The following is a 41,776-nucleotide window of genomic DNA, read 5'->3' as shown; positions in this document are numbered from 1 at the left end:
CGAAACCCTTGGAGGGTTTGATCTTTAATTATGATTCAATTCGTTCTATCACCTGTCCGCAACCCGGCATGGTTTCGGGGGTGTATGGGTTTTGAATTTGTTCGTTTTGGCTCAGCCAGTTTGCCCCGTCACTGTCCAGTGCCATTGGGCAATACTGATGATAGACAACACCTTCCACTCCAAATTTTTTAACAGCCTCTGCCAATTCATCTGAGAGCGATCGAAATGCAACGCGTGAGCTTTCAATATCCTCACTGTTCAGCAATACACTGACCTGTTCAGTGAGCTGATTGTAACTTTCCATCCAGGCAATATGTCCATCACCTGACAGTCCGTGCTGTCCAATGTCTTCCAGCGTGTTTTTAAAGTTTTTAAACTCTGAACGTGAAGCATCCAGATCGGATTTCAGGAAAGCATCTTTTCCATTTAAATAGGTTTCTACAACCTGAGTCAGGTGTGCACGAAACTCTTCAGGCACGTCCTCAAAACGTTCAGGATTTTCTGATTCGTGATTATGTTCTGAATGATCTTGAGCAACAGCAGGCTGCACAAGTAAGAGTATAAATAACAATGATATTGTATATGCTAAGATTGATTTTTCCATTGAATGTTGGGTTTGTTTGTGTTGTTCTTTAAATAATTTTCAGGTAATCCTTATCCCATTGTTTTCATGCTTGCCAATTTTGGAAACGCTTTACGCCTTACAGTAGTCCGCCGGAATCGATGAATCCTTGTTTAGGTCTGGAACACTTAATTCAGTAAATCCTTCTTCCGTTTTTCAAACTCCTCTTTGTCGATTTCCCCACTGGCATATCTGCGCTTCAGAATTTCGAGTGGAGTTTCGTTACCGGATGTTTTTTGATTTGTATGACGTAATGCTCTGACAACTACAACTACGAGTGCGATTATGAGAAACCACCAGAAAAACATCATCCAGCCGCCTCCAAAAAATTGAAAATCATGCATAATACTTGGATTAGCAGGTTTACTGTTTAGACCAAAGAAGGACGATCCTTCTTCATTTCATTACTGATTCTATTTGTCAATTCTGCGGTCTTAAGATTATTTCTCAATCCTCTCAATCACCTCACCACAACCCGGCATGGTGTCGGGCAGGTAGGGATTTTGAATCTGTTCGTCCGTGCTGAGCCAGTTGGCACCCTCGTTATCAAAAGCCATCGGGCAGTATTGGTGATAGACAACACCCTCAATTCCAAAAGTTTGAACAGCATCGATCAGCTCATCAGACAGGTTGCGGAATGATGCCCGTGCCTGTTCGATATTACCGGCACTGACGATGTCGGACGCGTGACCGGTAAGTGCTTCAAAACTCTCCATCCATGCAGTATGGCCGCTGCCTGACAGTCCGTGGATCCCGATCTCCTCCAGCTTGGAGTTGAAATCGGAATACGCATTTTGCGCGGCACTCAAATCTGAATTGATCAGCGCATCTTTTCCGCTAATGTATTGCTCAATGGCTTCGGAAAACGTCTGGCGAAAATCGTCAGGTACATCATCAAACTGCTGGGAGGATGCAGCATCTGTGTGTTCGCTATGATCTTCCTCTTCGTCCATATCCTCCATATCCATATCTTCACTTCCGTGATCGTGGCCGCGTGGAACCGCGCCAGATCCGGGTTCCCGGTTCATCATGCTGAAGCGATCGGCCAGCTGCATTTCGCTATCGATCCGGAAGGCTCCGTGGAATACTACCTCTTCGCCCTCTTCAACCCCTTCCTCGATAATATAGTGGCCACCGGTTTTTGGACCCAGCTCAACCTCACGAACTTCAAAACGGGGCAAATCGGCTGAGTTGTCCTGAACATAAACAAGAGATCTCGGGCCTGTCCAAAGCACCGAGGAGACAGGGACCAATAGTTTTTCTCCCTGAACACTTCCCTGCAGCACGCCGCTGACCAGCATGTCCGGTTTGAGTCTGCCATCAGGATTGGCTACATCGGCGCGAACACCCACGGTGCGTTTCTGGGAATTCATCACTGGATCAATCCAATTGACGGCGGCTTTGTGCTCTTCGGAGGGATTGCCACGGGTGCGGAATGTGATAGGATCTCCCTGCCGGATCCATTGGATATCCTCTTCGTACGCCTCCAGGACTACCCAAACCTGTTCCAGGTTGGCCACTTCATAGATGACGGTTCCCTCGGTAACATGTTGCTCTTCTGCAATATTTCGCCGGATGACGTACCCGTTTGCCGGAGAGAGAATCTCCAGTTCGTTCTGTACGGTTCCGCGCTCTTCAATGGCATCGATCTGCTGTTCGGAAAACTCCCACAGCCGGAATTTTTGACGAGTGGCTTCATAAAGCCGCGGATTTCTTTCTTTTTGCCTCGCTGCTTCCAGAAGCTCGCGCTGTGCGGCAATCAATTCCGGAGAGTAGATGGTTGCCATCGGCTCATTTTTTTGAATCCGGGCACCGGTAAAATCGATCTTCAAATCACGAATTCGCCCCGGGAAGTGAGTGGTTACCCGCGTAATTCGGCGTTCATCCACCTGAACTCTTCCGGGAAGTGTCATTATTTTTTGAGGAACTTCACGAACCACGGGCGTGGTCTGAATATCGGCGAGTCGTGCCGCGGAGGCTGTCATTACCATCGAAAAGTCGCCCTCCTCTGCTTCTCCGCCCTGCGAGCCTGCCGGGATCAGCTCCATTCCGCAAATAGGGCAGTTACCCGGCTCCTCTTCCCGAACTTGGGGGTGCATGCTGCAGGTCCAGACGATATTGCCCTCATCATTGGTGTGTTGCTCATCAACATGCTGTTCCATCTCGGCTTCAGTTAACGTGTCGTGGTCGGTATGCCCGCCGTTTCCGGATGAGCCCGAAAAGAGCAGCCAGCCGATCAGCAGTCCGGCCAGTAAAAGCCCTGCACTGTAAAGGAGTTGTTTTTTTGAAATTTCCATTGTTTTACGGTTTTATGATGCGTTTAAAGCGTTTCGATTCAATTCGGTTTTGTTCTGTTATTTGCCATCTCTTTGATAGCCGGGAGCTTGTCCAACAAGCGTTTCAATATTGATGAGGGCTTTATGCTGGCGGACCCACACTTCTATCTGCTCCATTTCCAGGTCCAGAAGCTGCTCCTGCATGCGCAGTACCTCATCAAACCGGACATTCCCGGAGGCGTACTCTTCACTTAAAATTTCAAGGGCTTGCTCGGTTCTCGGAATCAGCTCTTCCGTGAGGAGAGTGCCCGATCGCACACTGTTACGATATTGCTCCAATGCACTGTCTAACTGAGCTGTAAGCTGATTTTCTGTTTCGGTTCGGCTAAAATCTACCGAGCGAAGTTGCTGCACGGCCTGCCGGTGTTGGGCTGAGTATCTTGATCTCCAAAGCGGAATCCGGATCGTGGCCATAGCGGCATACATCTCTCCGGAATCGGGAAACATGGCCATGGCGGCAGAATTACGGCCCATCACTTCAACACCGAGTCCGAAGGAGGGCATACCGTTCAGTCGTGCCAGGTTTTTCTGTTCATTCAGCGCCAGCTCTCTTGCGTCAAGCTGATTGAAAGCCGGGTTCAACTCGTGGATTTTCTCTCGAAGTGATTCCCTGTCCAGATGAACCTCTCGCCCTGTGATCTCTTCCGGGGTGATCACTTCAGCATTTGCCGGCCGGTTTAAGTAGGCGTTAAATTTCGATTGGATCGGATTGATGCGATCTTCAAGATTGGCAATAACTGTTTTCAACCGCTCTTCCTCCATCTGAATGCGAAGCAGGTCCGCTTGACCGGCGCGTGCAGTTTCGTACCGAACCGTTACCAACGATTCCAGATCACGGATCAGCTGCAGGTTTTCACGGGTAATTTCAATCTGGCGGTTCAGCTCTGCCAGATCAAACCAAGTGTTCTGAATGTCTCTGAACAACTCTAGCTGCCGGCTGTTCAGCTTCTGATATCCAGCTTCGGCCGAAGCTCGCTGCATATCCCGCCGGGTTTGCAAGGTTCCAAACCAGGGAAACATCTGCATGGCCGATGCGGTGAAACGCCCCAAAACCGGATCCGAATTCATTGGGTTGAGGGTGAATCCGATATTCACCTCGGGATCGGGCAATGAACCCACCTGTGGAATCTGTTCTAATTCCGATTGATACTGATACCAAAGCGATTGCAGCTCCGGATTTTGTTCAACGGCAATTTGGAGATACTCCTCGAGTTGGGGGTAGAAAGTCTCCCCTAACAAGGGGCTCGGAGCCGTAGGCGATTCCCGCGAAGTGAGATTTAAAGGGGTGTTTTCCTGTTTTAAGGTTGAACCTGAACCCTGCGCATGCAGTAATGTTGTGAAACTTCCTACGAAGATGACAAACAACAGGGCAGTGACTAAGGTAAATCCCCTCCCCGAATTACTCGTGACAGGCAATAGCGGAATTTTACACCCCCCTCTGTCCCCCCTTATTAGGGGGGAATTCTCACGACTCACGACTAACTTCTCACGACTATTCATCTCACTTCCTCCAGTTTGTTTTCAATTTTCATGCTGCTCTCTTTCCAGATGGCGTAGAGCAGTGGCACCAGCAGCAGGGTTAGGATCTGGACAAACATCCCGCCGAAGATTGGGATCGCCATTGGAATCATAATTTCAGAGCCCTTGCCGGGTGATGTCAGGATCGGCAGCAGGGCCAGGATTGTGGTTCCGGTTGTCATCAGGCACGGGCGTACTCTTCGCATGCCCGCCTCGATGGCTGTGGCGTAGATCGCTTCGCGGCCTTCCGGTTTTTTTCGGGCAAACAGTTGCTCCAGGTAGGTAGCCATCACCACGCCGTTATCCACAGCTATGCCAAAGAGCGCCAAAAATCCAACCCAGACGGCAACACTCAGGTTGATGGTACCCATCTGGAAGAAATCGCGTATTTCCACTCCGAGGAGCGAGAAGTTCAAGAACCAGTTCTCACCGTAGAGCCAGAGCAGGATAAATCCGCCAGACCAGACCAGGGCAATTCCGGAGAAGACGATCAGGGAAACCTGTGCAGACCGGAACTGAAAGTAGATAATCAGGAAGATGATGAGCAGCGTGATGGGCAGTACTACCGCTAATCGTTCGGCAGCCCGCTGCTGATTCCTGAAATCTCCTTCAAACGTATAGCTGATGCCGGCGGGAACCTGCAGGGATCCGTCGCTGATCGATTCATCAAGACGGTCGCGGACACGGTTGATGACATCAATCGGGGCTTCATCGGGCAGTCGGTCAAAAATCACATAGGCACTCAGAAACGTATTTTCGCTTTTGATGTTCATCGGGCCGGCCTCGAACTTGATGTCGGCAAGCTGCCCGAGCGGAATCTGGCTGCCGTCGGGTGATGGTACCAGAATTCTGCGAATTTCATCCGGGTTGTTTCGGTACTCACGCGCATATCGAACGCGGATTGGATAACGCTCGCGACCTTCCACGGTCATACCCAGCATCTGCCCGCCTATGGCTGTACTGATCACCTGCTGTACATCCTGAATGGTGAGCCCATGCCGGGCAATTTCACGTCGGTCGATGTCGATCTCCAGGTAGGGTTTCCCCACCACGCGATCGGCAAAAACGGCAGAGGGACGAACGCCCTCAACCTGCCTCACCAGCGGTTCGAGGCTAGTGGCAAAATCATCCAGGGATTCCAGATCCGGCCCGCTGATTCGAATTCCCATATTCCCACGCATGCCGGTTTGGAGCATTACCAGCCTCGTTTCAATCGGCTGAAGTTTGGGGGCAGAGGTGATACCCGGAATATCGGCCGCCTGCAGTATTTCGTTCCAGATATCGTCTTCACTATTGATGTGATCGCGCCACTGACGGTAGTATCTGCCGCGGCTGTCGGGGATCAACTCTCCGTTATCATCCCGCACAAATTCACCGTTCTCAACCTGGTAACGCACCCTTCGTCCCCGGTCATCGGTTTTGAACTCGCTTTTGTACATGATTGTGTTTTCAAACATCGATACAGGAGCGGGATCAAGTGCAGATTCCGCCCGGCCGATCTTACCCACAACCGTTTCCACTTCCGGAATGGATGCGATGCGCATGTCCATTTGCCGGGTCATCTCCAGCGCTTCTTCCACGCCGGCGTGCGGCATGGCGGTCGGCATCAGGAGAAAAGAGCCCTCATCCAGGGTGGGCATGAACTCCTGCCCAAGTCCGGGAAAGTGATCATCCATCACTTGCCACGCTGCGGTTTGATCAATTTCGACACCGATCGCATTGAATCCGGTTGAAACGTAACTGAACGTGGTATCGAATCCGCGCCAGCTCATCAAGCCGAAAAGCAGGATTAAAAGCGGAATGGAGAGCGAGGAGATCTTGTGGCGAAGCGCCCAGTCCAGAACTTGCTCGTAATATTTCATAAAGAGCCAGAAGAGCCCGAAAATAACGCCGATGGTGAGAATGATGAAGATCAGGCTGAATGAAACCGGATTTTGCGGTCCCAGGGGAAGCCAGTTGCCGGCCAGCAGCCAGGAGACACCCAGCAGAATTACGGCATTGTTTACCCACGGCGCCCACGTTTGATACTCCTCACGGTAGATGGCCACAAGATTGTTGATACCGAGCGCCATCAGGATGAAGCCTCCCCATCCGTAAAGGGTAATGGCGATGATCAGTCCGGCAGCGATCATCACGCCGTTCCAGATGACCTTCCATTTTCTCGTTTTGATATTCTGAGAGAACAGCCAGTGTGCAAATGCCGGGATCAACGTAATGACGATGATCAGGGTGGCAATAAGAATAAAGGTTTTGGTCCACGCCAGCGGCCCGAACAGCCGGCCCTCCTGCGCTTCGAGCATAAAGACGGGAAGGAAGCTGACAATGGTGGTCATCAGAGCGGTAATCACGGCCGGACTCACCTCTGCCGTGGCACGATAAATTGTCTCAAGTAAATTTTCTTCGGGATCTTTCTCCTCCATGTGCTTGAGCATGTTCTCCGTGAGGATAATCCCCATATCCACCACTACACCAATTGAGATGGCAATCCCCGCCAGGGCCACCACATTGGCATCCACTCCAACATATTTCATCATGATGAAGCTCATGAGTACTGCCAGCGGCAGCAGTGCTGAAATGACAAGTGAGGTCCGCAGATGCATCACCATAATGATGATCACAATGATGGTGATCAGGAGCTGTAGTGAGAGAGCTTCTTCAAGCGTGCCCAGGGTTTCGTAGATTAGTCCGGTTCGGTCGTAAAACGGGACTATTTTTACCTGTGAAACGGTGCCGTCGGAGAGCTCTTTTGTCGGCAGGCCGGGTGAAATTCGTTCAATCTCCTCTTTTACATTGTTAATCACCTGCAGCGGATTTTCTCCGTAACGGGCCACAATGACTCCCCCCACAGCTTCCGCACCGGCTTTGTCGAGCGCACCCCGGCGCTGTGCCGGCCCAAGTTCCACGCGGGCAACGTCTTTAATCCGGATTGGTGTATTGTTGCGGGCTGTAATAACACTCTCTTCCAGGTCTTCAATCGACTCGATATATCCCAGGCCTCTGACCAGATATTCAACCCGGTTCATCTCGATGGTTCGGGCACCTACATCGAGGTTGCTTTTGCGAACGGCATTGGCAATATCGGTGACGGTAACGTTCGCTTCTCGCATAGCCACCGGGTCGATGTCCACCTGGTACTCCTTCACAAATCCGCCGATACTGGCTACTTCTGACACACCATCCACGGCATTCAGCGCGTAACGAACCTGGAAATCCTGGATGGAGCGCAGTTCATGCGGATCCCACCCACCTGTCGGATTTCCTTCAGAATCGTAACCTTCAAGAGTGTACCAGAAAATTTGTCCGAGCGCGGTAGCATCAGGGCCCAGCGCAGGCTGAACTCCTTCCGGCAGCGTTCCGCCCGAGAGTGAGTTCAGTTTCTCCAATATCCGAGACCGGCTCCAGTAAAACTCGATGTCATCCTCAAAAATGATGTTGATGGACGAAAAGCCGAATACGGAGTTACTTCGAATGGTTTTCACACCGGGAATTCCGAGAAGCTGCGTGGTTAGCGGATAAGTAATCTGATCCTCAATATCCTGCGGCGAACGGCCAGGCCACTCGGTAAAGACGATCTGCTGGTTGTCTCCGATATCGGGGATGGCGTCCACAGGAACCGGGTCGCGCGGAATGAAATCGATATCCCAGTCGAACGGTGCCGTGGAGATCCCCCAGCCTGCCAGAGCCAGAAACAGCAGCAGCGCAATCAGTTTGTTTTCGAGAAAAAAGCGTATGAGTTTGTTTGTCATATGTTGACCCACCCCTTGTTCCCCTCCCTATTCCGCAAGAGAACGGCATAGGGGAAGGGAGACTATGTTAAAGGGTTTTGAATTGATGTTTGGGTTTGGCGGTGTTGGAGTTGGGAGGAATCTCCCCTTGAGGGAGTGGGCACGCGTACTTTGTGCGTGGACGAAGGGGGTAAAGAGCGTTGAGTTAGCTTTTAGATAATTTATTACCTATCGCCTTTACACTAAAACACCCCTGATAAAACCGCTGATCGCGTTTTCATCTTTCCCCTCTCAAGGGGGGACTTTCAATTTCTTCCCAACAAAAAGGATGTGTTTATAGCAACAGGGTATCGTACATAAGCCAGAGTGGCGGGCTGTGTACGTTTAGAAATGTATCAGGTTTGTCGGACTGATATTTATCAATCCGGTTGAATATTTTTTGATTATCCGATTCAGACAGGTAAGCGCTATAATCGTTGGAAACCCGGGTCCACTCCTTAGTTTTGTGGAGTGTAGGGTTCAGATCGCAGGCGCAAAACTGCATCTCATCGCAGTTGTGATCGTGTGAATCTGAATGATTGTGATGCTGAGGTGCATCTTCCATACAGCAACCATGGTTGTCAGACATCTCCATAGTATCGTGATGACTCATCTCCATCATACAGAAATCTGCAAGCTGTTTAGCCTGAAGACCTGCAGGAATGAGAAATGCCAGCAACGTTACAAGAGCTGTGAGTCTGGAAAAGCGCTGATATGGTTGACCGGATAATTTCACAACGTAAGAATAGGCAATATCAGTTAAAAATCCACATGATCCAAAAATATTACACAATTGGTTTTTCTAAAAGAACATGTGCGCACAACTATTCAGGCTTGAGTGTAAGCTCGGTTACATAGATCCAGTCACCAAATGAGGAGTCATCATAATTTCCGGAGTTTGCCGCAATGTTGATCACAACCGGTTTTCCGGATGAAGGAGCCGTCCATGAAAATACCCAATGGATCTCACGGTTGCCGGTTGGTGAGGTTCCTTCTGCTGAATGCTGTAGATATTTTACTCCATCAGATATTGAAGGTGTGAACATCAGACGATCACTATTCCAGTTAATTTCTCCCGCTTGTGAACCGTTTTCAAACCGGGTTGTGAGTTGGAATCCCCCTACTTCCAGCTGTTCGGCCTGAAGAGAGACTGTCACCTCATATGATTTGCCTGCTTGATAGGTGTCGTCTAATCCTTCTATTTTCAAACTGCCGCCATCCATATTCAGATCGTAATCAAAATGGCACGAACGGCAGGTTTCTTCTCCGAATCCTCCTGTAAATCTACCGTCCAGATGTTCCGGGTTTGGAGTGAAGTGAGATAGATCATTAAATGAGGGCTCTTTTTCCGATATAGATAAACCGATGATGAAAGGCGCAGTAATAATTGTGAGGAGTTTAAGGATTTTTTGCATGGAATTACGGGTTTATCAGCCGGAAATAGAAAGAGCACATTCAATTTTTTGAATGTGCTCTGAATATACTGAATGAAGATTAGTTGACGACAATTCGCCCAATGTGTCCGGTATCGGTTCCAAACCACATAGAGTTGGTTCGTTCATCAAAGTCCATATGCCGGATCGAGCCCTCACCGGATTCAATTACCTGGGATGCAACAAACTCTTCGGTTGCGGGGTCAAATGCGACCAGTTTATTTGGGCTGAGGCCGCTGGCAGAGAACCAAATTCGGTCTCTGTGATCTTTCAGGACAGCATAGGGCCGCGACTCTTCGCCGTCGGGCATCTCCCACTCCTCAACAGAACCGTCTTCTGGGTTGTATCGGCCAATGTACCCTGAAGCGTAATCGCCATACCACACATTTCCGTCAGAAGTAACATCCAGCCGGCGGGGTCTGATCTCTTCCCGCGGAAGTTCTATTTCTGTAAGCTCCATCGTTTCAGGGTTTACGGTAGCGAGTTTATTCGTGCCAAAAAGTGCAATCCATGGTGTTTCACGATCGGGTGCCATACGAATTCCATATGGACGAGCTCGTTCTGTCGGGACCGGAATTACCTTCGCCTCTCCGGTTTCTACGTTGAAATGTCCAACACCGTTCCCACCTTGAGCCGTGAACCAGATATTTCCATCCTTGTCGAAAGCAAAGGTGTGTGGATCACGGGCGTAATCATCATCCATCATATATTTGGTAATTTCTCCGGTTTCCGGATCCATTTTACCGATGTGGCGTGCCCGGTTTCCGGCGTACCAAACAGTACCGTCATCGGCTACAACAACCGTATGTGGACCTGCTCCATCTTCAAGCGGAAGCTCGCGAAACTCCTCGGTTTCCGGCTTGAAGTGGCCAACATAGTGAGCCCGCTGCCCGGCAAAGAATACGGTTCCATCAGGGGCAACATAGGGATCGCGGGACCGGGTGTCATCAAACGGCACATCCCACTCTTCAACAGAGGCAATGACTTCAACAGGTGCTGTTGATTCAGCCTGTTCAGTTTCTTGATTTGCACATCCTGAAAACAAAAAGATAAATAGCAGAGATAGTGTCGATTTCATAGGTTTGATTGTTTAATTAACTGAAGTGAAAATCAGAATTATATTTAAATTTTTAGCGTATGATTGTCAATTCCAATCATTGTGGAAGTTGTAAAAAGTTATTGTGATGTGAAAACGGGATACGATTCTTTGTCATTTATATAAATCTCAAGAATCAATCATATTTATTCCCGTTTTATCTCTCTCCAAAAATCTTGAGGATGAAATCATCTTTTTTGTCGGCACTCTCCATTATGGTTTGAAAGTCGATTTTTTATTGTAATCGATAATCTCTTCCGGCAGGCTGCTTTTTAATGAGCTGATAAAATAGAGTTCGCGCATTCCCACACCGTCTAACATCTCCTCTCGTTTTTCAAAGCTATCAACATAGCTCTGAATCATATCAAACACATCCTCGGTTACGCAGAGTTGCCCGGGTGAAGGTGTGTTGACGATCCTGCTTGTTAAATTGACGGCCTCTCCCCAAATATCGAAAGCAATTTTTTGATATCCGATCACACCTGAAATTACTGCCCCTTTATGAGCACCCGCTTTTAAATTCCAAATTTCGGCACCGATCATCTGATTATAGAAAGAGAGAAACTCATTCAATTTGAACACGGCTGCAGCCACCCTCAGGCAAGAGAGCTCTTTGGGGCTGTGAATACCGGCAATCGCCAGGTATCCGTCTCCTATGGTTTTAATGCGCTCCAGCCGGTAGGACGCAAAAATCTCATCAAACGCATAAAACAAAACTTTTAGATGATGTAGCATTTCAGAAGCACCGAGTTTTCGGGTCAGGGTTGAGAAGTTCTCAAAATCTGTAAAAAGTACGGTGACATCCTCATGAAATTTAGGCTCAGGCAGCACACCATTTTTAATCTGCCCCAAAAGATTCGCGGGCAGCGTATTTTCAGCAATTGCATTGGTTTTCTGCTGTTCGTTGATCAGCTTTTGCTGCAGATTTTGAATGTCTAAATGGGTCTCAATTCAAGCCAGAAGCTCATACTTGCGAACAGGCTTGGATACGTAGTCTACGCCACCGCTCGTAAAACATCTTACAATATCGTCCTCTTCGGTTGATCCTGAAAGAAAGAGCACGGGCGTGGATTCGTGACCCGGAATATCATGGATGGCAAGAGTGGTGTGGTAACCGTCCATGCCATCCATGTTGATATCCATAAGAATGAGATCCGGATGATGTTTTTTTACTTTGGCGATGGCCTCCTCGCCTGAAGAGGCTTCAAGGAATCCATATCCTGCATTTGTTAAGATTCCCTTTAGCGCCAGCAGGTTCATACGGTGATCATCTACGGCAAGAATTAAACCGGAGTCATCATCCTTTCTCATGAAATCATACCTGTTTGTGAATGATGCCTGTTATTTCAAGTAGTGATTGAACCAGCTTAAAACCCGATCCATAAAATCGAGCTGATGGGCTCGTTCGGTCAGTCCGTGGGGTTCTCGCGGATAGAGCACCAAACCGGTTGGAATCTCCTTCATCTCCAGAAACTGGTGAAGTTGTATGGATTGCTCGGGATGAACGCGGTCATCGGCCAGGCCGTGTGCTACAAGCATCGGTGTATCGGCATGGTTGAGCCAGGCTACCGGCGATCGCTCCCAGTTTTGGCCGGGATTGTCGAACCAGTAGAGATCCCAATGAACCACACTCATCTCATGCGGGATATCAGTGGTACCCATGAAGGAGATCCAGTTGGAGAGGCCGGCAAACGTGATGGTTGCCGCAAACCGGTCACTAAACCGGGTGGCAGCCCAGGCTGAGAAGTACCCTCCATAGGAAGTCCCCGACATTCCAACACGTTCGGGATCGATTAATCCCATTTCATCCAAATGATCAATCCCGAGAAGTACATCCTCAAACTCTTTTCCGCCAAGATCACGATGGTTAGCTGAGGCAAACGCTGTTCCACGTCCACCACTTCCTCTGTAGTTCGGTTCAAATACAACATAACCTTCATTGGCCAGAACCTGTGCGGGATAGAGAGCTCTGGTAATCCATCCATTAAGGCTGACTCCCTCAGGGCCGCCGTGTGGCAGAATAACCATCGGGTATCGGGTTCCTTCCCGGTAATTAACCGGTTTCACCAAAACTCCTTCAATTTCGAGATCATCGGCTCCAGGCCATGTGATGGACGTTTGCTCGCCAAAAACCTTATCGGCTAACCAATCGTTATGATGTGTAATCCTTTCAAAATTGGGCCGCCGCAGGTTGTTTACGACAAAAACTTCATTCGGGTGAAATTTCGTGTTAACAGATGCTGCAAATGCGTTTTTGCGCTCATTTAAACTAATACCTCTGAATATTTCATCGCCACCTCCGAGAATTCGGGTGATACCTTCCCGGTCAATACGCAACGAGTTCAGTGTGGTGACAGATCGTTCAACTGCGGTAAAGAAAAGGGTTCGATTGTCCTGCCAGCCGGCCCACTCAATAGTTCCTTCCCAGTTGTCTGGTGTCAGGTCGCGGTTGCCGCTGCCATCTGCATTGAGAACCCAAAGTCGCTGCGGAAGTGGATCGCTGTACACTTTACCGGCAATCACAGCCAGCTTTGTTCCGTCGGGCGACCAGCTTATGGATGTTTTCTTCATGGGCTGATCCATCAGATCTCTCATTCCTGATCCATCGCGATTGATCACCGAATAGCGGGTATACATCTGCTCGGCGTCTGCTCCGGTTTTTTCGCTCACTCTAACCGCAAGCTGTTCACCACTGGGTGCCCAAGAGAAATCGTAAACGTAGAGTCCGTCAGGCGTAATTCGGGTGGCATTGCCGTTTCGGGTCTGTACATAAAGTCCCATATAACGGATATTTTCTCCGGCCACAATCATGTCAAAGCCTCTCTCTTCCATCTCCTTTCGTTCATCAGAAACGGGATCTAAAGATGTATAGGCAATTGTAGACCCGTCCTCTGTCCATTGGTATGATGAGATTCCGTTAATGGCATCGGTATGTTTTTGAAGATCATCTCCGGATCGATTCACAGAGTAAACCTGTGTCTGGCTGTGATGATCAGAAATTCTGGAAGTGAAATAGAGCCGACCATCAGGTCCCCATTGGGGTGAGCCGGCTCCGTTTGGTTTTTCAATGACATTGATGGCGTTGCCTCCGTCAGCCGGAATGATGTAGAGTTCGGAAAAATTTCGGCCTACATCGTCATCTTCAGTACGCGGAACGCTGAGCGTGTAAGCCACATGATTCCCATCCGGACTCATGGCTACAGAGCCGACGGATTCCAGTTTAACAACATCTTCTGCGGTAAGTCCCTGTGCGTTGGTCTGCACGGGTGAAAGAGCAGCTGCAAACACAGCAAGAAGCAGTAGAATGGAGATTTTTTTCAGTTTCATAGACTTGATGATTTAGTTATCAGATTCACTCAATATAAATGAAATTGCGAATTATTTAGCTAATTTCACGCCTATTACGAGGGCAAGGATCCCCATAAAGAGCTGGCTAAAGATGTAGGCCGAAAAAATAAGCGGAGACTGACCGAAAAGCGCCATCGCTTCAAGTCCAAATCCCGAGTAGGTCGTAAAACTTCCGAGCAGGCCGGTCAATAAAAACAGCCTTTTTTCTTTGGATTGATTTTTAGAAGCTATCCGGGTGATGAAATAGCCCATTAAAAAACTTCCCAGAATATTCACAAATGAAGTGACTGTGAAGAGCTCGGCGTTGGGAAGTAGAGCGTCAAATCCGAGATTTGCGGCATGACGGAACACTGCACCGATGGCTCCTCCAAGAGCTACCCACCCAAAAGATTTTAATTCCGGGCGAATCAAGCTGCGCCTCCTATCCAATGAAGAGTAAAAGAATAACCGGCAAACACAAGGCTTATGGCGACAACCAACTGCATAAACAGATAGAAAGCCAATTCTCGCGTTGACCCGTCGAGACGCTGAAAAACCTCAAGAGAAAATGTTGAGAAGGTGGTATAGGAACCAAGAACACCTATTGAGAGCATCATTGCGACCTCATTACTGAACGGGCTGGATACCGATATTACTGCTGCGAATGCGCCCGAAAAAAGACACCCAAACGAGTTGGCGAAAACGGTTCCGGTAATGAATGAGGTGTGCTTGTTGATGGGTATTGAGGCGATTGATGTCAGGTATCGAAGGCAAGCACCTACGGCTCCACCCACTGCGATAAAGAAAAAGTCTAACAATGTGCTGATGATTCTATTTGTACGTTTGGGATCAAACTACCGTTTTCTATTTTAAGATTGAATTTAAACCCTGTTACATCCAGAGATGATATTGTATAGAGTACTTGCAGTAATTTTTTTATTTCTGTTCATTGTGCCATTCGAGACTGATGCTCGACAGGCTGAAGACGCTTTTAAAGTTGCCCGTGTTCAATATCAGGGGGGTGGCGACTGGTACAGCTCTCCAACCGCGCTGACCAACCTGATTGATTTTGCAAATCAGAACCTTCCGATTCGACTATCCGGGAGGTATGATGATGTGCAGATCGGCAGCCGCGATATTTTCAATTATCCGCTTTTGTTTGCTACCGGACATGGAAATATTTCACTGAACAACTCCGAGATGGAAAACCTCCGGAACTACCTGGAGAATGGAGGTTTTTTGATGGTGGATGACGACTATGGCATGGATCAGTATGTGCGTCCGCTGCTGAACCGAATCTTTCCCGATGACGAGTTGATCGAACTCCCTGCCAATCACCCGATTTACAGCATTGTCTATCCTTTTCCCGACGGGCGTCCCCCCAAAGTTCACGAGCACGACGGCAAACCGGCCCAGGCTTTTGCACTGTTTCGAAACGGTCGAATGGTTGTGCTCTACACCTATGAATCCAATCCAAGTGATGGCTGGGCGTATGATGAACACGATAATCCGGAAGAGATAAACCAAGCAGCACTGCAGTTTGGTGCGAACGTGCTGACGTATGTGTTTACAAATCCTTGATTTTTAGATATGAGATATTAGTATTGAGTCGTGATGTTGAGTAATAAATATCCGTCTGACCGCGGGTAGCGGTCTGACGGGGAATCTGTTTAAACCTTCGAAAAATAGGCCGGAACGGGAACGTCCAGCATGGTTTTGAGACCGGGTGTAGATCCGGTAACGGATCGAACCGCATTAACCGTAATGGCACAGGTGGCCACATCACCGTTCAGACCGCCATCAATTTCGGTTGTGATGTTTGGCAATCCTTTAATCGTAATACGGTCGTAGGATTTCTCCTCACCCACAGCCGCACGGAAAACCAGTTTGATCTTCTCATCACCGTTTACAAAACCGGAACCAACCTGTTCAACACCGGCGGGATTTCCTTTTTCAATCGGCTTGTATCCATTGGTGATTTTCTCTTTAGCTATTACCGGCTCAAGAGTTTCCCGGTTTTCGTCTAAATTCCAGCCCATGGCATGTGCAATCAAATCAACGGATTCCGGTAGTCCTACATGACGCAGGCTCCCGTCCTCTTTTTTAGCCTGAAATTCATCGTGAGTCAGAGCAGCTCCAATCTTCTGTTGAAAAGGAATCCGGCGAACCGAAGCATCCTGAACGCGCTCTACGGTAACGGAATCCACACGCTGGCAAACGGAGGTGAAAGCTGAGGGCAGGTAGTCCATCAAGAAGCCGGGATTTACACCGGTTCCCAGGCAGGTAACACTGTTCATCTTGCAAATATCGTCAATTTTTTGAGCTGCTTCCGGGTGCTGTTCCCATGGGAATGTGAGTTCTTCACATGTAGAAACAACATGAAGACCTGCTTTGGCAACGCCCTCAACCTGGCCGACAAGCTTTTCAATAGAAGAGACCGTAGTTAAAACGGCAACTTCAGGTTTTTCGGGTGCATTGTTGATCGCATCAGCCAGCGATTTTTGAACGGTTACTCCGGAGTTTTTTGTGTCGGCAATATCTCCAATACTCTTTCCAACCATTTCCGGGTTCAGGTCAACCAGGCCAACAACGTTTATTCCTTCTCTGTCAGCAAGATACTGCAGAACCTGTTTTCCGAGAGCCCCGATTCCTATTTGAATTACATTAATCATCTGTTATGGTAGTTTTGTTTTGTCAATTCGTTGAACTGTAAAAGATAGAAAAGAAAAAAAATGAAAGGCACCCTTAACGCGCCGATTGTAAATGATTTTGAATAAAAAGTTTAGTCGGTTAATTAGTAAATCTCAGAGCTCACTTCGATTTATTTATTAATGATTTTAATTAAATAGGGTAATGCTATTTACTTGAAAGGTTGGACACTAACATTAAAAAAACAGCTGTCACACCCAAGTCGGGGTATTTTCAAAATATTTAAGGTCGGTTGGCACAACGGACACATCATGATGTGTAGGGCATAATATTTAATCGGCCGAATGGTATATCATCCCCACATTTGAGACACTTGCCCAGTTTTCCATCCTGATGGCGCTCAACGGCACGTTCGAGCTTTTGAAGGGTTCTTTTTTTGTCGCGCAGTGCTTTTTCGTTGATCGTTTTATTATTGATGGCATCCATTCGGGATAACCGCCCGATGGAGTTGTCGAGCGAGATGGGCTTGGTTAGTTCAGTCAGCTCTTTAATCTCCTTCCGGGTTGATTTTATTTGTTCATGAATGATCGTTAAAAGTTCTTTCTTATCTGATTCCGTCATAATGGTTTGTATTCAAACGCTTCCCGGATAACATTTATCTAAATTCTTCGTACTTTTCTATTATGTGCAAGATATTTAAAATATCTCTACTCATTTCTCTTTTTGGGATCAGTGCCGGGTTATCGCCACATGGACAGGCTATTTTCGGTCAATCCACGGAATGGGTTCAATCCGGGTTTGATGTTGCTCAACAACATGAGTCCACGCTTTACGGAAAGCCGGTTTTACCGATATTTTTTGCTGAATTTCATTCAGATTCAAATTCCGAGTCAGATCCGGATCAGCATTCTTTTTTACGCCCGGATTGGATCACCGTCCCAAAAGATGAAAATGGACACTATTTACAGCTTCAGAAGCTGATTGATCACAGTCAGTCGGTTCGGCAGCTGCTCTTTCCCTACCACACCCACCTTTAGTTTTCTGATTTGATTGCCGGAGGTTTTGGCACTACTTCAAAAAATCAGGATCACCCAAACGTTAATTACTGCTCTGTTCAATATGCTCTGCTATTTGAGCAGGAGTTTTTGATGGGTGATATTCATCAAAAAAATTAATACTAAAGGATTTTATTATGGAAACAGATATCGCATCTATTGTGATTGGATTGGCTTCAATTGCCACTTTTTTGATACCCATCGGATACTATCAAATGAAAGAGAAAAACGGCGTTAAAAAAGCAAAGAATCGCTTTTTAACAATTGCTGAAGATGTTGGATTTCAAACCGGCGAGGTTGACGTGTTGAGAAATCGTGCTGCGATTGGAATCGACCGGAACAGTGAAGAGCTGCTCTATGTAAATCATGGCAGCCATGAGCTAATTGAACTTGGCAATATTGATCAGGCACTATTTTATAAATCAAATATGCAGGTGCCCGGTGAAAGTGGCGATCAACAAAATATTCAGGAACTGGGAATTCGCTTCAAAATGAGAACCGGAAATGATGTTAAACTTCCTGTGTTTGAGGGGAGGGACGGAACTCAGATTGGCGATGAGCGAATCATCGTTCAGGGCTGGATTCATAAAATTGAATCAGCCAAACGAGAGCTGAATAAGGAAGTTGCATGATCAATTAAACAGGCTCAGGGTGTTCACTCTGGGCCTTTATTTTTATTCAAACTTCATCTGCTGAATCCGAATGGCGTTCAGGATGGCCAGCAAGGCCACACCTACATCGGCAAACACCGCCTCCCACAACGAGGCCATCCCCAGTGCCCCAAGGCCAAGTACGGCGATTTTTACTCCCATTGCTAAACCAATATTTTGCCATACGATATTTCGGGTAGCGCGACTAATACGGATGGCTGTGGCTATTCTGCCGGGCTGATCGGTTTGAATCACTACATCGGCTGTTTCAACGGCTACATCGCTGCCCATTGCGCCCATGGCAATTCCCACATCACTCAATGCCAGTACCGGCGCGTCGTTAATGCCATCACCGGCGTAGGCCGTTACCCCACCATATTTCTGCTTGATCTCTTCCAGTTTTGCAGCTTTTTCATCGGGTAAAAGTTCGCCATACACAGCATCCAGCCCCAGTGAATTCCCAACGTTTTCAGCAATCTCTTTCTTGTCTCCGCTTAGCATCACAGTTTGCTTCACGCCCAGTTTCCTTAGCTGTTGAATGGCCTCCGCGGCGTCTTCCTTTATTTGATCGCTGAATGTAACCGTTGCCGCCGCCTTTCCGTCTATTGCAAAGTAGATAACAGAGCCATTCACTTCGATTTGATGACCATTCATCAACACCTGATGTTTTTCCATGAAAGTTCGATTGCCGGCCAGGAGCAGCTTTCCATCAGCCTTTGCGGAAACCCCCATCCCGGAATGCTCTTGCTGATGCGATATCTCCGGTGATGCGAGTACATCCTCCGAAATGTGATCAGTCAGCGCCTTGGCAAGCGGATGATTGGATCCCATTTCAAGCGCATACAGTGTATCAAGTACGGTTTGCCGATCAGGCAGGTGAACATCCACAGATTCCACAGAGAATCGGCCTTTAGTAAGTGTACCGGTTTTATCAAAAACAACGGTTTCTACATTTCGAAGGGCATCCAGGTAGTTTGCACCTTTAACAAGTATCCCATTTCGCGATGCTGCCCCGATACCGCCAAAGTATCCGAGCGGAATGGAAATTACCAATGCACACGGGCAGGAGATGACCAGAAAAACAAGCCCGCGGTAGAGCCACTCATCGAACACGTATGGGGAAACAAAGAGTGCGGGAAGTGCCACCAGAAGGGATGCAAGTAGAACAACAATCGGCGTGTAGACTTTCGCAAACTTTCGGATAAACAATTCGGTTTTTGCCTTGCGCCCGGCTGCATCCTGTACCATGTTTAAAATCCGCGCGATGGAGCTGTTTTCATAGCTGCTGGTTACGCGAAGCTGAATCACCCGGTTCAGGTTTACCATGCCCGCAAGCGCCTTTTCTCCCTGTTGATAGGTTCTCGGCAGGCTCTCCCCGGTAAGCGCAGATGTATCGAATGTGCTGTGGCCTTCGACAATTTCACCATCCAACGGAATGCGTTCTCCCGGCAGAATTTGAATGATCTCTCCCGAAATTACCGTTTCGGGATGAACCTCTGTAAATTCACCGTTTCGGTACACACGAGCGGTTTCGGATCGCACATCCAGCAGGGCTTTGATATTTGATTTTGCGCGATTGACAGCGCCATCCTGAAAAGCCTCACCGACAGAATAGAAGAGCATGACGGCTACCCCCTCAGGGTATTCACCGATATAAAATGCCCCAAATGTAGCGATGCTCATCAGGAAAAACTCGGAGAAAAGATCTCCTTTCTTTAATACTCTCCATGCTTGAAGAATGACCGGCAGGCCAACAGGCAGATAAGCCGCCGTGTACCAGATGAACCGGATCGGGCTACTGAACCATGAGGGTTGAACCAGGTAGTCCAAGCCAAGGCCCGTCATCAGCAGAAGAAAGCTGAGAATCGGCTTCAGATGTGTTTTTATCTCAATGATCGGGCCGTCAGAATTTGTCGGTTGTTCAAAGTTAATTTCTGAATCGCAACTGCAGGCCGCTTCGTGCTGGTGTGACATATTTCCAATTTCAAAGGTTGAATCATTTTTCTGATTGAAAGATAGAACTCAACCCGGTGCAACACTATTGCAAAGGTCAGGCAGCGCAATTTGCACAACGTCCGGTAATGACGAAGTTTCCGTGATCGGGCTGAAATTTTGGAGGGAGGTTGAAGGATGGGATTTGCAGCTCGGTAAAGCAGAAGGTATTCTGGCAACTTGAACAGTAGAAATGGACATGGAGGTCGTCGGGGTAGGAACAAGTGCAATTTTCAGCGCACAGAGCATATTTGGCACTTCCGCTCTCGTCGTGAATCTGATGAGCAAGCCCGTGTTCGAGGAATGTTTTTAGCGTGCGGTAAAGTGTGGTGCGGTCCGACCGGGAGAAGTGATCTTCAAGGTCGGCCAGGCTGACCGCCGCTTTTTGCTCAATCATATAATCGAGTACCATGGTACGGACGGCCGTAGGCTGTATGCTCCGACTCTGAAGTCGTTGTTCTGAATCTGATTTTTCCATCACGAAAGATGCCGGTTAAAAAGGTTCCTGAAAATTAAACGAACATCACTACCAGAATTGCATAGGAGATAACCGCCAAACCGCCGGCAAGCAGGGCAAGCGGCAGCTGCGTCGTAACGTGATCCATCAGATCACACCCGGTTGAGAGTGAACTCAAAATGGTGGTATCCGAAATGGGTGAACATTGATCCCCCATTACGCTGCCACCAATTACAGCTGCAAAACAGAGCTGCAGGAAGAAGATGTCTTCGGGTACAACGGCCCAGGCTAGTGGTACGGCAATCGGGAAAACCACTGCATATGTACCCCACGAGGTGCCTGTGGAGAAGGCAATAAGCATGCAGAGCACCATCAATACGCCGGGTAGAAATGCGGGCCAGACTAAATCTCCGATCATCATCACAACATAGTCGGCGGTACCTACGGCATCGGCCACCTCCTTGAGCGTTACAGCCAGGGCTAATATGATCGCCCCGATGGTGACACCTTTACAGCCGTCAATAAATCCATTAATGGCAACCTGAAGGCTCATCCCTTTTGCGATGGCAATTCCGATTCCTGCAAGAACCGCCAGTACAAATGCCTCGGCAATTAACAGGGTGGGGTCATCAGATCCGAGGATAAAAAAGGTATAGAGGTAAGGAATAATTGCAACTCCAAGAAGAGCTCCGATCGGGCCAAAAAAATCGATCAGGCCCGGTTTGTACCCTTTTGGAATTTTGCTTTGAGTCAGTTCATCGGCTGCCATTGGGGTAGCTCCTTTGCGGTCGAGCGTGCCTTTGGTTCGGGAGCGTTCTATCGCTTTTCTCATCTTCTTTCCGGGTACCCAGGGCAGTTTTTCCCAGGCAAAAAGCAGTGTGATTAGGATGGCGAAGATGGCGTAGAAGTTATACGGTAAGGAGGCGAAGAAAAATTGAATCCCATCGTTTGTTGTTTCAAAAAGGGATATAGTGCCAATAACCAGCCCGGCTACATAAATGGGCCAGACGTTAAACGGGATCAACGTGGCTGCAGGTGATGCCGTACTATCCACCATGTAAGAGAGCTCCTCGTGCGAGACTTTGTGCTTATCGGCTACCGGCCGAACGGTTGCACCGGTCAAAACCGTACTGATGGTTCCTCCCTGATGGAAAACCAATCCCATCAACCAGGTGAAAAACTTTGCAGATCGGGGACCGACTACCATTTTTTCTGATGCCCATTTGGCAAAAACCTCGGCGCCTCCGGTGCGGGTCCAGATCCCAATCAAACCGCCAAGAGCCCAAAGATAGACCAGCAAAATCAGGGCAAAACTCTCCGTTCCAATAGACGGAATCAGAAAATCCTGAACAATATTGAGTTGTCCGGCAATTACACCGCCAAGAAAGATCCCTATAAAAAGAGCGCTCACTACTTCGCGCGTCCAGAATGCAAGGACAATGGCCACCAACGGGGGCATAATCGACCAAAAACCGAAATGTCCGCCCTGTTCGGGGAAACTGCCCCAATTTAATGTGTGATACACACCCGCAATCACGAGTGCTAAAAATGCCCCAAAATAGATTTTTCGACGGGTTTCAGGGGTTTTCCACTTATGTATTGTATCCTCTAAAAAGTTGCTCATAGTCATGGTAGTTATTTGTGCGGCTATAAAATAAGATATCACAGCACAAATGCTCGACTCATTTTGATAAGAGATGTTAATAAAATGGGAGCGGCTGCAGAGGTTGTTATCACCTCAATTATCAGGTGCGGCTTGTAAAAAATTACACTCTATTCTATCCCGTGTTGATATTCTGCCAAAGATCTCACTTATTCACTATGTTCTTTAGCTCAAAAACCAATCCTACCATTTATGAAATCGACCGTAACAGTTTTTCTCTTTTTAACCATGTTTGTTGTTGCTTGGCCGGCAAATGCCCAAACCAATGCCAATGCGGGATTTACTTCTCCACCTCAGTATCAGCCATTTTTGAAACAACTCGCCGAAGACGTATCTGCGGATCATGTTGAGGAGTATACACGTATTCTGGCGGGCTTCGAAAATCGCCACACCTTGTCCGATACAACATCCGACACCAAAGGAATAGGCGCTGCCCGCCGCTGGATTAAAGCAGAATTTGACAAAATTTCTGAGGAGTGCGGAGGTTGTCTTGAGGTGTTTTACGTAAACGGCACCGTTGGCGGCCAAAATCGAATTCCGGAACCTGTGGAGATTGTGAATGTAATTGCAGTTCAGCGCGGCACGGCCGACCCAAACCGAGTGGTGATGATGACCGGTGATATCGATTCCCGTGCATCAAACGTAATGGATGCCGAAACCGACTCACCCGGCGCGAATGACAATGCATCCGGAATGGCCGGCACAATTGAAGCCGCAAGGGTTCTCTCCCAACATCAGTTTCCCGGCACGATTATTTATGCGGGGCTGTCAGGTGAGGAACAGGGGCTCTTTGGCGGTCAGATTGTGGCTGACTACGCCATCGAGAATGGCTGGAAGATTCATGCCGTTTTAAATAACGATATGATCGGAAATATTCGAGGTATCAACGGTATCATCAACAATACAACGGCTCGTGTATTTTCGGAAGGTACCCGCGCTGTAGAGACGGAACGAGAAGCGAGAGTACGGCGCTTTACCGGTGGTGAGGTAGATTCGCCATCCAGAAATCTTGCCCGCTACATTTATGTGATGGGCGAGCAGTACATCGATAATCTGGATGTGATGATGATCTACAGACTCGATCGGTTTGGCCGAGGCGGACACCACCGCCCATTTAATGATGTCGGTTTTCCGGCGGTTCGTGTGATGGAAACCAATGAAAATTATAATTGGCAGCATCAGGATATACGATCGGAAGGCGGGATTGAATATGGTGATGTGATTGAACATGTCGATTTTGACTACGCAGCCAAACTGACGGCTTTGAATGTGGTTTCACTTGCCGGAATGGCGAAAGCTCCGGCTCCTCCATCGAATGTGGACATCAGCGGGGCGGTTCGTCCAAGTACAACACTTAGCTGGGATGCACTTAATATGGATGAAAATCCTCATCTCGAGGGTTATAAAGTGTACTGGAGGTTAACAACATCCCCGGTATGGACACACGGCCGTCCCACCGGTGATGTGACCGAATACACGCTCGAAAATATTGTGATCGACAACTACTACTTTGGCGTGGCGAGTGTTTCAGAAGATGGCTATGAAAGCCCGGTCGTATTTCCGGGTCCGGCCGGCTCATTCGACCGCGAATAATCGGGATTATTTTTACACAGACTTAGATATCATAACTTTAAAATCCTATTTCCCCTCCTTCGCAAGGAGGGGGTAGGGGTGGTTGAGCTTCTGCTTTTACTTTTTTTTCTGAAATAATTCTGTGCTCTGCGAAAACTTAGTGCAACTCTGCGAGAAACGTTTCGACTCCATTTTGAGAAAAATCTCGAAACTGCGCTCAATGTGACGTATTTAATTAACAATACAGGCTTTTCATGAATTTAGACTTCACTCCCGAAGAACTTACCTCACACATCCAAAAAGCAGGAGAGATCGTCCGCGAACTTTATGAAGAGAAGCTGGACAGACACGTATTTCCCGGGAAAACTCCGGAAGAGGTTCAATCGGTGTTTAATGACAACCTGCCTGAGAGCGGGATGGATGTGGAAGATCTTTTAAAGAAGGTCCGGGAAGATGTGATCGGTTCAGCCACGATGAATGTGGGGCCTCACTACTACGGATATATTACCGGCGGCGGTAACCAGGTGGCTATTCTGGCAGAAATGATCAGCTCGGCACTAAATCAGAATAATTTGAAATGGCATTCGTCCCCGGTCAGTACTGAGCTTGAAAAGCTTGTGGTTAAATGGGTGTCGCAATTTATAGGGTATTCTGACCAAGCTGCCGGCGCTATACTGGATGGAGGATCCACGGCCAATTTTAATTGCATGGCGGTTGCAAGAAAAAATATGGCGCCCGAATCACTAAGCAGTGAAGGGTTGTACGGGATGAAACCGATGACGGTTTATGTTTCGGAAGAGGGGCACTCCAGCTTCGATAAAGCCGTGGATGCTCTCGGGATTGGATTAAACAACCTGCGAAAAATTCCGGTGGACGATCAGTATCATATTCGCACAGATCTGCTTTTGGATCAGATTCAAAAAGATCGAAAGGCCGGGCTCAACCCAATTTGTGTGATTGGAATTGCCGGAACAACCAATTCGGGTGCAGTTGATAATTTGCGGGAACTTGCTGATATCGCCAAGGAAGAGAAATTGTGGTATCACGTGGATGCTGCATACGGCGGACCTGCAGCAAAACTGGAATCGGTGAGTCACCTTTTTGCGGGTCTTGAAGAGGCGGACTCGGTTGTGGTTAATCCTCATAAATGGCTCTATGTTCCGTTTGAGGCTGCCTGCATTCTGGTGAAAGAGCCGGAAACGCTTCGGCGGACGTTCAGCCTGATTCCCGATTACCTTCAGTCCAATGAAGATGAAGGCGGGCGGACAGACATGATGGAGTACCAGTTGCCGCTCACAAAAAGTTTTAAATCGCTCAAGGTCTGGATGACGCTGAAAGCATTCGGAGCAAAACGGCTGAGAGAAACGATCCAGGGAGATATTGACAATGCGCAGCATCTGCAGTCTTTGATCGAAAAATCGGATGATTTTGAAATGCTTGCACCGGTACCGCTTTCAATCGCCTGTTTTCGGTATACTCCCGCCGGGATGAGTGAAGAAGATATGGATGAGTTAAACAGAAAATTGGCTCATGCCATTGAACAGGACGGCCGGATTTTTCTCACAACCACAAAAATCAAAGGTAAAACGGCGCTGCGCACCTGCTTCATCAACCCAAGAACGACAAAAAAGGATGTGGAGTGGATTCTGGAAGTGATACGGGATGTGGCCAAGCCATTTATGTAAAGGGATGCGTTTTCAATCCGATTTAGTCGATTCGCGAACGTCTCAAATATCGGGCATTCGGGAAATAATCTATATATTCGGGCCGGGATTACTTTAAATCAAATTCATTTTCATGAAAATACTTACTCTGTCATTGATATGTTTTTCATTGCTTGCCGCCTGCAGTCAATCCGAATCCGAACCTGAGGAAACTGCATATGATTCTAAACCGTTTGAGGAGTTTTATGACGCCCTCGCAGAACAGTGCGGAAATGCATATCCGGGTAGTTTAACCCTGGAACCGGAAGGTGATGAGATGCTGACCGGTACGGAACTGCTGATCGTCCATTTTCGAGAGTGTGATGACGAGCAGCTCAAAGTGCCGTTTCATATTGAGCTGGAAGCGGATGAGGATTGGGATCGCTCCCGGACCTGGATTTTCACCAAACATGATGAAGGTCTTGAGCTTCGTCACGATCACAGAAAACGTGACGGAAGTGAAGATGAAGTGACAATGTATGGCGGTTTCACTGTTGGAGAGGGAACGGCTGTTCGGCAGGAGTTTCAGTCTGTGGAAAGAACAGAAGAGACCGGGATTTTTCGGGGATGGAGGATAGAGATTGTGCCCGGAGAGCGATATACCTACGGAACCATTCGCGGCGAGGAGTGGTCGTGGCGGGTAGATTTTGATTTGAGTCAACCTCTTGAGACGTTGCCGCCGGCTCCATGGGGACATAATTAATATGCTTACTATTTTTTATCTTTGATAAACTCAATGGGGTTGAGTTCGTAGTGGTTTTCAAAGTGATCGGGTATTAGCAGATTCAATGTCTACTTCTTGTAAGGTTTAAGGATGAAATACAGAGTTTTAGTTATTGACGACGATAAAATGACTCATCTGGTAGTAAAAAACCTGCTGGGTGATGATTATCAAATTCTCCAGGCATTTGACACTCAGGAGGCGGTAAATATACTTGCCGAAGAGAAAGTGAATCTTATACTCTCTGATATTCACATGCCGGGAGTAGACGGACTGGAGTTTCTGGAGTCGATGATGGCAGATTCTGAGAAAAGAAACATTCCCGTTTTGATAATGACCGGGCAGCCAACGGTCGAAAAAGAGAAAGCAGCACTGAATCTTGGAGCGGCCGATTTTATCAGGAAAGAGCAGTTTAAAACGGAAAGGGATCAGATTCTGGAGCTGGTTCAGGCCAAACTGGTTACAACCATAGAGATGGAGCTGCCGGCTCACCTTCAGTTCAACAAAAAAGAGTTTGTAAAGCGGCTGATGGACGAGGTGCACATGGGAGACTTCTTCCAGGTAGCGAGAAGGTTAAGTGAGATGTCTCTGAATATTTTTGATATCGATCATATCTATTTCTGGACAATTCATCAGGGCGACCCGAGGATGGTTCACGCCATGGGAGTAAAGGAGTTACACCAGTATGGACCAGATGATCTGCTTCCTGAACCGACTTATAAAACGTTTTTGAAAGAGAAGAAACCCTATGTGTGCAATCACGCATTTGGTGATGACGACAAGGGAATTTTCAAAGAGGATTCTAAAAAGCTGAATCTGCCTGCCGAAATTGGAATTCCGCTCTACAAGTTAACCGACAAGCAGTTTTTGAAAGCCGGCCGAAAAATTCCACCGGGCACAGATCTATTTGCATACATTGTGCTTAAACGAAATAAACTCTTTTCAACCAAAGAGTTTAAACTGATAACAAGTCTCTATGTTCAAGCCGGTACAATTTTGTGGAGAATGTACCAGAAAATTTGAACCTTTCCGTTACTGGCTTTTCTCTTCTTCGGATTGATTCTCTTGTGATGGCTCCATTTTTTGCTGACGGACTGGCAAATCAACAGAAGAGCGCATATGAAGATCGCGCTGAGGAAATGGAATTTCGATATCGTGTTCCCGAAATTTCTTCACAATCGCCTGATTGATCTCATTTCTTACAATTGGATAGCGTTTTACATCAGGTATCCATACCCGCAGCTGCATCTCCCATGCAGAGTCGCCAAATGAGACGAGATGAACTTGAGGCTCAGGGTTTTTAAGCACGTTTTTATTTTCATCAGCCACTTCTCTCAATGCCTTCAGAACAGCATCCAAGTCGGACCCGTAACCCACACCCACATCTACATCAAGCCGGTACTCAGGGTCACCGTGCGAATAGTTGATCACATTACTGGATACAAACTCTGAATTAGGTACGATAATTGACACTTTGTTGAGCGTGCGGATTTTTGTAGCCCGGATGTTGATCTCCAGCACATCGCCTTCAATACCTGCAACAACGACCCGGTCTCCAACACTGATAGGCCGTTCAAAAAGAACGATCAATCCCGAAATGAAATTTGAGGTGATATTCTGCAGGCCAAAACCGATACCGACTGAGAGAAAACCGAAAATTACGGCCAGGCTGCTCAGGTCAATTCCAATGAACTGAAAAGAAACCAGCACCCCAATGGTAACAATGATGTATTGAGACACCCTGGCAAGTGTATAGCGTAAGCCGGACTCAATCTCAAATCGTGTTAGAACCCGATTGAGCAGCATCTTTTTGATCACTTTACTGGCAAACCCAAATGCGATCAGAAAGAGGAGAAAAATGATTAATGTCAGAAGACTTACCTGAGTCTCCTGAAGCTGAAAAAGGGTGGTGGTAAGAAGGTCGTGAGCAGAGCTGATGATCTCTGAATAGGATTGCTCAAAAAAATTGCCGTCTTCCATAGTCGCGGACTTATCTGTATAAAGTTAAATTTTAAGTTCTTAAAATATGAAAATAGCCATCGAATAGAGAAGCAATCTTTGTTGATGGTATGGACTAACCGGTATAAGATTCATTTGATTTCTTTATATTGAAAATATTCATCAGAGTACGAATAGACGCAACGGTTACGGGATAAAAGATTAAGCATAAATATCATTCCATTGCACTCCTTTTTAGATCGTGAAAAAACAGTCGCAAAGCCCGGTTTTAGCCGCTGATTGATCCCCCCGGCAGCACTGGCTATCCATTTATCTATCGGGCAGGTTTATGCGTTTAGTGTATTTAACCTGCCGTTATCACAAATTATCGGGGTAACGGTATCTGCTCCAGCCGATTGGAAACTCACAACCATCGGCTGGATCTTTTCTATTGCGATCGTTTTTCTGGGGCTCTCGGCTGCCGTGTTTGGGAAGTGGCTCGAGCGTGTTGGCCCTCGAAAAGCGATGTTTGTTGCAGCCCTCTGCTTCAGCGGTGGGTTTTTTGTTTCAGCGTTGGGTGTGCATCTGCATCAAATCTGGATTGTCTACCTCGGGTATGGAGTACTGGGTGGAATCGGTCTTGGGATCGGATACATATCTCCGGTTTCAACTTTGATTAAGTGGTTTCCCGATCGTCCGGGAATGGCCACGGGCATGGCAATTATGGGATTTGGAGGCGGTGCTATGATTGGGTCACCTCTTGCTGTAGCCTTGCTCGACTATTTCTCGTCGCCGATTTCTGTTGGCGTTTCGGAGACATTTTTGGTGATGGGTGCGATTTACTTTTCACTTTTGATGTTTGGAGTCGTAACGGTTCGTATCCCTCCGGAAGGATGGAAACCTGAAAATTTTGTTCCGTCTTCAAAGCCGGGAAAACTGATAACCAGCAACCATGTAGATGCAGATACAGCGCTTAAAACGCCACAATTTTGGTTGCTGTGGGTCATACTCTGTGTAAATGTAACAGCCGGAATCGGGGTTTTAGGGCAGGCTTCCCCGATGATTCAGGAGATGTTTGAGGGGGTGATTACCGCAGAGGCTGCAGCCGGATTTGTAGGATTATTGAGCCTGTTTAACTTGATCGGGCGCTTCTTTTGGTCTTCACTATCTGATAAAATCGGACGTAAAACAGTTTATGCTATCTATTTTGGGTTGGGACTACTGATGTACGCACTTATCCCGTCACTTGGCCGGCTGGATACGGCTATCCTATTTGTGATCGGATTCGGAATTATCATGAGCATGTACGGCGGCGGATTTGCCACGATACCGGCTTACCTAAGAGATCTGTTTGGAACATATCAAGTTGGTGCCATTCATGGAAGGCTGCTTACAGCTTGGTCTACGGCAGGAATTCTGGGGCCGGTACTGGTTAACTATATCCGTGAAATTCAAATCAATGCCGGTGTGGATAAAGCCGAGGCTTATACAGTAACGATGTATATCATGGCAGGACTACTTCTCATCGGTTTAGTTTGCAACTATCTTGTGAAAGAGGTAGATGCCAAACATCAACTTTTTAAAGAGAAAAAGAGAGAAGGGTTATGACAAAATGAAAGAAAGTGAGGTCGAAAAATCACCGGTGATCTACATTGTGCTGGCCTGGCTGTTTGTGAGTATACCGCTGATGTGGGGAATTTATCAGGTGGTACTGCGCTCCTTGCCACTCTTTGCCGGATCGTAGATTATTAACTTGGCCAATTTTTTATTGAATTCCTTCGGGGGCTTTGACATCCAACATCTTCGTGAAACTTAGGATCATTGGCCCTCTTGGCCGGAAGGGTACTTAATTCCCTCTGCGAAACTCAGCGCTTTAATCTGCGAACCTCTGCGAGAAAAGAGGTTAAATTTACTGAGTGAGAGAACATCTTACTGTCCCAAACAAAAAGCCCTTCTGAAATCAGAAGGGCTTTGATGTATTTCGAATTGAGGGGGAAGATTAATTATCTCTTCACTTCCACATCCCAGATCTCGTCTGCATAATCCTTGATCGTTCGATCTGAAGAGAACTTTCCAACCCGTGCCGTATTTAGCAGAGCCTTCCGGTTCCATTCATTCTGATTTTTATAGAGCTCATCCACCTCTGCCTGCTTGTTGATGTAAGCTTCATAATCGGCCAGAACCAGGAAGTAATCTCCTTTATGCAGCAGGGAGTCGATGATTGGCTGGTACAGCTCTGAATCTTCATTAAAGAAGCCATCTTTAATCTGATCCAGCGCTTTCTTCAGCTCCTCGTTGCTGTTGTAGTAATCCCACGGGTTGTATCCTTCATGGCGCAGACGCTCCACGTCATCCACAGTATTTCCAAAAATGAATATATTTTCATCTCCTACCTCCTCTTTAATCTCCACATTGGCACCATCAAGGGTACCGATAGTAAGCGCTCCGTTCAGGGCAAACTTCATGTTCCCGGTACCGGATGCTTCAAAACCTGCAGTTGAAATCTGTTCTGAAAGGTTTGCGGATGGAATCATCTTCTCGGCCAGTGTTACACTGTAGTTTTCAAGGAAAATGAATTTCAGCTTGTCACCAACATCGGGATCGTTGTTAATTTTCTCACCAATGTCGTTCATCAGCTTGATGAACAGCTTCGCCATCGTGTAACCCGGTGCGGCTTTCCCGGCAACTAAAATTGTACGGGGTACAAAGTCTCCGTCGGGATTCGCTTTGATGCGATTGTACTGCGTAATGGCATAGAGTGCAAGCATAAACTGGCGTTTGTACTCATGAATTCGTTTAATCTGAATATCGAACATCGATTGAGTATTTACCTTAATACCGCGCTTCTCTTCGATGTAGTCTGCCATTCGCTGCTTATTGTTCTGCTTTACTTCGGCAAACTTCTTCATGAACTTTTTGTCGTCCACAAATTTTTCCAGTTTCTTCAGCTGACTCAAATCGGTAACCCAATCTTCTCCAATTTCGCCAGTGATCAGGTCAGACAGCTCACGGTTCGACTGTCGCAGCCATCGCCGGGGAGTAATTCCGTTCGTTTTGTTAGTAAACTTCTCCGGATAGATCTCATAAAAATCTTTGAAGAGGGTCTTCTTAATCAGGTTACTGTGCAGTTGTGCTACACCGTTCACTTTGTGGGACCCAACAATACCGAGAGAGGCCATGTGTACAACCGGATCTTCCCCTTCACCTACAATAGAGAGCCGACTGACTTTCCCCCTGTCGTCACCGATCTTCTCACTTACATCATTCAGAAATCGTCGATTTATTTCGTAAATAATCTGCAGGTGTCGAGGCAATAGGTTCCTCAACAGAGATACAGGCCATTTTTCCAGTGCTTCGGGAAGAAGCGTATGGTTGGTATAGGCCATTGTTTTCACCGTTATATCCCAGGCGAGCTCCCACGAGAGCCCCTCTTCATCCACAAGAATTCTCATCAGTTCGGGAATGGCAAGGTTTGGATGCGTATCGTTGCACTGAATGGCCACCTTTTCCGGTAGTTTTCTCCAGTCGTCATGTACTTTCTTGAACCTTCGCAGAATATCACGAACGGACGCTGCAACCAGGAAGAACTCCTGCTTCAGTCTCAACTCCTGACCCACAAATACTTTATCGTTTGGGTAGAGGACACGTGAGATATTTTCATTAAGCTGCGTATCACGTACCGCATCGATATACTGCCCCTGGTTAAAGCTCTTCAGGTCGATGGAGGATGAGGAAGATGCTTTCCATAACCTGAGGTTGTTTACCACATCATTCTTGTAGCCGGGGATTGGTGTGTCGTATGCCACCGCCAGCACGTCGTGTGTGTTATCCCATCGGAACCGTAAATTGCCTTTGTCATCATGGTAAGCGTGGGAGTTTCCGTAGAACGGTACGTTGTACTGAATTTTTGGACGGACAATATCCCAGGGATTTCCATATCTGAGCCAGAGGTCGGGCTTCTCAATCTGGTATCCGTTCTCTATTTGCTGATAAAATATTCCGTAGTCGTACCGGATACCGTAACCGATTGCAGGAATTCCCAATGTTGCCATCGAATCCAGGAAACAAGCTGCAAGCCGTCCAAGACCACCGTTTCCAAGACCCGCATCCCATTCGGCATTTCGCACTTTATCATAATCCAGCCCAACCTCTTTCATTGCATCTGCAGCTACATCCTGCATCCCCAGGTTTACAAGCATATTGTCCAGAAGGCGCCCGATCAGGTACTCCATAGAAATGTAATAGACGCGCTTTTCGTCATTGGAGTAGTAACGCTGCTGCGTGTTGAGCCAACGGTCGTGCAGGCGGTCCATCACCGCGAGAACCACGCTTCGGTAATTATCCCATTCTGTTGAGCTATACTTGTCTTTGGCTAATGTATAACGAAGGTGCTGTTTAATATCTTCCTTGAAGGAATCCACATCCATTCCGGCGCGCGGATCTGTTTTTTTTGATTTACCCATAATGTCAAAAATTAATTGTCAGTCGTTAACAGGAGTGCTGAAGCAGTCAGCAGGTCTCTCCAAATAGTTTAGTCTTTTCTGTAAATACCGTTATCCGGCTCAAAGTTTGGCCTGGTTAGATTTGCGGGAAATCCAAGCTTATAAAACGATTCATAGGCATTAATTGCAACAAAATCTTGCTCAAAAACACCGTAAACCGTGGAACCGCTTCCGCTCATCATGGCGAACGACGCCCCGAATTCGAGCATTTGATCTTTGATATTACCGACCAGTTCATGTTTTGTAAACACCGGAGCTTCCAGGTCGTTTTCCAGTAAAAACTGCCACTGATCGATCTCCTCTTCAAGTAAAACCCCCTTTATGGAGAAGTCATGGTCCGGATTTGGCACACAGTTTTGGTACACCTCTGCTGTTGAGCTCTCAAAGTTGGGGTAAGCAGTTACAATCCATGCATCGGGTTGAATATCGGCCGGTTCGATATCGTGGCCCAATCCGGTAGCAATGCCCGGTTTCCCTTTAATGAAAAACGGAACGTCTGAACCGAGGGTTCTGCCCAGGTCTATCAGCTCATCTTTTGAAAGCCCGGCTTCTTCCAGCTTATTCAGGATTCTAAGTGTAAGCGCCGCATTACTACTGCCTCCGCCGAGTCCGGCACCGGCAGGAATATTTTTTATAACGTTGAAGCTGTAGTGTCGGTTTAGCCCAATGTAGCGATCAAACAGCTTGTAGGCTTTTGTAATCAGGTTGGAATCGTCCGTTGGGATCGATTTCTCGGACAGATTTAGGGTGTACGCCTCAGAGGGTTGTACTTCGAACCGATCGCTCCATTCAATGAAACAGAGCCCTGTTTCAATCCGATGGAATCCGGTAGGCAGCTTTTCGAGAACGTGAAGTCCAAGATTTATTTTTCCGTACGAATTGGCAATCCACATAGGTACAATCCTTGGTTAGTCTTTAAAAATCAGTTTAAACATCAGAATACTCAGTGCAAGCAGAAGTGTAATGGCGTTGGCCAGAATAATCGGCAAATCGGAGATGAGGATTCCGTAAATAAGCCAGAGGAGTACGCCTGTGCAGAAAATAGAGTACATACCAAGGGATAAATCCTTGGCAGATTTAGATTTCCATGTTTTTATGACCTGCGGCAGAAAGGCCACGGTTGTACAGAAACCGGCTGCAAGCCCAATGATTGTGAGAAATTCCATGCTTAATGTAAATGGGTTATCTGTTCTCGGAGTTTAAATACTCTTCTTTTATATCCTGTAGGTATTGGTAGGCGGCATCATACTCGTTGGGAATCTCCCCATCCAGAATGGCCTCTTTGATCCGGTCTTTTACTTTTCCAACAACCGGCCCGGGAGAAACCTCCAGCTCTCGCATAATTTCATCGCCGCTGATCGGGTTTTTCCAGTTGCGCATCCGGTCTTTCTCTTCAACTTCAACAATTTTCTTTTCAACCTTGTCGAAGTTGTTACGATATTTTTTCCGGCGCCATTCATTTTTACTGGTGATATCTGCCCGGCAAAGTGTCATCAGGTCGTCGATGTCGTCCCCGGCTTCAAAGATCAGGCGGCGGACCGCACTGTCGCTCACCTCATCCGAGACGAGCGCGATGGGCCTGAGGTGGAGGCGGACCAGCTTCTGAACATATTTCATCCGGTCATCAAGCGGCAGCCCGAGCCGTTTAAAAATTCTTGGCACCCACTTGGCCCCGAGCGCGTCGTGGCCGTGGAATGTCCACCCAATGCCGCGCACAAATTTTTTGGTCGGTGGTTTGGCAATATCGTGAAGAATGGCTGCCCAGCGAAGCCAAAGGTCATCACTTACTTTAGCTGTGTTGTCGAGAACCTCCAGAGTGTGCCAAAAATTATCTTTGTGGCGCATTCCGTTCTTCTCGTCCACGCCAATCAAATTCACCATTTCGGGAAAAAACTGTTTTAGCAGCCCGGTTTTTAGCAGAATGGCAAAGCCAATGGAAGGCTTTGGGCTCAGGACAATTTTATTAAGCTCATCCAGAATTCGCTCTTTCGAAATAATGGAGAGGCGGTGGGCCATTTTTTTAATAGCATTGAACGTTTTTGGTTCAATCTTAAAATTGAGCTGTGTGGCAAAGCGTACAGCCCGCATCATTCTCAAAGGATCGTCATCAAAGGTCTTTTCCGGGTCGATGGGAGTGCGAATCAGGTTGCCCTTTAAATCCTGAATTCCATTAAATGGGTCGTGCAGAACACCAAACTGATCAGGGTTCAGCGACCATGAAAGTGCATTAATGGTTAGATCGCGCCTCAACTGATCGTCTTCCAGAGTTCCATCTTCTACAATCGGTTTTCTGGAATCCCGCCGGTAACTTTCTTTCCGTGCACCCACAAACTCCAGGTCCAGGTTTTTGTACTTCACCTGTGCAGTTCCAAATTTTTTAAAAACCGTCAGTTTGGAGGTATTTAATTTTTTTGAAATTTTCTGAGCGAGTTCAATCCCGGAACCGACGGTCACAAAATCGATGTCAGTGATCTCATCCGGATTCAGCCTGTTTAAATAGTAATCGCGCACATATCCGCCAACTACATAAACATTTTGGTTGATGGATTCGGCAATCTCGCCAATGGTTTTAAAAAGCTCTTGGTGTTGTTTGGGTATTTCCAGCAAAATGAATCGTGATTTTTTGTTAGCTTTGTAAAATAACAACATTCTAAGTGGCAATCAGCTAAAGTCCGGATTTCTTTTAGGTGGAGTTTTAAGTGCTGCTGATTTGCCGAAATTCAATCGCTAAACAAACGTTATGACAGCATCAGCCAGAGTAAAAAATGCGCTGCGAATCAGCCTTGCTGTTTCTGTTTTGTCGCTGATTGTAAAAATGGGTGCATTTGTTATAACCGACTCAACAACGGCGATGTCGGATGCGGCTGAATCGGTGGTGCACGTTCTTGCAGTTGCGTTTGTACTTTACGGCTACCACCTGAGCTTGAAACCGGCAGATGATACACACTTATATGGACACGAACGGGTGGAGTTTCTTTCGGTAGGCGTGGAAGGGGTTGTGATTATTTTGGCAGGTATCTCCATCCTGTTTTTGGCTATTCAGAATCTGATCACCGGGTTCGAGCTGCAGAACTTAAGCACCGGAATCTATCTGGTTGGGTTTGCAGCCGTTGTAAATCTGATTCTTGGACTATACGTTCAAAAGGTGGGACGGGAAGAGAATAGCATGATCGCCATCAGTAACGGAAAACACATTTTAACGGATGTTTGGACCAGCGGCGGTGTAATTGTCACTCTACTGCTGATTAATATCACAGGGTGGGTTTACCTCGATACGATTGTCAGTATATCCATTGCGGTTTACATCTCGTATGAGGGATTCAAATTGATTCGTTATTCCGTGGATGGAATTATGGATGCCCGCAACCCCGAAGTGCATAACGCCCTGGAAACCGTTTTGGAGAATGAGCTGCCTGCAACTGCTACGGGATGGCACCATCTGCGCCACCGAACATCCGGCTACACCACGTGGGTTGAACTGCATGTAACATTCAAAAAGGACATAAGCCTCAAAAAAGCCCATGACGATGCCACGGTGCTGGAGCGAAAACTGATTGATGCGCTGAAAAGCGATGCAATTGTTACGATACACTTAGAGCCGGAAGCACCGCATGACGAACTTCATGAGATTCTCAAAGACGCCAATAAAAATCAACGGTTTGATGATTTTGTTTGATGGTGAACAGGCCTGGGTATCGGTGTGCAGGTGTTCAATTCGATATGTCCTGATGAACAGTTGGTGTAAACGGACATAAATTTTCGTCAAATAAAAAAGGCGACACCTTTCGGTATCGCCTTTTAAAACGGGTTATTTTTATTACAAGTTACTGCTGCGCTCTTTCCAGTCGGGCGATATATTCGTCACTGGCAAAAATCGCCACTTCAACCCGTCGGTTTTCCTGGCGGCCGGCTTCGGTTTCGTTATCGGCAATCGGTTCGGTTTCGCCACGGCCTTCAATTTGAACGCGAGATGAGGCAATACCCTGTTCAATCAAATAGCTGGCAGCAGATTGTGCGCGTCGTTCACTCAGGCGTTGGTTGTAATTTTCATCTCCTGTAGAATCGGTGTGCCCTACAATCATCAGGTTAGTGTCGTCATCCTCTCCCATTATTCGAGCCAGTTTCCTTAGGTTTTCCCTGGAAGCCTGCCGCAGTTCGGAGGAGTCAAAACCAAACAGCAGTCCGCTGTCAAAACTGAGTGCAATACCCTCTTCAACACGCTGTACGGTTACACCATCCAGTTCGCGCTCCAGTTCTTCTGCTTTTCGGTCCATATTTCGCCCGATAATAGCCCCCACAGTGCCGCCAACGGCTGCTCCTGCAATGGCACCGGCTGCTGTATTGCCCAATGTTTTCCCTACTACAGCGCCGACTGCGGCGCCACCGCCGGTTCCAATAACCGCACCACGGGCTGTGTTACTCCAGTTTGAACAACCGGAAATAATGAGTGTACTTGCCAAAATTACCAGAATAACCGCAGAATGTTTTGTTATACGTATCATAATGTTTTGAATTTTGTTGATGAGTAATCTCTTGCTAAAACTGTCGTTGCATCAAAATGTTTCAGTTCCGGAGTGCAGCCTGTAACATTCCATGCTCTATTTCGCATAATGTAATTAAATATTTCTCCGTACGCTACCGTCTTGGCTCACATTAATATGCGGTACAAGAATCTCTTCAATGTTTGTAACTTCACATAAATCAATGAATAAAAAACTACGGCCATGAAGTATTATTCTGTTGCTTTACTGTTTGTATTGTTTTTATCCGGCTGCATGCCTGAACCGGTTTTCAGGCTCGAATCTCAGCACGATAATGTACTGAACTATCGGGGTATGGAGTATCTCTACAGCGAAGGTGAAAACTCTTCCGTCACTATGGCTTACTATCGTCATGTTGATGATTATATAGTTATGGATGTTGAGATTGTTAATTACTCTGACTCCATTATTCAGGTAGATACACCCGGCTTTAAATATAGTGCCCGATATGATTATGGTGATGGAAGTTATAATCCGCTGAAAGGTGGTACTGCGTACAACCCCGAACAAATTCTGCTGAATCTGGACCTTGCCTCTTCTCGGGCCAATGCTCAAGAGAAAACAAACTTGGTGTTGGACGGCATTACGGTTGCAGCAAATATAGCTTCAGACGTAGCCGGTGCAGATTCACAGACAGTCCAGGAAAGAAATAGAAGAGAAAATCAAAGAACACGTGAGGCGATTGAACGAGCAGAACGCAGGGATCAGTTTTATGCACGGGTCTCCAGCCTGAATGAGCAGCGCACGTACTGGGAAACGGAAGTGATCCGTAAAACAGATCTATACCCGGATGAGTCCATTGCCGGTGAGGTGCTTTATCCCGTTGCCGAAAAAGCGAATGTAGTGGAATTTTCAGTAATTGTAGGAGAAGAGGAGCATCATTTTGTATATCGGCAAAAGAAGTATAAGCCATAAAAAAAGCGTGATCTGAAGTGTAAATCACGCTTTGTCAAGTTTATTGAAGGTGGTTAGAGCCGGCTTACTGTTTCAGAATGGAGTGGTCACCAATGTGAATTTCACCCGTGGCATTATCTGCTTCAGCAAAGTTTCCAATCGTTGAACCTTTCAGGTTGCATCCGGAAAGTTTAACACTTTTCTGAATGATTGAGTTTTCAACTTTTGAGTTGGTAACAGTAGTTCTGGCTTCGATGCTTACATTGGGGCCAATTTCACTGTCGGAAATCTCAACTCCATCGCCAATGAACACCGGCGGGTGGATGGTTGTATTTTCATACGCATCAAAAGAGTGATTCTCCTTTTTTAGGATTTCACCGGTTGTTTCCAGCCATGCCGGCAGGGTTCCACAGTCGAGCCACTCATCTACCGTGGCTTTTTTAAAAGTTTTTCCATCTTTCAGCAGTCGGTCGAGGGCATCGGTAAGCTGGTACTCATCACCGTGGCCGGTTACATTATTGTCGAGCAGGTACTGAATCTCCTTCATCAGATGTTCACCCTGTTTAAAGTAATAAACACCAATAATGGCCAGTTTTGAGATTGGTTCGCTCGGCTTTTCAACAAAATCGGTAATGGTGTCTCCATCGTGAACGGCAACACCAAAACGGGATGGATCTTCCACTTCTTTCAGCCAGATAACGCTGTCTGCATCATCCAGGGTTACTTTTTCGTAGGAGTCAAAAATGGTGTCGGCAAACACGATGATAACTTCACCTTCCAGATCTTCTCCGGCACAGGAAACCGCGTGTGCCGTCCCGAGCGCTACATCCTGCACTCTGAAAGTGGCTTTGGCATTGTGGCGCTCACTCATATCGGTTAGAGTCTCTTTAATTTCGCGCCCAAAATCAGGTCCCAAAATGTAGACAATTTCATCTATGGTTCGGTCGAGGGTGCGGGCAAATGTTTCAACAATTCTCTCGACGATCATGGTGCCGGCCACCGGCAGAAGCGGTTTTGGGGTCGTGTGTGAATGAGGACGGACGCGTGTTCCCCGGCCGGCCATTGGGATAATCAGTTTCATAAATTCAGAATATTCATTTTTTAATTTTCAGAAACATCCGGTTTCTTTATCATTCTATGATTGTGAACTCTTTATTTTCGGATGTTTACTATCTTGTTTTCTTTATTGGGTAGAAATAAGTGAATCAAATATAACAGTTCACGGTTTGATTATCGAACGTTGATTCCTCCGGCCGACTGAAGAAAATCATTTTTGAAACGAGTTAAATAACGACCAAAAGTTTGGATATCTATACATTGTTTATGAATGCGATCATTACATTGTTTATGAATGCGATCATTATACTCCTGATCGCAATTTTTATCAGACATTCACTTCACAGGCTGCGCTACTTTCTGCACATGTTTCAGCAGCTCGGCTATAAAACCCATGAGTTTCGCCACTGGCTGATGGATCACTTCTTCAGCCGTTTTTTCACGCCGGAGCATATCTTTTTCAATTTGATCATTCTGATTGTGATCAACTTTCTGGTTGACCGGATAACACTCACGGCCGGTGCTATTACAATGTTTGTATTTGCGCTGTTTTGGTTTGTGGATACATCCAGGTACAAGCAGGAGAAAGAGAAAAAACCGCTTGTATACACCGCACGGGTAAAGCGTCTGTTGGTTACAGCACTGATAATTATTGGGGTGCTCTGGTTCTACATGATTGATATTGCATACAGAGGGGTTCAGCTTCGCGATTTTGTTGCGCCATTCATTAATGTTGATCCATATTTTCTCAGTTTTGGCCTGGTTGTACTCGATATCTTCATTCCGTTTTTTCTCTATCTCGCAGCTTTTGTCATGAAACCGGTTGAAAAGAAGATTCAAAACGGATTTAAAAAACAGGCGCGAAATAAACTGCAATCCTTGCCACACCTGAAGGTCATTGCCATTACAGGAAGTTACGGCAAGACGAGCACCAAATTTTTGATGGACGCATTTCTGAAAGAGCGGGTTCGGGTATGCGTTACTCCCGGTAGTTTCAATACCCCGATGGGAATCTGTAAAGTGATTAACAACGATCTGGAAGCTCACCACCAGGTGTTGATTCTGGAGATGGGCGCCCGCTATCAAGGGAACATTAAAGAGCTTTGTGATATCGCACAGCCGGATATTTCGGTAATTACAAACGTGGGGATTTCTCATCTGGAGACATTCGGTTCTCGCGAAGCGGTAGCTCAGGAGAAGTCAACCCTGGCGAGAGAGTTGAAGCCGGGCGGCACGTTAATCCTGAACGGTGATGACCCTCTGGTTCGAAATATGGCAGAACTGCGTGATGATGTTAAGATCGTATTTGCGGGAAGTGAGGGAGCCGTTCGAGTCTCAGAAAGTGAAACCGGTGCGAACGGAACCCGTTTTGAGATGAGCGTTTTTGATAAAGAGGGCAACCGTACAGATAAAGAAGAATTTAAAACGAAATTGCTGGGTAAGCATAACATTCAAAATATGTGTATCGCTGCCGCAGTTGCCCTTCAGTTTGATATTCGCTTGAAAACGATGGCCGTGGCCGCCTCCAAAATGGAGCCGGTTGAGCACCGTTTAGAGTTGAAGAGCCGCAATGGATTGACGGTTATTGATGATGCATTTAATTCTAACCCTGTGGGCGCTAAGAATGCGGTGGATATACTGGCTTCATTCAATACGGGTAAGAAAATTATCATCACCCCGGGTATGATTGAACTTGGTGAACTGGAAGAGAAAGAGAATCAAAAATTTGGAGAGCATATCGCCAAATCCGGCCTCGATTTGGTAATTTTGGTGGGAGATGAACAGACGAAGCCAATCCAGAAAGGGATTGCATCAGTTCAGAGCGGATCTAAAACTGATGTGAAAATTGTGAATTCACTTTTCGAAGCGAATGATTATCTGGAGACGTATGCCTCACCGGGTGATGTGGTTCTCTACGAAAATGATCTCCCCGATACATATAACTCGTAGTGTCGGTATGCATCGCATTTTGATGTGATTTTATCCAAAAGGAGAAACAACCGCCCCACGATGCTGTTTAGGTGAATAGAACAGTTCACTTAATTGAAGCATTATGAATAAATGGATACTGAAGGCCGGATTAATTTTAACAGTTGGTTTGTTTAGCAGCGGCTGTATGGTTTCGGGCGGTCTGATTATCGAGCCTGAACCTGTAATTATCGGAGATCCGCCACGAAAAGTTTTGCACCGTGCTAAACAAAGCAGAAACTATAAAAAAGCCAATTTTCGGGTTCCGCCGGGACACATGCCCCCGAGGGGTAAATGCAGGGTTTGGTATTACGACCGT

Annotated in this window: 36 protein-coding genes and 2 pseudogenes; 13 read left to right on the top strand and 25 right to left on the bottom strand. The window is 46.9% G+C overall.

The window, feature by feature from the left end; all coding sequences use genetic code 11:
* Window positions 1–28: 28 nt before the first annotated feature.
* From BG260_RS06735 to BG260_RS06715, 5 genes are all read right to left on the bottom strand, one after another.
* The gene (locus BG260_RS06735; protein ID WP_069131198.1) at window positions 29–604 is read right to left on the bottom strand and encodes a DUF3347 domain-containing protein; all 576 of its coding nucleotides are present in this window, start codon (window positions 602–604) and stop codon (window positions 29–31) included.
* A 146-nt stretch (window positions 605–750) separates the two neighbouring features.
* Window positions 751–966, bottom strand: coding sequence for an SHOCT domain-containing protein (locus BG260_RS06730; RefSeq protein WP_069131197.1), 216 nt, complete (start codon window positions 964–966; stop codon window positions 751–753).
* 96 nt (window positions 967–1,062) lie between these two features.
* Window positions 1,063–2,919, bottom strand: coding sequence for an efflux RND transporter periplasmic adaptor subunit (locus BG260_RS06725; protein WP_083750149.1), 1,857 nt, complete (start codon window positions 2,917–2,919; stop codon window positions 1,063–1,065).
* 57 nt (window positions 2,920–2,976) lie between these two features.
* Window positions 2,977–4,323, bottom strand: a complete 1,347-nt coding sequence (locus BG260_RS06720; RefSeq protein WP_176719449.1) for a TolC family protein — start codon at window positions 4,321–4,323, stop codon at window positions 2,977–2,979.
* A gap of 131 nt (window positions 4,324–4,454) precedes the next feature.
* Entirely contained in the window at window positions 4,455–8,222 is a 3,768-nt protein-coding gene (locus BG260_RS06715) for an efflux RND transporter permease subunit (protein WP_069131195.1), read from the bottom strand.
* Window positions 8,223–8,286: 64 nt separating this feature from the next.
* Here BG260_RS06715 and BG260_RS14455 point away from each other — a divergent pair, with 64 nt between their 5' ends.
* Window positions 8,287–8,421, top strand: coding sequence for a hypothetical protein (locus BG260_RS14455; RefSeq protein WP_281179587.1), 135 nt, complete (start codon window positions 8,287–8,289; stop codon window positions 8,419–8,421).
* 114 nt (window positions 8,422–8,535) lie between these two features.
* Here the strand turns inward: BG260_RS14455 and BG260_RS06710 are convergent, their stop codons facing one another.
* The 8 genes from BG260_RS06710 to BG260_RS06675 all read right to left on the bottom strand — a co-directional run bounded on the left by BG260_RS06710 (window position 8,536) and on the right by BG260_RS06675 (window position 14,914).
* On the bottom strand, window positions 8,536–8,976 hold the full coding sequence (locus BG260_RS06710; protein ID WP_141691534.1) for a hypothetical protein: 441 nt from the start codon (window positions 8,974–8,976) through the stop codon (window positions 8,536–8,538).
* Window positions 8,977–9,064: 88 nt separating this feature from the next.
* Window positions 9,065–9,655: a choice-of-anchor V domain-containing protein gene (locus BG260_RS06705; RefSeq protein ID WP_069131193.1), complete on the bottom strand. Its 591-nt coding sequence runs from the start codon at window positions 9,653–9,655 to the stop codon at window positions 9,065–9,067.
* A 79-nt stretch (window positions 9,656–9,734) separates the two neighbouring features.
* Entirely contained in the window at window positions 9,735–10,751 is a 1,017-nt protein-coding gene (locus BG260_RS06700; RefSeq protein ID WP_069131192.1) for a Vgb family protein, read from the bottom strand.
* Between the two features lie 231 nt (window positions 10,752–10,982).
* Entirely contained in the window at window positions 10,983–11,621 is a 639-nt protein-coding gene (locus BG260_RS06695) for an adenylate/guanylate cyclase domain-containing protein (protein ID WP_069131191.1), read from the bottom strand.
* Between the two features lie 99 nt (window positions 11,622–11,720).
* Window positions 11,721–12,080 carry a response regulator gene (locus BG260_RS06690; RefSeq protein ID WP_069131190.1) on the bottom strand — a complete coding sequence of 120 codons (360 nt, stop codon included), beginning with the start codon at window positions 12,078–12,080 and terminating at the stop codon, window positions 11,721–11,723.
* Between the two features lie 30 nt (window positions 12,081–12,110).
* Window positions 12,111–14,096 carry a S9 family peptidase gene (locus tag BG260_RS06685; RefSeq protein WP_069131189.1) on the bottom strand — a complete coding sequence of 662 codons (1,986 nt, stop codon included), beginning with the start codon at window positions 14,094–14,096 and terminating at the stop codon, window positions 12,111–12,113.
* 51 nt (window positions 14,097–14,147) lie between these two features.
* Window positions 14,148–14,528 carry a fluoride efflux transporter FluC gene (locus BG260_RS06680; RefSeq protein ID WP_176719448.1) on the bottom strand — a complete coding sequence of 127 codons (381 nt, stop codon included), beginning with the start codon at window positions 14,526–14,528 and terminating at the stop codon, window positions 14,148–14,150.
* The gene (locus tag BG260_RS06675; RefSeq protein ID WP_069131188.1) at window positions 14,525–14,914 is read right to left on the bottom strand and encodes a fluoride efflux transporter FluC; all 390 of its coding nucleotides are present in this window, start codon (window positions 14,912–14,914) and stop codon (window positions 14,525–14,527) included. The genes BG260_RS06680 and BG260_RS06675 overlap by 4 nt, the downstream gene beginning before the upstream one ends.
* Window positions 14,915–15,047: 133 nt before the next feature.
* Here BG260_RS06675 and BG260_RS06670 point away from each other — a divergent pair, with 133 nt between their 5' ends.
* On the top strand, window positions 15,048–15,677 hold the full coding sequence (locus BG260_RS06670; RefSeq protein ID WP_245683915.1) for a DUF4159 domain-containing protein: 630 nt from the start codon (window positions 15,048–15,050) through the stop codon (window positions 15,675–15,677).
* Between the two features lie 89 nt (window positions 15,678–15,766).
* Here the strand turns inward: BG260_RS06670 and BG260_RS06665 are convergent, their stop codons facing one another.
* Both BG260_RS06665 and BG260_RS06660 read right to left on the bottom strand, forming a co-directional pair.
* Window positions 15,767–16,768 carry an NAD(P)H-dependent amine dehydrogenase family protein gene (locus tag BG260_RS06665; protein WP_069131186.1) on the bottom strand — a complete coding sequence of 334 codons (1,002 nt, stop codon included), beginning with the start codon at window positions 16,766–16,768 and terminating at the stop codon, window positions 15,767–15,769.
* Window positions 16,769–17,054: 286 nt separating this feature from the next.
* Window positions 17,055–17,366, bottom strand: coding sequence for a TraR/DksA family transcriptional regulator (locus BG260_RS06660; protein ID WP_069131185.1), 312 nt, complete (start codon window positions 17,364–17,366; stop codon window positions 17,055–17,057).
* A gap of 62 nt (window positions 17,367–17,428) precedes the next feature.
* Between BG260_RS06660 and BG260_RS06655 the strand changes: the two genes are divergently transcribed.
* Together BG260_RS06655 and BG260_RS06650 are read left to right on the top strand one after the other, a co-directional pair.
* The gene (locus BG260_RS06655) at window positions 17,429–17,782 is read left to right on the top strand and encodes a hypothetical protein (protein ID WP_069131184.1); all 354 of its coding nucleotides are present in this window, start codon (window positions 17,429–17,431) and stop codon (window positions 17,780–17,782) included.
* A 155-nt stretch (window positions 17,783–17,937) separates the two neighbouring features.
* Window positions 17,938–18,432 (top strand): hypothetical protein, encoded by a 495-nt coding sequence (locus tag BG260_RS06650; protein ID WP_069131183.1) that lies wholly within the window; start codon window positions 17,938–17,940, stop codon window positions 18,430–18,432.
* 42 nt (window positions 18,433–18,474) lie between these two features.
* Here the strand turns inward: BG260_RS06650 and BG260_RS06645 are convergent, their stop codons facing one another.
* The 3 genes from BG260_RS06645 to BG260_RS06635 form a co-directional block, all read right to left on the bottom strand.
* Window positions 18,475–20,424: a heavy metal translocating P-type ATPase gene (locus tag BG260_RS06645; protein ID WP_069131182.1), complete on the bottom strand. Its 1,950-nt coding sequence runs from the start codon at window positions 20,422–20,424 to the stop codon at window positions 18,475–18,477.
* Window positions 20,425–20,500: 76 nt separating this feature from the next.
* Window positions 20,501–20,920, bottom strand: a complete 420-nt coding sequence (locus tag BG260_RS06640) for a Fur family transcriptional regulator (protein WP_069131181.1) — start codon at window positions 20,918–20,920, stop codon at window positions 20,501–20,503.
* Between the two features lie 34 nt (window positions 20,921–20,954).
* A complete protein-coding gene (locus tag BG260_RS06635; protein WP_069131180.1) occupies window positions 20,955–22,523 on the bottom strand; it encodes a Na+/H+ antiporter NhaC family protein in 1,569 nt (522 codons plus the stop codon).
* Between the two features lie 267 nt (window positions 22,524–22,790).
* Between BG260_RS06635 and BG260_RS06630 the strand changes: the two genes are divergently transcribed.
* The 4 genes from BG260_RS06630 (at window position 22,791) to BG260_RS06615 (ending at window position 27,581) form a co-directional block, all read left to right on the top strand.
* A complete protein-coding gene (locus BG260_RS06630) occupies window positions 22,791–24,155 on the top strand; it encodes a M28 family metallopeptidase (RefSeq protein WP_087148693.1) in 1,365 nt (454 codons plus the stop codon).
* 233 nt (window positions 24,156–24,388) lie between these two features.
* Window positions 24,389–25,819, top strand: coding sequence for a pyridoxal phosphate-dependent decarboxylase family protein (locus BG260_RS06625; RefSeq protein ID WP_069131178.1), 1,431 nt, complete (start codon window positions 24,389–24,391; stop codon window positions 25,817–25,819).
* Window positions 25,820–25,931: 112 nt separating this feature from the next.
* The gene (locus tag BG260_RS06620) at window positions 25,932–26,540 is read left to right on the top strand and encodes a hypothetical protein (protein WP_069131177.1); all 609 of its coding nucleotides are present in this window, start codon (window positions 25,932–25,934) and stop codon (window positions 26,538–26,540) included.
* Window positions 26,541–26,651: 111 nt separating this feature from the next.
* Window positions 26,652–27,581, top strand: a complete 930-nt coding sequence (locus BG260_RS06615; RefSeq protein ID WP_069131176.1) for a response regulator — start codon at window positions 26,652–26,654, stop codon at window positions 27,579–27,581.
* A gap of 9 nt (window positions 27,582–27,590) precedes the next feature.
* On the opposite strand, the gene BG260_RS06610 is transcribed toward BG260_RS06615, so the two are convergent.
* Window positions 27,591–28,538, bottom strand: a complete 948-nt coding sequence (locus BG260_RS06610; RefSeq protein ID WP_069131175.1) for a mechanosensitive ion channel family protein — start codon at window positions 28,536–28,538, stop codon at window positions 27,591–27,593.
* Window positions 28,539–28,796: 258 nt separating this feature from the next.
* On the opposite strand from BG260_RS06610, the pseudogene BG260_RS06605 reads away from it, so the two are divergent.
* Window positions 28,797–30,240, top strand: a pseudogene (locus BG260_RS06605) (L-lactate MFS transporter).
* A 259-nt stretch (window positions 30,241–30,499) separates the two neighbouring features.
* Here BG260_RS06605 and BG260_RS06600 read toward each other — a convergent pair.
* From BG260_RS06600 to BG260_RS06585, 4 genes are all read right to left on the bottom strand, one after another.
* Entirely contained in the window at window positions 30,500–32,959 is a 2,460-nt protein-coding gene (locus tag BG260_RS06600) for a glycogen/starch/alpha-glucan phosphorylase (RefSeq protein WP_069131174.1), read from the bottom strand.
* Between the two features lie 68 nt (window positions 32,960–33,027).
* Window positions 33,028–33,891 (bottom strand): 4-(cytidine 5'-diphospho)-2-C-methyl-D-erythritol kinase, encoded by an 864-nt coding sequence (gene ispE / locus BG260_RS06595; protein WP_069131173.1) that lies wholly within the window; start codon window positions 33,889–33,891, stop codon window positions 33,028–33,030.
* Window positions 33,892–33,906: 15 nt separating this feature from the next.
* Entirely contained in the window at window positions 33,907–34,164 is a 258-nt protein-coding gene (locus BG260_RS06590; RefSeq protein ID WP_069131172.1) for a SemiSWEET transporter, read from the bottom strand.
* A gap of 16 nt (window positions 34,165–34,180) precedes the next feature.
* Window positions 34,181–35,605, bottom strand: a complete 1,425-nt coding sequence (locus BG260_RS06585; RefSeq protein WP_218089737.1) for a CCA tRNA nucleotidyltransferase — start codon at window positions 35,603–35,605, stop codon at window positions 34,181–34,183.
* A 133-nt stretch (window positions 35,606–35,738) separates the two neighbouring features.
* Between BG260_RS06585 and BG260_RS06580 the strand changes: the two genes are divergently transcribed.
* Entirely contained in the window at window positions 35,739–36,674 is a 936-nt protein-coding gene (locus BG260_RS06580; RefSeq protein WP_069131170.1) for a cation diffusion facilitator family transporter, read from the top strand.
* 148 nt (window positions 36,675–36,822) lie between these two features.
* On the opposite strand, the gene BG260_RS06575 is transcribed toward BG260_RS06580, so the two are convergent.
* The gene (locus BG260_RS06575) at window positions 36,823–37,500 is read right to left on the bottom strand and encodes an OmpA family protein (RefSeq protein WP_069131169.1); all 678 of its coding nucleotides are present in this window, start codon (window positions 37,498–37,500) and stop codon (window positions 36,823–36,825) included.
* Window positions 37,501–37,722: 222 nt separating this feature from the next.
* Between BG260_RS06575 and BG260_RS06570 the strand changes: the two genes are divergently transcribed.
* Window positions 37,723–38,454 (top strand): hypothetical protein, encoded by a 732-nt coding sequence (locus BG260_RS06570; protein ID WP_069131168.1) that lies wholly within the window; start codon window positions 37,723–37,725, stop codon window positions 38,452–38,454.
* Between the two features lie 64 nt (window positions 38,455–38,518).
* Here BG260_RS06570 and BG260_RS06565 read toward each other — a convergent pair whose 3' ends face one another.
* The gene (locus tag BG260_RS06565) at window positions 38,519–39,514 is read right to left on the bottom strand and encodes a sugar phosphate nucleotidyltransferase (protein WP_069131167.1); all 996 of its coding nucleotides are present in this window, start codon (window positions 39,512–39,514) and stop codon (window positions 38,519–38,521) included.
* 221 nt (window positions 39,515–39,735) lie between these two features.
* On the opposite strand from BG260_RS06565, the gene BG260_RS06560 reads away from it, so the two are divergent.
* The gene (locus tag BG260_RS06560) at window positions 39,736–41,439 is read left to right on the top strand and encodes a UDP-N-acetylmuramoyl-tripeptide--D-alanyl-D-alanine ligase (protein ID WP_245683914.1); all 1,704 of its coding nucleotides are present in this window, start codon (window positions 39,736–39,738) and stop codon (window positions 41,437–41,439) included.
* A 103-nt stretch (window positions 41,440–41,542) separates the two neighbouring features.
* Window positions 41,543–41,776: pseudogene (locus tag BG260_RS06555) on the top strand (hypothetical protein); the annotation flags it as partial.

This window comes from Rhodohalobacter halophilus (assembly GCF_001715195.1).
GTDB classification, from domain to species: Bacteria; Bacteroidota; Rhodothermia; order Balneolales; family Balneolaceae; genus Rhodohalobacter; species Rhodohalobacter halophilus.
Note: the sequence above shows the minus strand (reverse complement) of the source record. Positions and strands in the feature narration are given on the sequence as shown.

What these genes read in the sequence shown, in the direction of transcription:
- BG260_RS06700 (WP_069131192.1), bottom strand. Translation starts at nt 10,751, where the DNA reads ATGAAATCGACACTATCTCTGCTATTTATCTTTTTGTTTTCAGGATGT.
- BG260_RS06610 (WP_069131175.1), bottom strand. Translation starts at nt 28,538, where the DNA reads ATGGAAGACGGCAATTTTTTTGAGCAATCCTATTCAGAGATCATCAGC.
- ispE (WP_069131173.1), bottom strand. Translation starts at nt 33,891, where the DNA reads ATGTGGATTGCCAATTCGTACGGAAAAATAAATCTTGGACTTCACGTT.
- BG260_RS06655 (WP_069131184.1), top strand. Translation starts at nt 17,429, where the DNA reads ATGTGCAAGATATTTAAAATATCTCTACTCATTTCTCTTTTTGGGATC.
- BG260_RS06565 (WP_069131167.1), bottom strand. Translation starts at nt 39,514, where the DNA reads ATGAAACTGATTATCCCAATGGCCGGCCGGGGAACACGCGTCCGTCCT.
- BG260_RS06615 (WP_069131176.1), top strand. Translation starts at nt 26,652, where the DNA reads ATGAAATACAGAGTTTTAGTTATTGACGACGATAAAATGACTCATCTG.
- BG260_RS06715 (WP_069131195.1), bottom strand. Translation starts at nt 8,222, where the DNA reads ATGACAAACAAACTCATACGCTTTTTTCTCGAAAACAAACTGATTGCG.
- BG260_RS06620 (WP_069131177.1), top strand. Translation starts at nt 25,932, where the DNA reads ATGAAAATACTTACTCTGTCATTGATATGTTTTTCATTGCTTGCCGCC.
- BG260_RS06625 (WP_069131178.1), top strand. Translation starts at nt 24,389, where the DNA reads ATGAATTTAGACTTCACTCCCGAAGAACTTACCTCACACATCCAAAAA.
- BG260_RS06635 (WP_069131180.1), bottom strand. Translation starts at nt 22,523, where the DNA reads ATGAGCAACTTTTTAGAGGATACAATACATAAGTGGAAAACCCCTGAA.
- BG260_RS06580 (WP_069131170.1), top strand. Translation starts at nt 35,739, where the DNA reads ATGACAGCATCAGCCAGAGTAAAAAATGCGCTGCGAATCAGCCTTGCT.
- BG260_RS06650 (WP_069131183.1), top strand. Translation starts at nt 17,938, where the DNA reads ATGGAAACAGATATCGCATCTATTGTGATTGGATTGGCTTCAATTGCC.
- BG260_RS06685 (WP_069131189.1), bottom strand. Translation starts at nt 14,096, where the DNA reads ATGAAACTGAAAAAAATCTCCATTCTACTGCTTCTTGCTGTGTTTGCA.
- BG260_RS06645 (WP_069131182.1), bottom strand. Translation starts at nt 20,424, where the DNA reads ATGTCACACCAGCACGAAGCGGCCTGCAGTTGCGATTCAGAAATTAAC.
- BG260_RS06665 (WP_069131186.1), bottom strand. Translation starts at nt 16,768, where the DNA reads ATGATTAATGTAATTCAAATAGGAATCGGGGCTCTCGGAAAACAGGTT.
- BG260_RS06590 (WP_069131172.1), bottom strand. Translation starts at nt 34,164, where the DNA reads ATGGAATTTCTCACAATCATTGGGCTTGCAGCCGGTTTCTGTACAACC.
- BG260_RS06730 (WP_069131197.1), bottom strand. Translation starts at nt 966, where the DNA reads ATGCATGATTTTCAATTTTTTGGAGGCGGCTGGATGATGTTTTTCTGG.
- BG260_RS06640 (WP_069131181.1), bottom strand. Translation starts at nt 20,920, where the DNA reads ATGGAAAAATCAGATTCAGAACAACGACTTCAGAGTCGGAGCATACAG.
- BG260_RS06660 (WP_069131185.1), bottom strand. Translation starts at nt 17,366, where the DNA reads ATGACGGAATCAGATAAGAAAGAACTTTTAACGATCATTCATGAACAA.
- BG260_RS06735 (WP_069131198.1), bottom strand. Translation starts at nt 604, where the DNA reads ATGGAAAAATCAATCTTAGCATATACAATATCATTGTTATTTATACTC.
- BG260_RS06570 (WP_069131168.1), top strand. Translation starts at nt 37,723, where the DNA reads ATGAAGTATTATTCTGTTGCTTTACTGTTTGTATTGTTTTTATCCGGC.
- BG260_RS06725 (WP_083750149.1), bottom strand. Translation starts at nt 2,919, where the DNA reads ATGGAAATTTCAAAAAAACAACTCCTTTACAGTGCAGGGCTTTTACTG.
- BG260_RS06690 (WP_069131190.1), bottom strand. Translation starts at nt 12,080, where the DNA reads ATGAGAAAGGATGATGACTCCGGTTTAATTCTTGCCGTAGATGATCAC.
- BG260_RS06630 (WP_087148693.1), top strand. Translation starts at nt 22,791, where the DNA reads ATGTTTGTTGTTGCTTGGCCGGCAAATGCCCAAACCAATGCCAATGCG.
- BG260_RS06575 (WP_069131169.1), bottom strand. Translation starts at nt 37,500, where the DNA reads ATGATACGTATAACAAAACATTCTGCGGTTATTCTGGTAATTTTGGCA.
- BG260_RS06600 (WP_069131174.1), bottom strand. Translation starts at nt 32,959, where the DNA reads ATGGGTAAATCAAAAAAAACAGATCCGCGCGCCGGAATGGATGTGGAT.
- BG260_RS14455 (WP_281179587.1), top strand. Translation starts at nt 8,287, where the DNA reads ATGTTAAAGGGTTTTGAATTGATGTTTGGGTTTGGCGGTGTTGGAGTT.
- BG260_RS06705 (WP_069131193.1), bottom strand. Translation starts at nt 9,655, where the DNA reads ATGCAAAAAATCCTTAAACTCCTCACAATTATTACTGCGCCTTTCATC.